The organism is Fischerella major NIES-592, assembly GCF_001904645.1.
In the GTDB taxonomy this organism is placed as follows: Bacteria; Cyanobacteriota; Cyanobacteriia; order Cyanobacteriales; family Nostocaceae; genus Fischerella; species Fischerella thermalis.
In genome coordinates, this window is record NZ_MRCA01000006.1 from 252,028 (window position 1) to 309,698 (window position 57,671).

Consider the following 57,671-nt stretch of genomic DNA (forward strand, 5'->3'; position numbering starts at 1 on the left):
TCTGCAGCAGCCAAATATTGCTATTCCTCAAATCCCAAATTTAGTGCCGCAACCACAAACAACATACTATTCCTCTCCTAATTATGCACCACTCCCCCAAAACCCACCCGTAAGCCCTAATACTGATGAGCGTGTTGCCATCGAACGAGCAAAGATGGAAAATGACATACTCAAGCGGGAAAACGAACAACTTAAAATCCAAATTCAGCAAATTCAGGCTCAAGCTCAACAAGCTCAACAAGCTGCTTTTTCTTTCCAACAGCAATTACAAAGCCAAAATGCAGCACAGTTGCAGCAGCAACAATCTCAAAATCGCTGGTGGTCTTCACCCATAGTTTGGGCTGTGGGAGGTATGTCTCTGACTATTGGTGGTGGTATTGTCGTAGCTGGAGTATTGTCTTTATTCTCTCCGAAACAACGTCCTCGTACCGTTCAGGTGATTCATCCCTACAACGGGCCCACACCGCCCCTAGCTCCTGTACGCCGGGCTGAGTTCCTACCGCCCCGTACCGAAGCAAGACGAGTTGATATGCCGGAATACGACGATACCTATTAAATGAATTGTCTAGAAGGACAAAAAATATCCGCTTGCAAAAAAGCTTCCTACAAGACACTTGATTAGGCACAGGTGTTCTTGTTGTGCTAATAGTATCTTTGATGGCATAATCATAACTCTTAGTTAAGTTCATGATAGATAGGCTTTGAAATCTATAGGGCAAGCCTGTGAACATGAATTATGCTTCATCATAAAATAACTGCTATAGATATTTTTTATTGCAAGTATTTAGCAAGAATATTTAACCGATTATTAATTATTTTTGCTCGTCAAGAAGCATGATTTTTCGCAAAAAGTATTTCTCTGATTAGAGAAATACACAAAAGCGTTTGTATATATGAGTGGACAGTTTTGTAATTGTCTGCCCTAATCAATTAGGGCTAATTCAGTACCTTAATACTTTATTATTATATTTTTTTTACTTTACTTAAAATAAAAAGCAGGTAATATATATTTTCTTCCTCAATATAATAATTGTAAACTAATACACTACTAATTTGATTACTTTTATATTTAAAAAGCTATAGTACCAATTTTGTATTTTTGCATAAATGAACATATATCAAGTTTTTAGCAGATATTTATAGTCTGTATTTCATACCAAGCTCATAGAAAACATCAGTATTTTATTTGACTGTTATTATATTTATTCAGGGAATATTCGGATACGTATAAGACTCCTTTTGTAAAGATAAGAAAAAATACTGAATAAATTTTTATAATCCTGATTGCTTATAGTTAATTTATGGGTAATATTACTGAAGCGTTATCTCAAAAACGAGATTCGACTTGGTACATGGGGCTGTGGTTTCTTAGATTCTGCATCAGAAACGTATTAACTTCAGAACCGAGTTAGTGATTTATTATTTTGCGTGAACATCAATTAGGTTGATAGCGGAATTCCTCAATCATCTAATTCATGTTCTCCCTACTTACAAATTATTCAAAGCAATGTTTTCCCTAGTTGTGACTTTGCAAGAGTTCAGTGCTGTAAAGACGAATATGAAATAGCTCTGTGCTTCATTGCATAGAGCTAACGGTTGTCTTCCCTTCGTTGTTGAAATATATTTGCCGCAACGATGGTGGTGATTTTCTGTGTTCTTTAAGCAGAGTAAGGTTATCAGTGGTGCTGTCTCATGACAATACAAGTTTGCAGGCAGTGTCTGTCATGTCATGAAAACATCTTTTTTATCAAAAACCTTAAATCTTGGAAAAACTGCTGTTATTAATTAATGCCTTCCAATGACTTCTAAAATTTCATGGTTGAGGCATTGGAGCCTCCTTTGTCCATTTTACATTTTCAGCATTTTTACTTACGGTATCTTACCAGCTATTTCTCAAACAAGCGTGATCACAAATACTGCCCGTGGGAGTGCGGATAATCTTCCTAATAGCGGCAGAGTTGTGAACTCCAATGAAGTGACTTTCAGTGCTAGTCAAGCAGCATTGGAAATCATCAAAACAGCAGATAGAGCAGCCGCAGAACCAGGTGACACAGTAATATACACTGTCACTATTCGTAATACTGGTAACTCCCCAACTAACCAGATAGCAATTACAGACAGGCTACCCTTGGGAGTGCGCTTTATTTCCAAGTCACTCAAAGGTTCCATAGGAGATAGATCTGTATCTTTGAGTGCAACCACTGGTTCTAGTCGCACAGTAACCATCTCCTCCAATGAAGGACTGCAACCCAATCAAAGTTTGATAGTTAACTATGCTGTTGAGGTGACGCCAGATGCAATTCGTGGTGATGGCAGAAACACAGCCCAAGCCAGAGCAGGTAATCTTACCAGTAATCAAGCCAGCTATGTCTTACGAATTCGACCAGGTATTCTGTCTGACTGTGGCACTTTAATTGGACGTGTATTTGTCGATAAAAATTTTGATGGTGAACAACAGCCGAACGAACCAGGTGTACCGAATGCGGTGATTTACATGGATGATGGTAACCGCATCGTTACCGACGCCAATGGTTTATTCTCCTTAGCCAATGTCGTTGCTGGTTATCGGACAGCAACCCTAGACTTGACCAGCCTACCAGGTTATGCGCTGGCACCCAATAAATACTTTATCGAAAGTAACAGCCAGTCTCGCTTGGTCAAATTAGCACCCAGTGGCTCAGCACGAGTCAATTTTGGGGTTACGCCTGCGTTCTCAGGGGGGAAACGATGAAAAAAATAAAAAAGCTTTACCAAAATCAAAATTTTTTCTTTTACCTTTTTGGTCTTTCCTTAATATTTGTTTCTCCCAACGCAGTTTTTGCCAGTCTGTTAGATGGAAGACAGGGAGACAAACAGACAAACCAGACAAGGGAGACAGGAGGAGCCTCTGAGGCGGGGAAAGAAATCTCCGCACCTTTATTAGAAGTGTCTTTTATTGACCGCGTCACCACGTTTTCCCCTTTGTTGATCTCCCAGAATTCCCCATCTTCTGGTGATCCTAACTGGGTATTTCAACAAGATCCGACAACTGAATTTCAACAGAATCCCAACTCGCCACTCCAACAACAACCCACTTCTACGGATAATTCATCAATCAATACTCCCACTCCAGCAACTCCAGGACAATCAAAAGTCACCCTGGAAATTACACCTGTAGGCGATCCACGTGTACAAGCGGATGGACGTTCCACAATAAAACTACAAGGAAGAATTATTGATGAAAAAGGTGAAGTCATTCGTAAAGATGCGATCGCGACCTTAACCACCAGCGCCGGGAAATTCATTGGCGCAGACCAAGACAAAGACCAAGGCGGCTTTCAGGTGCGTGTCATTGATGGGGAATTCACCGCCACCTTACAATCAGACATCAAACCCCAACAAGTCCGCATCCGGGCTGCGATCGACAAGATTCAAAAACAATCACTCAATGTTCCAACAGAACTGGATGACATCAAAAATCCCACCTTCCCCCAACAAACAGATAATTCCTGGATAGACAAAATCACAACAGCACCACTAGAAGCCTACACTCAAGTTGAATTCTCCACCCATCTGCGCCCTTCCTTGGTGACAGGGGTACTGAACTTGCGGATTGGCCCAGGAGGGACGAATTACTGGGGAAATCTACAAGAGTTTCTTGATCCTGACGAGATAGACAAAGGCACGACGGTAGATTTTTATGGTGCAGCCTTTGCCACAGGAAAAATCGGAGATTGGTTATTTACAGGAGCATTCAATAGCGATCGCGCCATCAATCAAGACTGTGAAGGCAACAATCGCCTATTTGGTGGTATGCAGTTCTGTGAACAACCCTATCCCGTTTATGGTGATAGTTCCACCGCTACCCCCACCACCCCTTCCATTGACAGTTTCTATGCTCGTTTAGAACGTACTCCCTCGATTGTGGGAGCAGAACCAGATTACTTCATGTGGGGCGACTACACTACCAACGAATTTGCTCGCGCCTCCCAACTGTATACAGCTACCTCCCGCCAACTCCACGGTTTCAAAGCCAACTACAACCTGGGCAACCTGCAAATCACAGGCTTGTATGCCAACAATATTCAAGGCTTCCAACGGGATACCATCGTTCCTGACGGCACGAGTGGCTACTACTTCCTTTCCAAACGCCTGTTAGTTCCTGGCAGTGAAATCGTTTATGTCGAAGCCGAAGAAATTAACCGTCCTGGCACAGTAGTAGAACGCAAACAAATGCTGCGTGGTGCAGACTACGAAATTGACTATGACCGTGGTACACTGCGGTTTAATCGTCCGGTCTTTGCCACAGAACTCAACCCCTTTGGTTCAACTTTAGTTAGGCGCATAGTAGTTACTTACCAAAATGAAGGCGGCGAAGACTCCAGCCTTGTGGGTGGAAGACTGCAATATAACTTCTCCAACGATTTCACAAACAAAACTTTCGGTGCTATTAGTTACCTCCGGGAAGACCAAGGCGACCAAGATTTTGAACTGTTCGGTGGAGACTTCTTAATTTCTTTAGGAAATACAGGGAAGATAGTCGGGGAATTTGCCCACTCCAACAACAACCTGATCACCGGTGAACAAGCAAGTGGTAATGCTTACCGCTTGGAAGCTTTTGGAAACATCACAGAAAATCTTTTCGCTCAAGCTTACTATCGCGCCGTCGAGCCAAATTTCTCCAACAACGCCACCTTCAGCTTTACACCCGGACAAACCCGCTACGGAGCGTCTTTATTAACCAGATTGAGTGACCTGACTAGCTTGAGAGTCGCTTACGACGTGGAAGAGAACTATGGCACTGCACCAACTTCCATTACCAGCTTCTTCGACCTATTCGACCCACAACCACAAAACCGTCCTGGGGAACGAGTCAGTAACGAACTGCGAACCTTCCGGGCGGGAATCCTGCAAAAGCTGGGTAATAGTGATCTCAGCCTGGAATACGTCAATCGTTCTCGCAATGACCGTATTGGTGATGACTTAGATGGTGATGCGAGTCAGATTGTATCTCGTTTGAAGTTTCCATTAACAGATACCTTGACCTTCCAAGCTCAAAATGAACTGAACTTGGGTGACTCTGATCCCTTGTATCCCAACCGGACTACTTTAGGTTTGGACTGGAAAGCAGCTGAAGGAGTGACATTCCGACTGGCACACCAATTTTATGATGACAGTGAATTACTGCCAGGGAACTCCCTCACCACCTTAGACACGATTGTCGATCAAAAATTATCAGATGATACTTCTCTGCTCGGTCGCTATTCCGTACTTTCTGGCTTTGGTGGCTTGCAGGGACAAGGCGCTCTGGGTGTAAATCACGGTTGGAAAGTAGCACCAGGATTCAAAGTCAATCTGGGTTATCAATACGTATTCAAGAACATATTCAATGCTACGGCAGCAGGAGATAGATACCCGCAATATTACGCAGTCGGGCAAACAGCTGCGAGTTTGGGACTGTTTTCTGGTTCCGTTTACAGCCTGGGGTTTGAATACACTGATAATCCTGATTTCAAAGCCCGCGCCCAATTTGAATATCGTGATGGAGATCAAAGCAATAACCTAGTCATTTCCGCCGCCGCCGCCGGAAAAATCTCTCCAGCTTTAACAGCCTTAGTCCGCTTCCAGCAAGCAGGCGAAGCTAACGTCTACCTTCCCACCCTCGTCAACAGCATCGACACCGGCGGCATCAGATTCCAAGAACTGGGAGATACAGCCAATCTTAAAATCGGTTTAGCATACCGCGATCCCACCAACGATAAATTCAACGGGTTGCTGAAATACGAGTGGCGGCAAAACTTTGCTTCGATTCCCGAAACCCAACTTACAGGTAGTACAGCTACAGGTCATGTCTTTTCCGCAGAGGGTATCTACGCCCCCAATTGGCGCTGGGAGTTCTACGGTAAATACGCTTTTCGCAATGGGGTCACCTACTACGACAATGACAGATATGACGGCAGTGTCAACCTGGCACAGTTGCGGGCAGCTTACCGACTTGGTTATCGCAGTGATTTAGCCGTTGAGGGACGATGGATTGGACAAAACTCCAATAGCGGCACTGACTATGATGAATTCGGTGTTGCTGTCGAAACCGGATATTACGTCACTCCTGATTTACGTTTGGGTCTAGGTTACAGCTTTGGCAGCGTGGATGACCGCGACTTTACCGGTTATCGTTCCGAAGGTGGTTTCTATATCAATATCAGCTTGAAGTTGAACGAACTTTTGGGTGGCTTTGGTTTACAAGAACCAGTACCCAAGCAACAACAAGAGTCGGAAATCTCAACAGCGCAAACAGAACCTGCTAAACAGACATCCCAGACTAAATTGATTCAGCGTTTGAAACAAAGGCACAAGGCAGAAGGATGAAATTTTGTCATTTTTAGGACTTACGCAAGAACTCTCCCAAACTCTTATTTCTTCGTGTCCTTTGCGTCTTCGCGGTTCGTTTCTCCATGATTTTGCGTAAGTTTTAATACTTCATTGTTTTCAAACGTGGTGTCATAGGAGTGAGTAATGTCCAAATTGAAATTTAAAACAAAGAAGGCAAAACGAATAATTTATCTTTTACCTTTTACCCTTTACCTTTTACCTCCAGAAATTGCCTTTGCTCAAACTCCCACTCCCTCTCCTACATTGCGGGTGGTGGTAAATAGTAATCAAGATGGGAACCCTACCCCTGACAATGCTGTGACTCTGCGCGAAGCGATCGCGATCGTCAATGGTACTTTACCCACAGCAAAACTTAGTAATGCCGAAAAAGCCCAGGTTACACCAACCACAGGTGCTTCTCGGATTGAGTTTAATTTACCTGCTGATGCAACTACGATCCAGTTACAAACACAATTACCAGATTTAGCCACCCCCGGATTAGTTATCGATGGTTCAACTCAACCGGGATACGATCCACAAGGTTCAGCAACAGCAGAAATTGCCATTCCGATACCAGTAGTGACAATCACTCCCGCACCAAATCAAGAGATTTTGCGCGGTTTGACTGTAGTTGCTGATGGCGTGACAATTCGCGGCTTGAATATTTATGGTTTTACGAGCAAACCTATCAAACAGATTTTAGGAAATTTGGCTTTTGACACTGATCCCAAGCCAGTAACTCTGACTACACCACCGGGGGATATTGTCATTGCTCACCGTTTCCCACCTCCCGATACCAGCCGTCAGCAACCGCCCAACGATGATTTTCCCTTCCGCGTCTCTGACGTGCCACCCAAGAATGTTGTGATTGAGAACAACTGGCTGGGATTAACAGCTAGTGAACAAATGCCAGAACAAACTTCGGCGTTCGGGGTTTACGTGTTTAACTCCCAAGGAGCAACAATCCGGCGAAACCGGATTTATTACCATGATGGTAGTGCAATTATTACATCTGTACGTGGTGAAAATACGGTAGTACAAGAAAATATCCTCGTTGCTAACGGTATTGCTGGAATACCTGATGCCCTAAGATTTGAAGGTTTGGTCAACCAGTCTCAAATTATAGGTAACTTGATTTGTGGGAATGACGGAGCGGGAGTGTATTTATTTAAACCCCAAGGTAACGTAGCAATTCAGAATAACAAAATCACCTATAACGGTAGAAGATTACGCCGGGCAGCAGTTTACTTGATGGGTAGTAATCACCAGGTAGTTGGTAATGAAATTGACTATCAAACTGGGCCGGGGGTAGTAGTGTCAGCTTTTCCCAAGAATGATGTTGGGCAAAGAAAACCAGGGGTCAAAAATATCATCCAAAACAATAAATTTGCGGCGTTAGAAGGTTTGAGTATTGACCTGAATACCCAGCAAAATCTGGATGTGAGTGACTTTCAGGTGGGAGATGGCCCCAATCCACGCCGGGATTCTCCTAACCGTCGCCTGGAAACTGGGAACGGGGCGATTAATGCGCCGGAATTTAAACAAAGGGCGTTTCCGCCTACAGGAAACAGCGTCACTTTGCAGGGAAAAGCCGATCGCGGTTCACAAGTGACAATTTACCGTTTAGGCGATTATCAAAGGGGTTACGGGGCATTAAGTGAACCATTGGCAACCGTATCTGTAGATGAAGACGGTAAATTTAGCACCACAGTCGAGAACTTGCAAACCGGAGATGTGGTGAGTGCGATCGCTACCGATCCGCAATATGGGACATCGGAACCAGCACTGGCGGCAATTATTGGTACTGCTGGCACAAAACCGAATCTGAAGCCAACTTCTCCACCAAACCAGCCTCCACAGTGTACTTCTCGACCAGTACCGCCACCACCACCAGAACCACCAGCACCACCGCCACCACCAGAACCACCAGAACCCATCCGCATACTCGCACCAAATAATGTCCACTTTGCCCTAGATAAGTCCTTTATTAGTTCAGAAAGTGCTGCTGTTTTGGATCGGGTAGCAGCAGTATTGCAAAAGTATCCTTTCATCGTGGTGGAATTACAAGGTCACACCGACCCCCGCGCCAGCAATGAATATAACTTGGCACTAGGTAGACGTCGGGCTTTAGCTGTGAGAAATTACCTACTGCGTAAAGGTATTAGTCCAGAACGGATGACCATTCGTTCTTTTGGTGAAACCCAACGGAAAACAGAAGGTAACACCCGCGTAGACTATGCACGCGATCGCCGTACAGAAATCATCTACAAAGACGTGCGAGGTATCGAACTCATCGTGGAACCACAAGAACAAGACCTGCAAATAGAGTCTCCCAGGTGAGGACTGTGGGAAGTAGGGGGAGTATGGGGAGATGGGGAGTATGAGGAGTATGAGGAGTATGAGGAGTGTAGTTCAGTTATCAGTTATCAGTAATCAAATTCTATTACTCACTGTTAACTGCTGCTGGTACTGTTCACTGATTCCTAACCAATAACCACTAACCACTAAACACTAACTAACCCCTATTTTCAAATGAAATATTTAGGAACTGAACTAAAAAATGAAAGCTCTATTTAAACATTTAAATTTTCATCCTTGTGGGAGTACGCTGTTAGCAGTGCTATTGGCTATTCCCCAAATTCCCCTGCAAGAGAGTATTTCCAGTCAAAAAGTTCTAGCACAACAAACAAGTTGTCCAGCTGGGACAACACAAGCAACTCTCAACTGGGGAACGACTAATTTCCAAACGGCAAATTTTAATCAAACTTTCGACATTGGGGGCGTCAGCACTAGTTTTCAGATGACGGAGAACCCAGCAGGATTTATCCGAGATCAATCACCGGAGAACTCTCCGGGAAACCTGGGCGCGGTTCCCTATGGAGTTGCTCCTGGACCTTACGGTGGTATTAATAGTCCCTATTTGCGCTGGGGAATAGATGCTACACAAAGTCCACAAGGTAGTGCCACACTGACCATCACTTTTGCCCGACCAGTGACTTTGCCTGTTCCTCTTACCTTCTTGGATGTAGACCGCGATCGACCAGATGAGCCTCCATTTCAGGATCAAATCACTGTCACTGCATTCAATCAAGGTCAAAATGTACCCGTTACCCTTACCAATATCGGATCTGGTGCTGTTAACCAAATAGTTAACGGTAACATTGCGCGGGGAGCTGATCCGCGTGTATTGCCAGGTAATGCAACTAACAATAGCAATGTCGGTAATGTTTTTGCGACATTTGCTCAACCAGTAACCCAAATCCAGATTATCTACCAAAGTGGGCCTTTGTATACCGAGGGTCAACCAACATTCACAGCACCTCAACAAGATGAAACTATTGGTCTTGCAGATATAACTATCTGTGCGCCTTCGGCAACAGGTTCTATTGGTGACACTGTCTTTAATGATACAAACAGTAATGGTCTACAAGACCCAGGCGAACCAGGAGTTGGGAATGTTCTTCTCACCCTAACTCTGTCAGGTCCTGACGGACAGCTAGGTACTCCTGACGACACTACCCAGACAACAAATACTAATGCCAACGGTAATTATTCTTTTAGCAATTTGCCCGCAGGCCCTTACAGAGTAACTGTCACTCCTCCTTTTAATTTGCCAGATGTCACAACTGGTGGTGGTAGACAAACTGATGTGACATTGAACCCCGGTCAATCCTTGGATAACGTCGATTTTGGCTTACGCCGACCGCCTGGTGGTGCAATTGGTGATCTTGTTTTCATAGATAGAAATAGCAATGGCAGTCCTGATACTGGTGAAACGGGAATTGCTAATGTGACATTGACTCTACGCAATAATATTGGACAGGTAGTTGCTACAACTCGTACCGATAACAACGGTAATTATTTGTTTACTGGTTTACAACCAGGTAACTATACTGTAGAGGTGACACAACCAAGTGACTTCACAGCTACAACAAACACGACTTTAACGGTTAACCTTACCGAACCCAACTCAGAAAATCTCAATATTGATTTTGGTTTCCGTCCTGATCAGGCGGGAGCATCTGGAGAAACCAATCTGCGGATAGTCAAGCGCATCACCAATGCTTTGAGAAACGGTCAGCCCATCAATGGTATCAGCTTCAACACTTTTATCAATGACCCCAATAGTAATGACGATGACAGATTACAGCAAGCTGGGCGATCGCCTGTTGGTCAAATTAATCTCCAACCACCTTTGAACAGTGGTGATCAAGTCGAGTACACAGTTTATTTTCTGGCTGATGGCACTCAGCAACTGCAAAATACTCGCTTGTGTGATCTGATTCCAACAGGTACCAGCTATGTCTCTAATAGCCTTTCTGTGGATGGAATTAACAACCAAGGACAATTTCTATCACCTTTAGCACCATTACAGGACTTTGCTGATATTTGTGGTGGTAGCAACAATCAAGGTGCAGTGGTTGTTGGGCCAGCTAACATTCCAGGTGGACAGACTGGTTTGATTCGCTTCCGGGTTACGGTTGATTAAGGGGAGATGGGGTGGTGGGGTGGTGGGGTGATAGGGAGAAAAATTTCTTCCTTGTCCTCCTTGTCTCCCGTGTCCTCCTCGTCTCCCGTCTCCTTCTTCCCTTCTCCCCTACACCCAATTACGGAACAATCAACACTGGGCAAGGAGACAGATTAATCACACGATTGGTAACGCTATCATGAGCGCCTTCGTCAGTTAATCCGAGTCCCCGACATCCCATGACGATTAAATCTGCTTCTATTTCATCAGCCACATCACAAATTACAAACGCGGGTTTGCCCTGCCTTTCAATGGTTTCAGTTTGAATTCCTTGCTGGGAAAACGCCGTTTTAGCAGTTTCTAGCAGTTTGGCAACAGTCTCAGGTGAGGACATGACAACATCCTCCTTTGGCGCATCTGTGTTTGGTTCTTCCACCACACTCAAAAGCACCAAGCGGCTGCCATACTTTTGGACAACATCAATCACTACATCAAATGCTTCCTGAGTTTCCCGACTTTGATCAATTGGAAACAGAACTTTTTTAAACATTGCATTCACCAGTTGCTTGATAGAGTTTATTTTCTGCTTCCTGCTTTTGGTAGAGCATGGAAATGACTATTTCTCCATACGTTTTGGTATTGTCACCGCAGATAATTGATAAGAAACTAATCGCTTAACAATTCTTTGCACCACGTACTCCTGTACAATCACAGAAAGGGTCTACTAAATGTAAAACATAACAAAAAGGCAATCAGGAGGTTTGTGACGTGTCAAAGAAAACTTTAGCAAATTTATCTGCAACTGACTTGTCTGGAAAACGTGCGTTTGTACGGGTTGATTTTAACGTACCTGTGGATGATGCTGGTAACATCACAGACGATACTCGCATCCGCGCTGCCCTACCAACTATCCAGGATTTGGTGCAGAAGGGAGCTAAGGTGATTCTAGCAAGCCATTTCGGGCGTCCCAAGGGTGTAGATGAAAAATTGCGTCTGACTCCGGTTGCTAAACGTCTTTCTGAGTTATTGGGGCAAGAAGTTGTTAAAACTGATGACTGTATCGGTGATGAAGTTGCTGCCAAAGTCGAGGCTTTACAAAACGGGCAAGTACTGTTACTAGAAAACGTTCGTTTTTATAAAGAAGAAGAAAAAAATGATCCCGAATTTGCCAAGAAATTAGCAGCTAACGCTGATTTATATGTTAATGACGCTTTTGGTACAGCCCACCGCGCCCATGCTTCCACTGAAGGCGTAACTCAATTCTTGAGTCCTTGTGTGGCTGGATATTTGGTGGAAAAAGAATTACAGTACCTCCAAAGCGCGATTGAAAGTCCCCAGCGTCCTTTAGCTGCAATTATCGGTGGTTCCAAAGTTTCCAGTAAAATTGGTGTCATTGAAACACTGCTGGAAAAATGCGACAAGCTGATCATCGGTGGTGGGATGATTTTCACTTTTTACAAAGCCCGTGGCTTGAGTGTAGGTAAGTCTTTGGTAGAAGAAGACAAGCTAGAGTTAGCTAAGTCTTTGGAAGCTAAAGCCAAAGAAAAAGGCGTCACCTTTTTGTTACCTACAGATGTAGTAGTAGCTGATAACTTTGCTGCTGATGCCAATTCTCAAACCGTTAGTATTGAGAACATCCCCGATGGTTGGATGGGTTTGGATATTGGCCCCGATTCTGTAAAATTGTTCCAAGAGGCTTTAGCTGACTGTAAGACAGTCGTTTGGAATGGACCAATGGGTGTGTTTGAGTTTAATAAATTCGCCGTTGGTACAGAAGCGATCGCTCGGACTTTGGCTGACCTCAGCAAAAATGGTGCTACCACTATCATCGGTGGTGGTGATTCTGTAGCAGCCGTCGAAAAAGTCGGTTTAGCTGACCAAATGAGCCACATTTCCACCGGTGGCGGCGCTAGCTTGGAGTTGCTAGAAGGTAAGGTATTACCTGGAATTGCTGCTTTGGATGAAGCGTAATTAGTGAGTAGGGGACAGGGAAGACAAGGAAGACAAAGAGGACATAGGAGACAAGGAGGAAACGGGAGACAAACAGGACAACGAAGAAATCTTTCTCTCCATCTCTCCCCACTTCCCACACTCCCTATCTCTCATTCCCCAACCCCCTATCCTCAAAAAAATATGCAACCCAAATGGTTAGAATGGGCGCAGAAATTACAAGCGATCGCTCAAACTGGGCTGACTTTTTCCGAAAATCCGTATGATATAGAACGCTTTCAATCAATACAAGCGATCGCAGCCGAAATTTTAGCAACTCACACCAACGCTGAACTTAGTTATATCTTGGATCTATTTGACCGAGATGTTGGATATGCTACTCCCAAATAGTAGTTAATGGTAAAGAGTAGAAAAATAGCAATCACATATCCTCCACCAACGAAAAAACCATCTACAACCATCCGTGTTCATCCGTGTGCATCGGTGTTCGATTTCCAAAACAAAACATCATCCACCAACGAAAAAACCATCTACAACCATCCGTGTTCATCCGTGTGCATCGGTGTTCGATTTCCAAAACAAAACATCATCCACCAACGAAAAAACCATCTACAACCATCCGTGTTCATCCGTGTGCATCGGTGTTCGATTTATTAAACATCATATTTGTCTCAAAACCCCAAATCCGCCTTCGCCAATTCTGCAGCCGCAAAAACCTCCTCATCTGATTTCTCTTCCCAAGCAACATCGCCAATTTCCTGATAGAAAACAGAATCGTAAGGACGAGTACGCACCACAACAGGCATAGGTACAGCATGACCTAAAATCAAAGCTTGCTGCTTAGAATCTAACTTTGCCAATACCGATTTCAAAGCACCAGCACCAGCTACCCCTGTAAAAATCGCGTCGATGTCTTTTTCATCATTCAGCAAAGCAGTGACGCGAGTCCCAATTTGAGACATGACTTCATTATCAATTCCAGATGGGCGTTGATCTACTACCAGCAGCGTGACAAAATATTTCCGCATTTCCCGAGCGATTGTCCCAAAAATAGTACTTTGGACGATCGCAGGATCTAAGAAGCGATGCGCTTCTTCGATAGTAATCATTAACTGCGTTGGTTTATCATTGGGATTTTTGGTTTGTAAAAACTTTTCGGCTTTGCTGACATAATGTTGGTGAATGCGGCGAGTAATCATGTTTGTCACCAACATGTACGAAAGCATATCCGATTGTGAACCAAACTCAATAACAACGTTCTTACCTGCTTCAAGCGATCGCAAAACTTGATTAACATAGTTATGGGGACAAGCTGCGCGCATATATTTTAAATTTTCTAAGCGAAACAGTTTACGCTGTAATGCGGTAATTGAACCTTGGTGTCCCCGCTTCTCTTCGCACAGCAGCTTGATTTCTTCATTGGTCATATTCAATAATCGTAGAATCCAAGACTTACCAAACTCTGCAAACAGAATATTAGCATTATCTATACTGGCGTCTGAAAGTCCTAAATCACGAGAGCATAATTTAATATCTTCTACTTCAATTTGATCATAACTAAGGTAAAGTTCTTGGGCGTGAGGAACACCACGCCGCTTTGTGGATTCAGGATCGAGAGTATATACCTCTACTTTGTTAGGAAATAATTGCTTTAAACCTTTAACAGTACTAAATTGTTTTCCTTCTGAAACAGCTTCCCAGCCATACTCAGAATGCATATCAAATATTAAATTTACTGCGGCATTTTTGCGAATTGTCCCAGCCAAAAGTAGGCGTGTTAAAAAGGATTTACCAGTTCCCGATTTGCCAAAAACACCATTGCTACGTTCCACAAAACGGTTTAAATCTAAGCAAACCGGTACATCCATATCCAGTGGTTTACCGATAGAGAAATTTTTTCTTTGGGGATCATCTTCCCAACCAAATACACGGCGAAAATCTTCTACCGAAGCATCATAAACCTGACTAAAATGGCTAGGAATAGTTTTGACTGGCATCAACTCCATTGTTGTGCTTGTTTGGGGTTGAAATGATGCCAATGAACTTAAATTTTGAGATTTTGAATCTCTGCCATTCTCCCCATCTCCCAATTCCCCCATCTCCCCACCTTCCAGAGGTGGAGTAAACATCAACATTGGTGCAAGAGTAATAGTACCGTAAGTACCACTGCCAGCGAGAATTTCCCGTAAAAAAGTATCCTCCCAACTGGGAGGATTGGCAATAATTCTTTGGTTCGCAGTTCCCAATGCCACATCTGTAAGCATACAAAAAAAACGCGATCGCACCCCTTGCACCACTAAAAATTTACCAACTCGCATATCTTCTACCAGAATATCGGGGTGCAATCGTACTTCTAATCCGCCTGTTAGAGAACCTTGAGTAACTGAACCTAATGGCTGTCCTAAAGTCATCGCATTAATTACATACTTACGTGCTTTATTTTATGTTGAAATTATTGATGGTTGGTAGTTATTTGTTGTTTGTTGGTTGTTAGTGGTTAAAAACCAATGACCAATAAAAATTGACCATTGACGATTGACTAACTATTCAATTTCAATCGAAGTTGGTGCAGTTGCGCCTGTAGTTGCTGTAAAATCTACTAGTGGTTTACGAAATTCGGCGTAAAGGCGATCGCGCCAGGCAAAAAATGGTTCATAGGCAGGATTATCTGCCAAACCATGTACTCCTTTGCCTCGTAAAGATACTGGTAAATCCAAATAAGGACCATCGGGAAACTTTAATAAAATCGATAAACCTGCAACTGCTAAGTCAGCAAGAGTAGGTTGATCTCCCAACAAATAGGGACTATCTGCCAATAGCAGACATAAAGCTTCTAAATCTTGCTGCAAGTCGGTAATGGCTTTTTTGACTACCTCTGGAGTGTAACCTACTCCAAAACCTAAAACTTTGAGCAAATCGTTAGGTACTTCTCCAACAAAAGTTTTGAAAACATCTGGAACAGAAGTTGGTAACAAAGCTTTTCGGAAACTTTGATCTTGACTGATGGCAGAAAATAGGGCTTTGCGTCCTTTGATACCAATGGATTCATCTGCCCATTCTTCCATCATTAAGCATAAACCCCGTTGTTTGCCATCTTGCGGTATAAGTGGGCGCTCAGGATAATGTAAGTCTAAATACTTAGCTATTTCCGTAGAATCAACAATATACTTATAACCATCCTTCAGTACTGGTACTTCTGTTTGACCAGTTAACCGAAAAAGTTCTACCTGTCCAATTCCAGGTGTGACTTGAATTTTACGATATTGTAGACCCTTGTAATCGAGAATCAGACGAACTTTTTCTGAGTATTGAGATAGTTCAAATTGGTACAATTCCAGCATTTTTCCAATCCTGCAATTGGTGAATTGTTTTATTTTACAATTGTAGCTTTACAAAAATTAATTTTATTGATTCTCTCCCAAAACTTTGGTGTCATTAGTCATTGGTTGATTGTCAATAGTCACTTGGATATTTTTGTATCACCCATGATAAATCCTAATTTTTATTGGAAAAAGTTTGATAATTATTGAGTCACAGTAAATTAAAAATATTCATCTCTAATCACACATCTACTTAATGATAAAAAATCCTATTTCTGTGGTTAGATTTTTTGTATAGCGAAATGTTATAAGTCTTTATGTAATCTGTAGAAATTAAAGCCAAACAAAATTTATGAACGTAAATTATAGCAATTTGCTGACCAAATTGTCTGGTGTGGTGGGAGTAATGGGCATCAGTCTTCTGATAGGTTTGCCTGTAGGGGCAAACGAGGTATTAAATCCTAGTCCGAGTATTTTTCAAGAAGCGCCCTATAATCGTAGTCAGGGTATTTTAGCAAACCCTAACTACACACTTGATAAGTCAGTACAACAAACAAAGGGTAATGCCCTAAATTCAAAAAAAACGATAGCACAAACAAATAGTGGAAGCGGGGTTCTCAATCCTAGTCCGAGTATTTTCAACGAACCTCCATATAACCGTCGCCGCAGTGTACCTAGTCCGGAGACCCCAGTTGTACCTACCACTCCTGAAACAACACCTTCACAACCAGGAACCCAAACAACTCCACCTCCACCACCAGAAGCTGGTACCGGAGACAAAACTTTAATAGCATTGGCAGAATCAAATAGACAATTTACAGTTTTAACTAAAGCTTTAAAAGCAGCAGGATTAGTAGATATTCTCCAAGGTCAGGGACCATTCACAGTTTTTGCGCCCACTGATGCTGCTTTTGCCAAATTACCACAAGATGCTGTACAAGATTTGTTGAAGCCAGAGAATAAAGAAGTATTGGTGAAGATTTTGACCTACCATGTGGTACCTGGTCAGGTATTATCCAATGATTTGAAGTCTGGCGAAGTAAAAAGCGTTGAAGGTGGACCTATTAGCGTCAAGGTTAATAGCCCTCAAGATGTGATGGTTAACGATGCTAAAGTAATCCAACCGGATATCAAAGGTAGCAATGGCGTGATTCATGCCATTGATAACGTCATTTTACCGCCTGATTTGTAATTAGTGGTCGGGGATCGGGACACGGGGGATAAGGAGGACAAAAAAGTAATATTTCTCCCTTGTCTCCCCACCTCCCCATCTCCCTTATATTCCCTCTCCCCAATCCCTTATCCCTTGTTTAAAATTAAAATTTCTTCAGAAATTAAATAAGGTTAAATAGAAGCTAAACTTGATCTTCGCTGGACTCTCACACCATGCTGACTGACATATTGCCTTTTAGTTTTGACTTAGATACAGTAGCTATCGCTGGCGCAAGTTTGTGGTCTTTGGCGCTATATTTAGGTTTTTCACCAGTCAGTGAATGGATTATTGAACAACTTAATCGCTGGTTTAATTTTGCTGAGCGATCGCTCTACACTAGTAAATCAGAATTTGAGAAAACTCGTCAGGCAAGAGAATCACAGAACGCCTTTTACGCTTCAGTATTTAGCATCATACCTTTTCTTGTTATTGGCGCTTTATGTAACTGGGGTGTGGAATTAAGTTTAGGTCGCAGTTGGGCAATTAGTATGGGGATACTAGCCTGTATTGGTTGTGGTGTCTACGAACTGGGACGGCGAGACGGTAATCCTTCTGAGTAAAAAATAGATAAGTAAATAATGCGACACGGATAACTAAAAATCTCCGTGTCTTTGTGTCTTGGTGTTTAAAAGGTGAAAATAGAAATAAACACCATGAATATTAATATATATTACAAAAATTACAATTATTAGCAATCACTAACTGAAAAATATATGTAGATGATCTTTATTGATTAACTCTATTTGCATCAACTCTTTAGCATCAAAAGGCAATTATTAAAGATGCATAACCCACTTGATGAAACAACTCGTGCTTGGGGAATGGCTTGTCATCTTTCTGCACTAGGAGGGTTTATTATCCCATTTGGCTCGGTTTTAATTCCCCTAATTATTTGGCTGACTCAAAAAGAGAAGCACCCATTTATTGATGAACAAGGAAAAGAATCTGTTAATTTTCAGATTTCACTGATAATTTATTTATTATCATTTTGCTTGATTTTAGTTTTGTTAATAGTACTAATACCTTTCATATTAGGTCTTTTATCAGAAGATTATTCACTGAGTTTTTTATATTTATTTATACCTTTGCAAATCTTACCAGTATTTGTTGTTATGGCTGTGATGCTTTTTCAGTTAATCATGGCGATTATTGCAGGAGTTAGAGCATACAATGGTCAATCTTACCGCTATCCTTTTAATTTACGACTTTTGAAGTAGTAACTTAAATATAATTATATAATTGTTTTTCTATAGCAATCCTAAATCATTCGTGAGAGGCGATATCCCTGACTTCTCTAAGAAGTCGGGGTATGAGACTCAAATCCAAAAATTTTAATCACCTAGTCTTTTATTTCTTCATACACCAATTTTGCTAGTTTATCGGCTGCACCTGTTTCTCCTCTAATGCTTTGCAATTTTGCTCGCATTTTGTCCAATTTTTCTGGGTGATTTAAATAATCAAGAACAATTTCGCCAACTTCTTCAGGTTGAAGTTTTCCTACTAATTCTGGAACAACTTCTGATTTTGCCCAGATATTAGGCCATGCTAATAAACCTTTACGCTGTAAAAATATCCAGTTAATTAACTTGGCAAAACTCGAACCTACTCCCGGTAAGTTTGCCAAAATTCCCGGCAAACCATCCCATGATTTCATGGCATCTAGTTGTTGAGTTGGTAGCAAAACTATCATTGGTACAGCCAAAGAACCGAGTTCGGCTGTATTTGCGCCTACTGTAGTTAAGCAAATCTGGCACTGGGACAATTTATCGTAGGCTGGATGATGAGTGATTAATTCCACAGTTAAACCATTGTGGGTTTTCAGTATCGGAGGTTCAGAATTAATTAATTGGGCTGAAATTCCGCCGAAAGTTTGTGTATAAGGATTTTTCTCAGGATCGGCAAAACTGGCTAATGTTTGTAATTCTAAAGTTGGCGCTACAGGAATGAAAAACTTTGTTTGTGGTCTTTTGGCTTGAACATATTCTGCGATCGCCAAAGTCAAAGGGACTCCCTGGGATAATTTTGCTGGCTTGGAACCAGGGAGTAGACTGATTAGTTCGGTTTGGGATTGGGAGGTGTGAGGAGTGTGAGGAGTTTTTTCTAGTACTACTTCTGAAGCGGTTTCTGCCATTAAATCCCCGACAACTGTAAATTTATGGGCATATTTAGGCGCGACTTTGGCAGCAACTTCTGGTTTCATGACTGCGAAACGATCAATCAGATTATGCCAGCGCGCTTCCCACTCTGCATAAACAACGCTGCGATAACCCAGCCTTTTAGCAATCACTACAGGAAAAAATTGATCACCGCCGAGAAAAATTACTACACCTTTACTTCGCCAGTCCCAATTTTCATGAGTTTTTCCCCAAAGCAAAAATTGCCAAAAATGTTCAGCAGCCTGCACTCTGTCTACTTCTGGATAAGAACGAGCGATATCAGCTTCTTTACCACTGGCGTGAGGACAAGGCGAGAGAACAACCGAAATTCGCAAGTGTGTTCCTATAGCCTCTGCTTTGGAAAATCCCTCCCAGCCTAATTTTTGCCGTAATGCTTTGACTACAGGTCTTACCCATGTAGTTATTTCGCCAGGGCCATTAGAAAGAATCAAAATGTCAAAGTCATTGGTTGATGATTGGTTGTTGATTGTTGGTTGTTTTTCTTTAATCATTCTTCCTTGTCGGCGATCTCCCATCACTGAATAACTAAAATAATTTACAAATTTTAATAATTTGCGAGTAATCACTTTTGAAAAAAGTCAAAATCTGTAACAATATGTTTCATTGTTTATATCTTTTTGTGTCAGATAGGCGACAAAATCACCACGCAGTAAGCTTTTTCTGATAAAAAAAGACTGAGATTGCCGATAGAGTAGAGAACACGCATCAAAGGAGCCGAAGAAGCATGTTCACCCACGTCAAGTCCACCATTAGACACATTGCGCCTGATGATCTGCGAGGGCGTCATTTAATTAAGGTGGTCTATGTCGTGTTAGAGTCCCAATACCAGAGTGCATTGTCACAAGCGGTTAGGGTCATTAACAAAAACCATCCTAACGTGGCGATTGAAATCAGCGGCTACTTGATAGAAGAACTCCGTTCGCCAGAAAACTACGAGGAGTTCCAAAAAGATGTCGAGACTGCCAATATATTTATCGCCTCACTGATTTTTATTGAAGACTTAGCTCAGAAAGTAGTAGAAGCAGTACAACCGCATCGCGATCGCCTTGATGTTGCTGTTGTTTTCCCATCAATGCCAGAAGTGATGCGCCTAAACAAAATGGGCAGCTTCTCAATGGCACAGTTAGGGCAGTCTAAGAGTGCGATCGCTCAATTCATGCGTAAGCGCAAGGAAAAATCCGGCGCTGGCTTTGAAGATGCGATGCTCAAACTGTTAAGGACTCTGCCCCAAGTGCTGAAGTTCCTACCAATGGAAAAAGCACAAGATGCCAGAAATTTCATGTTGAGCTTTCAGTATTGGCTAGGGGGTTCGCCAGAAAACCTGGAAAACTTCTTGCTGATGCTAGCTGATAAATATGTATTGAAAAATTTAGAGACGCTAAATTTAACGTCTCTACAATACGATGCACCGGTTGTTTACCCAGACATGGGTATTTGGCATCCTTTGTCAATGACAATGTTTGAGGATGTCAGAGAGTATCTGAACTGGTACAACAGCCGTAAGGATATTTCCAAAGATTTGAAAGACCCCTTAGCCCCCTGTATTGGCTTAGTGTTGCAGCGTACTCACCTAGTTACAGGTGATGATGCTCACTACGTGGCAATGGTACAGGAATTAGAAGCTATGGGCGCACGGGTAATTCCTGTATTTGCTGGTGGTTTGGACTTTTCTAAGCCTGTAGATGCCTACTTCTACGAACCAACTACCAAGTCACCCTTAGTAGATGCTGTGATATCTTTGACAGGTTTTGCTTTAGTAGGTGGACCGGCACGTCAAGACCATCCTAAGGCAATTGAAGCCCTCAAGCGCCTAAATCGTCCTTACATGGTAGCTTTGCCCTTGGTATTCCAAACTACTGAAGAGTGGATGGATAGCGATTTGGGCTTACATCCAATTCAAGTAGCACTGCAAATTGCCATTCCGGAATTAGATGGGGCAATTGAACCGATTATATTATCAGGAAGGGATGGGGCAACAGGTAAAGCGATCGCTCTTCAAGATCGGATCGAAGCAATAGCAAAACGCGCCTTCAAATGGGCCAACCTACGTCGCAAACCCAAGCTACAAAAGAAAGTTGCCATCACCGTTTTCAGCTTCCCGCCAGATAAAGGTAATGTGGGAACTGCCGCTTACTTGGATGTATTTGGTTCCATCTACGAGGTGATGAAAGCCCTCAAAAACAACGGGTATGACGTGCAAGACTTGCCAGAAAATGCCCAAGCCTTGATGCAAGAAGTCATCCACGATGCCCAAGCCCAGTACAGCAGCCCAGAATTAAACATTGCCTATCGCATGTCTGTGCCTGAGTATGAAGCACTGACTCCCTACTCTCAACGCTTAGAAGAAAACTGGGGGCCACCACCAGGACACCTCAACAGCGACGGGCAAAACCTGCTGATTTACGGAAAGCATTTTGGTAATGTCTTCATTGGTGTCCAGCCTACCTTCGGTTATGAAGGCGATCCGATGCGGCTGTTGTTCTCCCGATCCGCCAGCCCGCACCACGGTTTTGCTGCTTACTACACCTACCTAGAACAAGTGTGGCAAGCTGACGCTGTGTTGCACTTTGGTACTCACGGTTCCTTGGAATTTATGCCAGGTAAGCAGATGGGTATGTCTGGCGAATGTTACCCAGATAACTTAATTGGCACAATTCCGAATCTATATTATTACGCAGCCAACAACCCCAGCGAAGCCACAATTGCTAAGCGTCGCGGCTACGCCGAAACTATTTCTTACCTAACTCCACCTGCGGAAAATGCTGGTTTATACAAAGGTTTAAAAGAACTCAGCGATTTAATTGCTTCTTACCAAACCTTAAAAGATACCGGACGTGGGGTTCCAATTGTTAACACCATTATGGACAAGTGCCGGATGGTGAACTTGGACAAAGATATTAATTTGCCAGAAGTTGATGCTAAGGATATGTCTGCCGAAGAGCGGGATAATATCGTTGGCATGGTCTACCGCAAATTAATGGAAATAGAATCGCGACTCTTGCCTTGCGGTTTGCATGTAATTGGTAAGCCACCCAGTGCAGAAGAAGCAGTTGCCACCCTCGTGAATATTGCAGGTTTGGATCGTCCAGAAGGTGTAGAGACGTTAAATTTAACGTCTTTACAAAGCTTACCCCGAATTATCGCCAACAGTCTGGGACGGGACATCGACGAAATTTACAAAAATAGCGATCGCGGCATATTAGAAGATGTCCAGCTGCTGCAAGACATCACAATGGCAACTCGCGCCGCAGTTTCTGCCCTTGTCCAAGAACAAACGGATGCAGAGGGAAGAGTTTCCTTTGTTTCCAAGCTGAATTTCTTTAATATGGGCAAAAAAGAACCTTGGGTAGAAGCACTGCATCAAGCAGGTTACACCAAGGTTGACGCCGCAGCCCTGAAACCTCTGTTTGAGTATTTAGAATTCTGCTTACAGCAAGTTTGTGCTGACAACGAACTCGGCGCATTACTCCAAGGTTTAGAAGGTGAATACATCTTACCTGGTCCCGGTGGCGACCCCATCCGTAACCCGGATGTATTACCCACAGGTAAAAATATACACGCCCTCGACCCGCAATCTATCCCCACCCAAGCGGCAGTCCAATCAGCCAAAATCGTTGTCGATAGGCTACTAGCAAGGTACATGGCAGAAAACAGTGGCAAGTATCCCGAAACCATCGCCTCTGTGCTTTGGGGAACCGATAACATCAAAACCTACGGGGAATCACTAGCCCAAATTATGTGGATGGTGGGTGTGCGTCCGGTTCCCGACGCTTTGGGAAGAGTCAACAAGTTAGAATTAATACCCCTAGAAGAGTTGGGACGACCCAGAATTGATGTTGTAATCAACTGTTCTGGTGTATTCCGTGACTTGTTCATCAACCAGATGAACCTGCTAGATAAAGCCGTGAAAATGGCTGCGGAAGCGGATGAACCTGTAGAAATGAACTATGTCCGCAAACACGCTTTGCAACAAGCAGAGGAAATGGGGATTAATCTGCGTCAAGCAGCAACTCGTGTCTTCTCCAACGCTTCTGGTTCCTACTCGTCCAACATCAACTTGGCGGTAGAAAACAGCACTTGGGAAAGCGAAGCAGAGTTACAGGAAATGTACCTCAACCGCAAATCCTTTGCTTTCAGTGCCGATAACCCTGGTACGATGGAAGAATCTCGGAAGATATTTGAAACTACCTTAAAAACAGCCGAGGTAACTTTCCAAAATCTTGACTCTTCCGAAATTAGCTTAACTGATGTTTCTCATTATTTCGATTCAGATCCCACCAAAGTTGTGGCAAGTCTCCGTGGTGATGGTAAAACACCATCATCCTACATTGCAGATACAACAACAGCCAACGCCCAAGTACGGACACTATCAGAAACCGTGCGTTTGGATGCTCGTACCAAATTATTAAATCCTAAATGGTACGAGGGAATGCTATCTCACGGTTACGAAGGTGTACGCGAACTCTCCAAACGCTTAGTAAACACAATGGGTTGGAGTGCGACTGCTGGTGCTGTTGATAACTGGATTTACGAGGATGTGAATACCACGTTTATCCAGGATGAAGAGATGCAAAAGCGGTTGATGAATCTGAATCCCCATTCTTTCCGCAAGATTGTATCAACTTTGTTGGAAGTAAATGGACGGGGTTATTGGGAGACAAGCGAGAGTAATTTGGAGAAGTTGCGTGAGTTGTATCAGGAGGTTGAGGATCGGATTGAGGGGATTGAGTAGGTTGTAACTGTGTAGAAACGCCCAATGTAGAGACGTGCCATGGCACGTCTCTACATTTTTAAGAAGTTGAAGTGTTAGAATATCCTGAGGAGTTAAACTTTGAGCTTGTTGTAATACTTCTTGGTAGCTAGACATAAACGTCCACAAGATAAACTTTTTTTTCATTAACAACAAATTGAACATAACAATAAGGCAAGATCAGAGTGATCGCCTAGCGTCTCCTTTGGAGAATCGCTCTCACTTTCACCAAAATCCGATCACCATTGCTATTTCGGCAGTCGCATTTGTTGATTTTGTGAGCGCAATAATGATTTCGGCAAGCGCAATAATCATTTCGGCAAGCTTAATAATGATTTCGGCGAGTGCCACTCAACCAACCCAAACTACAACTGCAAACAAGTTAACTGACAGCAACGGTAGCTTAAGCGATCGCTCTGTCACTCATTCGGATTGAAAGGTTATTTATCCAAGCATTGACTGAGTTGTTGCGCTCAAGAATTAGGGCGTTCAATTCTTCTTAATTGATAAATATGTAAAGTGCGATCGCTCATCTTTTCCACAGTGCGATCGCCATTGCTATTTCGGCGATCGCCGAAATTGATTATGTGAGTGCGATAATCTGATAAACACGGATGGATTATGATTTTGCTGCTAAGTTAATTTATTATCCCTGTTTGCTCATGCTGACTTTTACCCAAAAAAAACCACCCAATCCGAATGCAGCAGTAGTTTCTACTTTGTCTCTCACTGCGGAAGAACGTACCCGCAGTCGTCATCGCTTACAAATGGAAGATGGACAAGTGGTTTTTTTGCGTTTACCTAGAGGTACGGTACTGCAAGATGGAGATATTCTTGTAGATGAAACTACTGGTAGTCTAGTGAGGATTACTGCCAAGCCAGAACCTGTTTTAACAGTAGTTGCTAAAACCACAATGGATTTGCTCAAGGCGGCGTATCATTTAGGCAACCGTCATGTGCCAGTAGAAATTACATCTGCTTATTTACGCTTATCTCCTGATCCAGTTTTACAGGTAATGCTCCAACAACTAGGAGTAGAAATCAAAGAAGAAATCTCACCCTTTCAACCCGAAGCAGGTGCATATGGACACCATCACTCTCACTGATGCCAATCTGTTGTGTCTGTTGCAACTGGCTAGCCCAGCTTTACCTGTGGGCGGATATAGTTATTCTGAAGGATTAGAAACTTTGGTAGAAGATGGTGCGATCGCTCATCCAGCACATCTTAAGCATTGGTTAGAAATGGAATTGCGTTATGGGGCTATTCCCATGGAAGCAGCAGTGATGATTCGAGGCTATCAATCAGTACAAGCGCAAGATTTCCAAAGGTTATCTAGTTGGAATTGTTGGTTATCAGCAGCGAGAGAAACCGAAGAATTACGCGCTTCTAGTTTGGGGATGGGGCGATCGCTAATCCGCCTGTTAATTGAATTACAACCACAAATAAAACCCATTGCTGATGCTGTGGGTAATTCCTGTAATTATGCGATCGCTTTTGGCATTGCTGCTGCCCATTGGCAAATAAATATACAAGCAGCCTTGTTGGGATATTTATATTCTTGGGCAAATAACTTGATTACTACTGGGGTGAAACTCGTTCCTTTGGGACAGACTTCAGGGCAAAAAATATTACTAGAACTCCAGCCATTACTGAACCACGTCACAGTACAGATTCTAAATTTAGAAGACGATGAACTCAGTTGCTGTACTTGGGGTTTATCTTTAGCAAGTATGAGGCATGAAACACTGTATACAAGATTGTTTAGAAGCTAGTCAATATTCCAGTCACATTAGTCATCAGATTTTTGTCCTTCTGAGACAATTTTTGCCAGGAGATTGCCTGTAATATCTAATAGTTGATCTAAGAGAAAACCGATAGTTGCAATATAAATTAGACCCTCGATAATCTTATTATAATTACCTCCTCTGTAACCATTCCAAATCAAAAACCCTAAGCCTCTTCCGATTGTCAACATTTCAATTGCAATCACTGTAAACCAAGCTATCCACAGACCAGTTCTTAAAGCATCAAAGATATAATTTATTGCCACACGAAAATTATTGTCTTGGAGACGACTTTTCCGCATACCTGTAGCAGTGTTAATGATCACTGCCCAGATAGCACTAAAAAAAACAACGATACTTGCTGCTACTTCTACTTCTTTAAAAAAGATAAAAGCGAGTGGTACAAATGCTATGGGAGGAATACTGTACGGAATTTGTAGCAATCGCTTACATAGTTGATAAAGTAAGGGATTTATACCAATTGCACTTCCCAGTAAAATCCCCGCAACAGCAGCAGGTATAAAACCTACAAATAACAACTGTAGGCTAGATAAAAAGTTTAACAATATACTATGCTCCATGCCTCATGATTTCAATTGAAACATCTGAAGAATGGAACGACTGTAATAAATGATGGCACACAAACAAGCAATTTGAATCGCGCTCATTCCCCAGAAAATATGAAAGTCGGGCTTTATAAAATCTATCAAAAATCTAAAACTTAAATAACAAACTAAATAAAATTTAAATAAATCACCTTCTTGGTATTGATAGCGACTGCGAAAATGTATAAATATTAATAAAATGATTAAAAATATAATTTCATAGAGTTGAGTAGGATGACGGCGAATACCATCACCAAAATCTACACCCCAAGGTAATGTTGTGGCTATTCCGTAAGTGCGATCGCTCAACCCAGTTAAAAAGCAACCAATCCTACCAATTGCGGTTCCGATAATTAATGGATAGACAAATACATCACCAGTGGAGCGGGTGATACCAATAATTTTTTTGGTAATTTCTACTCCAATTACAGCCCCTAAGATAGCTCCGACAACTGTTTTACCTTGCAGTAATAGTAATAAAAATAGTTGGGGATTTTGCTCTAATAAATTAATATGTTGCAGTAAAACTAACACCTTTGCACCGACAATAGCACCCAGCATTCCACCCACAATAATAGAAGTGCGTTGTGGCGGTGAAATAATATCCTTACGGGCATTACGCAAGACTAAACGTAACGCCACTGTATAAGCTATAGATTCAAATAAGACATGTGGGTGAATTCGCAATGAACCCAAGTAAAAATAAACAGGAAAATTCATATGTTAGTTGATAGCTATTAGTTGTTAATTTAACCACTAACCACTAACTACTACCATTATTTATCTTCCCATTTTCCGCTTCATCTCTTCCAACTCAGCCTCCGTTTCCCAACGGCGGAATGTTTCCTCTAGAGGATCATTCCCACTGGAGTAGCTACGATTTTGATTAGACCAACCAGCGGTTTCGATACGCTGCTGTGCTTGCGCTTTGGCACGTGCTGTTTGTGCTTCCGTAGCTTTTGTTTGCACTTCCTGTCGCCGTTGTTGGACTTTCTTGAGTAAATCCTGTGCTTGGGTAATGCGTTCTTTCAACCCTTGCATCTGTCCCCACTGTTGATTTCCTTGACGCAAGAGTGCTGCTTCTCTCTCTTGCGCTTTTACTGCTAAATCCTCTCTACCAGCATTTTTTGCCTTTTGGACACGGATATGCCACCTTTGGATTTCTTGAGCTGTAGACAGAATTTCTTCTTGCGATCGCTTCTCTTGTAATTGTAAATCTGCAATCAACTTTAGAGTATCTTCTTCCTGCTCCCGCAGCTGCTCTAACAACGCTTCTAATTCCAGATGCGGATTACTTCGCAAGAATTCCTCTAAACGATTTTCCAAAAACCGACTCAAATCATCAAATAGGCCCACAGCTAGAACTCCAGAGGTGAGGTACATCATTTTATTGTAGCCATTATTATCAGCAGCAAAAAGCTACTGAGAAAATAAAAAGGCAACTATGCAGATAAAATCGTATTTTTATAGATTTTCAATCTCAATACATCTTTAATTTTTAGTCTTTAGACTTAGTATCAAGATTCAATCTTCCCTCTCAAGGTTGAAGTATTTTATAGCTATCTTGCTTAGCTTTTATAGATAAGTATCAAGAAAGTTCATCTAGATAAAATAATTTTTCGTGCTGACTGTTATTAGCTAGTAATTAGTAGTGAAAAATCAACTAATCTATGATATTTCATGCAGTCTCTATTGAGGGAGACAAAATTATATATACTCAATTTTGGGCATTGCTGAATCAAGATATGAATTTACAATTCACGGATATGTAGAGACGTAGCNGATGCTACGTCTCTACAAAGATGTATACAAACATAATTCATGACCAGATTCAGCAACGCCCAATTTTGAATTATCAAAAAAGATAAACGTTTATATGTTTCATTTTTACTAACCATTAGTAGTTTTCACGTTGGAGGAAATAATGAATTATCTTATTGCGGTTTTATCAGATAGAATACAGGCAGAAAAAGCTTACTCTGCTCTCGAAAAATAAGGCTTACCTGTAAATCAAATTGATATTTTAGGTCAAGGTTACAAAACAGCTGATGAATACGGGTTAATAAACCCGAATGTGCAAGCTAAAAAAGGAGCAAATCGCTTAGCACTTTGGCTAATTCCCTTTGGTTTTGTAGCCGGTTATGCTTTTAATGCTTTGACAGGCATTGAGATATTTAATATTGGCAGCTTTGGCAATCATATTATCGGTGGGCTTTTAGGAACTGCTGCTGGTGCTTTAGGTGCATATTTAGTTGGTGGCGGAGTTGGTTTAACTGTGGGTAGTGGAGATCCTCTACCTTACCGCAATCGTTTAAATCAAGGTAAGTATTTAATTGTAGTCAAAGGTACTGAAGAATTGACCCGTCAGGCAACTCGTATTTTACGCCAGTTTGAACCTGAGAATTTACAAGGCTATATCGAGCCAACAGATGCATAAAAGGGAACGGGAAAGGGGGACGACTTGGAGGACAAAGGGAAATTAGTAACTATATTATTCTCCCCACCTCCTGACTGCCCCACCTCCCCACCATAAACTTTTCCCTTCCCCCACTTCATTTACATATTTGAACGTAACTGCGTAACACGACTAAATGCGCTTAATTGCGGCTTATATACGATTTTTCGCACACTAAAATTATTCTCGACATGCTCACGGCAAGTATAACGATCTAGTTTTTCTACCTTGCCAACAGCATCATGTCCACACTGGACTAACTTATCGGTTAACAATCCCACTACTAATTCAGTACCACCATAACCTGGAGGTGGAACTCTTTGCGCGAATAATTTAGGAATGCTATAGCATCAGAGTATTCATAATTTTTCTTTATGCCAGCCCTGCAAAATTCTTTTGATATAGTTAGAATATAATTACTATCAAATCCAAATTTAGAAATCATTTATATTCAGAATTGTTGAAGTTAGGGGCTTAAAGCTTCAATGCTTCATTCTGAATTAAAGCACTCATGTTTTTTTGTCTGATGTAGATTCTCATGAAACCTATCTACTCAGATTTGAAAAAGTGAGTGAATGGAATTTGGATTTGGTAGAACTAGCATCATAAAAGCAGATAAAAGCCAATGATAAAGGCTTAAGGGATACGCTTGTTGGTGCTAGTAGTTAAAACTTCACGATAAATCCGCAATAGGAATAGTTTTTGGTTAAATCCAAACACAAGGCTCAGAAATGAGTCAAGTATACCTTATAGACATTTGGTTAAGGGAAACTCAGAGTCCATACTTCCTTGAAGAGTGGATATTAGTGAGGAATAGCTAAGGGGAAGGGAAATTTAGGAGAGTACTTTCTTGCTTGCACCTTTGAGCAAAATGTGTTGAGGTGTACTCCATATCTTTGTGTTGATTAATCTATTCCTAGTCACACATTAAGAATCGATTACTCAATATCACTGCTTATGAACCGTCTAACAAATCTATTTCAAAATAGAGCCATTTTGTGGATTGGTGTTTTTTCTGTGCTTGTTCTTTACTGGGTGATGGTAAATCTCGCCATGTAAACTGATTCAATTAGTTATTAACTTTTAGGGTGGGCAACGCTGTCCACCCTAAACTGTAATTAAAACAGTGTCATCCAGTTCAAGGGCGCAGTTAGGAGTAAAATACAGACTAATGGATTATGGGTAATCGGTAATTGATTTAAAACAATCTTTTCTAGCAATTAATGACCAACGACAAAACACGATATCGTAAGCAATTAACCAGACTTGATATAACTAACATTATTGGAGATAACCATGATTTTTGCTGGTAAACGACCATCAAACTTGGGCGTTCGCGATCGCAAATTAGCACCTTGTCCCAATAGCCCAAACTGTGTTTCTAGCCAAAGTACAGACGCAGTTCACAAAATAGCGCCCTTAACTTACACTTCTAGTCCAGAACAAGCACTGGCAGACATCAAAAGTATCATTCAGTCTCTACCAAGAACAAAAATCATCAGCGAAACTGAAGATTATTTGTATGCTGAGTTCAAAAGTGCCATGATGGGATTTGTGGATGATGTTGAATTTTACCTAGACCGCAATGACAATATTATCCATGTTCGTTCAGCTTCCCGGTTAGGGCAAAGTGATTTGGGCGTGAATCGTAACCGCGTAGAGACAATTAGAACAAAGTTAAACGAGATACAGCAAAACCGTCGTTAGCTAGAGGACAAACGATCGCTTGAGTTCTAGGATAAAAAGTTGTACTCATTAAGTGGCTAGTCATGAGCCAAGCAGTATTTCCATCTACAGACCAACCCATAAGTGTTCCACCGATGGATCGCTATAATCAGGAGTTGATCGAAAACCTCCATCCCCCAGATTGGAGTAACCCCGAACCTGCACCTTGCTACAACTTGGTAGTGATTGGTGCGGGAACTGCTGGATTAGTGACGGCGGCGGGTGCAGCTTTGTTAGGTGCAAAGGTGGCTTTAGTAGAAAAGCACCTGATGGGTGGAGACTGTACCAACGTTGGTTGTGTACCGTCGAAAACCATGATTCGTTCGGCGCGTGTGGTTGCAGACATCAAATATGCCGAAAAATTCGGTGTTGGTACTTCTCACTACATTGATATTGATTTTCCGGCTGTAATGGAACGATTACGGCGGATACGCGCAGCAATTAGTCCTCATGATTCTGCGAAGCGGTTTCAGCAAGAATTTGGAGTAGACGTATTTTTTGGTAATGCATGTTTTTCCGGACGTAATACCGTAGAAGTAGCACAGAAAACTTTGCGATTTAAAAAAGCAGTGATTGCTACTGGTTCCAGTCCAAAAAAACTATCCATTCCAGGCTTAGAAGAAGTTCAATATTTAACAAACGAGAACGTATTTTCTCTGACACGCCGACCAAATCGTTTAGCTGTCATCGGTGGCGGGTATATCGGTTGCGAATTAGCCCAGACTTTCCGTCGTTTAGGTTCAGAGGTGATTTTGCTGCAAAAAGGTTCCCACTTATTAGGGCGTGAAGATGCAGATGCAGCAGCAATTATCCAAAAAACTTTTGTTAGAGAAGGTATGCAGTTAATTTTGGAGGCAAACATTCACCAGGTTGAACGCCAGGATGTAAACAAGGTAATTTACTATGAAGCCAACGGAAAACAAAACCAGCTATATGTAGATGAAATTCTCGTAGGTGTGGGGCGATCGCCTAACGTAGAAAATCTAAACTTGGAATCTGTAGGTGTGAAATACGACAAACAAAAGGGAGTCATTGTCGACGATTACCTGCAAACAACGAATCCCCGTATCTATGCAGTGGGAGATGTTTGCATGGAGTGGAAATTTACCCACGCTGCTGATGCAGCAGCGCGCATTGTCGTTCAAAATGCCCTGTTTTCAGTCTTGGGATTAGGTCGGAAAAAACTGAGTTCGTTGACAATGCCTTGGTGTACCTATACTGATCCTGAAGTTGCTCACGTCGGGATGTATCCTGAACAAGGCCAAGGTATAGAAATTGACACTTATTATATTCCCTTAAACGAAGTAGATCGGGCAATTATCGACGGCGAACCAGAAGGATTTGTCAAAGTTCATGTCAAAAAAGGCACTGACAAGATTTTAGGTGCAACAATTGTAGCGCGTCATGCTGGAGAGATAATTAACGAGATTACTTTGGCAATGACTAATAACTTAGGGATGAAAGCGATCGCCAAAACAATTCATCCCTATCCTACCCAAGCAGAAGCAATCCGTAAAGCAGCCGATGCTTACAATCGCACCCGTTTAACACCTTTAGTCAAGAAAATCACCTCTAGTTGGTTATCATGGCAGCGTTAGCTGGAGTGCGATCGCATTTATTTGTTCTGACTAACCAATACACACCAAATAGTAAAGACTGTAAATCCCACATAGACAAATACAGTCACCCATTCTTGAGGACTACCAAACGTGTCATTCATTTTTTGAGATTTATCACAATACGTCTTAAGCGTACCCTTTCTCCCTTATTCTCCTTCCAAACCACTATTGTGGTTTCTGAGTAGCAATAGCCAGTTTTGCACCTTGAACTTGTCGCACCTTATCCATCACCGTCACAACTTGACCGTGACTCACTTTTTCGTCAGCATTAATAATTACCAAGACTTCTGAATTCTCACCTACTAAAGCTCGCACTTGCCCTTCTAACGCATCAACGGTAGTTGGTTTGCGGTTAACACTGACTTGTCCATCTTGAGCTACAGTCACAGTAATTTTAGTCGGAACTTGCTGCTGCTTGGCTGTTGCTGCTTTGGGTAAACTCACCGGCAAGCCTTCTGAACGAGTTAAAAACAATGTTGACATAATGAAAAATGTCAAAATCGCAAAAATCACATCTATCATTGGTACGATGTTGATCTGCGGTGGTAAATCTGGCTCATCTTGTAGACGCATAAGCTCTGTCTCCTCGTTCATAACGGCGACGATAGAGTAATTCTAACTGTCCGGCGTATTCTTGAATTCCAGCGATTTGGCGTTGGTACAGTCCCCGGAACGTATTGGCAAAAAGTAATGTAAAGATAGCTACAACCAAGCCGGATGCAGTAGACACAAGTGCTTCACTGATACCTGCGGTGACATCTGCGGTTTTTGTTCCTCCCACATCCCCAATATCTAGGGATGCAAACGAGACGATTAATCCTAATACAGTCCCCAACAAACCTAAAAGTGGTGCAAGACCGATAATTGTCTCAAAAATATTTTGGAAGCGCTTGAGTACAGGAATTTCTGCTTGGGCTTCACTTTCTAAAGCCAGGCGAAACTCTTCTGGTGTAGGTTCTTCTAGTTGTAATGCTGAGAGAAAAATGCGTGAGATGGGCAAGTCGGCGTTTTTTTGCAATTTATCCATTGCACCAACAACATTATCTACACGATAGAGATTTAATACCTCTCGCACTACTTTATGTTGACGGGTGTTGATGCGATACCAAAAACGCACCCGTTCAATAATCAATGCGATCGCCACCACACTAAATGCCAGCAGGGGCCACATAACCACGCCACCTGCTTTAAAAAACTGATTGATTAGCATGTAATACTTCTTCAGAGATGAACAGTTTAACAGTTAGACTAGCAGTAAATGATATATCTTATCAATAGCAAGACAAATAAGTGAAAACTTTATGTCAAGTTAAATTAACTTTTGTCACATAAAATTTACTATAAATCTCAACGCTCTTTGAAAGCTAAACAGTTAATAAATTAAGCATTTCCGAATTGCAATACTCTATAAAACTTAACTAAATTTTTTTATACTTTTATTGCTTGACTTTTGCTTCTAGACATTCTAATCTGACTGATTAGGTAATAATGAGTTGCAATATTATGAGCTTTTCCAGCATCGCAGTGCAGCAGCGAGAAAAAGAAGCCAAAGCTCTAAAATCTTTTCTGACTTTTAGTCTAATTGGCTCACTAGCGCTGCATATTGGGGTATTAGCTTCCGGCATAGGCAGCCTTTTAAGTAGAGTGCCTTCTGAAGAAGAACCAATAGAATTCACAATTGTTGAACCTACGATGCTGGAAACGCCAGAACCACCAGAAGAAACCAAAAAAGAGACTCCAAAACCAGAACCCATAGATACTAAGACTCTCAGAGCGAAAGTAAGTACCAATAGCAATAATACCGAAGTTCTGCCCGTACCAAAACCTGTCGAGAAACAACAGATACCTCAACCTGCTCCAGTACAGACTTTCAAACCTGAACCAGTCAAAGAACCGCAAAAGAAAGTTGTACAGCAACCAGCAACTACACCAAATTCGCGCCCGAATCCCACCATTGCAACAAATACCTCTCCTGCACCTGCACCAGTACAGAATAATGCAAACCAAAGCAGTGAAAAATTGAGACAGCTTTTAAAGGAATCTAGAAATTCCAATAGCGGAGGCGGCGGGGGTTCCACCATTGCTACTACTACTGGCAATGGTACAGGTACAGTAGTTACCGGCGGTAGTGGTACTGGAAGTGGAACAGGTTCCGGCACTGGTAGCGGTAGTGGTAGCGGTAGTGGTACTGGAAGTGGAACAGGTTCCGGCAGTGGTTCCGGCACCGGCAGTGAAACTGGGCGAAGACAACGCCAAAATATAGCTACAGCACCAACCCCTCCTAAGTTACAAACAGGTTCAGGAGATGGTCGTGCAGCTTGTCGTGAGTGTAATGTTAAATATCCTGAGGACGCCAGACGTAGAGGTGTAGAAGGCAGAGTAGAAGTAGCGGTTGATACTGACTCTCAAGGTAATGTTACGAATGTGCGAATCGTCAAATCCAGTGGTAATCGCAAACTAGATGAAGAACACCTCAACCAGGCTCGGAATTGGAAATTAAAACCCTCACAGCGTGGTAGACAAGGAGAAGTAATCGCCACAGAATATGCCATAAGAGGTTCGCGTCGTTACCGGGATGTCAAAAAACGTCAAAGACAAAGAGAAGAACAACAAAGAAATCAACAAGCAACTTCTGATTCTTCCGTCAACTCTGCCAACGTCGCACAACCAACCACAAGACGTAGACGGCGCTTAACCCCTGGAACTATCGTCGATGTTCCGCCTTCTTCACAACAAACCACTTCTACTTCTCAACCGACAACACCTGTTCGTCAGCGGCTACGGCGTCAGCGTGTGCAAACTCCTTTACCTACCACAAACCAAACTACCCCAACACCCAGACAGCGACGACAACAAGTCACACCTAATAATCCAACTCCAACAACCCAATCCCCACGTCGTCGGCGCAGAGAGCTAAACCCCACACCAGCCTCATCAAGTGGTCAGACTCAGTTGAGACAATCACTGCGTCGTTTCAAACAGCAATCAGCCCCTGCACCAGTTCCTGCACCTCCTCCAACTTCTAGTGGTCAGCAATAGACTTCTTGCAGAAGTTGGGGAAAAGGTTAAAGGGAAAGGGTTAAAGTTAGATTTAGCTTGAAAAAGGTGTAGAGGTGTAGGAAGTGTTAAATTTTCATTTCCTCTTTCTATAATTGCCCGTGGCTTCTTATACCAGCTTTTCATCCTGCCAAGAAATTTATTTCTTGGCTTACATTTCAAGTCAGATAAATCTGACCACAACAAGACTTGAATAACCCGCCTGGGGTTAACCTTTCTGCTTGAGCAACTCTTTGATAGTTTGTAAATCGTACTTCCCAACTTTTCCAGTACTAAAAAGTAAATATCCCACTGCTAACAAAGCAGATGATATTAAAAAAGCCAAGAAATTCACCGAAGCAAACACGCCACCAGTGAAAACAATGAATCCAATTCCACCCAAGATCAAAAGTAATCCAAAAATTGGATTAATTCGCCCCCAAATCAGTATGGCAACTCCAACAATACAAAGTAACACACCCGGAAGCCGGACAAAAATTCCAATTTGAGTACTAGAAGCAAAAATGATAATTCCGGCGATCATTAAGGCTGAACCTAACAGCTTGCTAGTTCGATCAACCTTATGTTTTTGATTGATATTAGTATTCTGGGGCTGAAATACAGTTGGATTGGAAATATAAATATTATTTGTTTGATTTTGTTGTCTATTTTGAAATATAAAAGTTACTTTTTTTTCTTGAGCGAGGTTAATTTTATCTCCTAAATTCAGAGCATAGCGAATTCCTGGCTCTAGCTTTGTATTATTAAGATATGTGCCGTTAGAGCTTCCTAAATCCTGAATATAGTACTTATTACCTTCTATTTGAATTTCTGCGTGCAGGCGAGAAACGATATCAGCGTCTGGTAAAGCAGAAACATCTATATCCGGATTAATTTTTTCGTTCGGTTTACCGATACGAATTACAGCTGAATGTGTTGGTATTGCAAATGATGTACTAGTTTGAACGTGAAATAGTTCTAAATTCAGTCCCGTGACTTGTGATGTCTCTAGATTTTGCATGGCTCATACCATTTTGGATTTTGGATTTCCCTTACTAAGAATAGTTTTGCGTAAAAGCGTAGCGAATTAAAACGCAGAGGGACGCAAAGGTAAATGCTGAGGGGCGCGGAGTCTTGATGCCAAAATTTCGCCATGAATTTATGCAATTTTGGACTAAGCAATACTTCCCCGCTTTCTTGCTTCTTTATAAGAAGTTCCCACATTTCTCAAGCCTGCTTTGATCATTTGTCGTTCTAAAAGAGCAAAGAAACGTGCTTTATCCCCACCACGTACTACTGCTTGATTGTGTGCTTCAGCTATGGCTACGGGGTAGCCATATCCTTTTTGCACTTGTGCCAACATCAATCCCAGTGATTCATCAAACAAAGATGTATTTTCTGCTACCCACGCAGGTATTTCTATCCGGGCAATTTCGGCTCCTACGTGGACATAACAAAAGTAAATCTGTAAGTCTTCGTATAAGTCTAGGATACGGGCATTACTACGCCACAGGGGACCACGTTGTCCTGGTTGAAGTTGTGTTGTCCAAAGCGTTGTATCGCGTAGCGGTTCAAACACCTTACAGGGAACTTTTTCCAGTTGATTGGGGCAAAAACTCATACAATCAGGCACAGGATGGGGACAAGCCAAAAGACGCAAGAAGTTCATTGCTTCGATGTTACGAGATGCGCTGAGATAACCCATCAGGGGAATTTGAGCATCCCGCATTTGCCGCCAAGCTTGCAGGATTGGGGGTAAGATGCGATCGCGTGCATCAAAGGGTAATTGTTCTAAAAACCAGTATATTAACGAACCATCGACCATTGCGAGGGTGGGGATTTTGGGAGTGGGGGGAGTGTGGGAAGTAATGTAGAGACGCGATTCATCACGTCTGGAAGTGTGGGGAGAAGATATTTCTGTATCTTTTGAGACAACACTACAGGCTAGTTCTGCTAAGACTGTGGCTTCGCTGGCGGTACGGCAATAATTCATCCATTCTTCAGTTTTAATTCCCCACTGACGGGAAATGTATAAATCCTCTGGACGATAAAATATCTCCGGTAAACTATCTAGAAGCGGGTGTTTATTTTGACCGTAGTGCAAAACGACTCTGCCGATATTGAGTAGATAGCAGTAGGCTATTTCATGATGGTTAGGCGCTATTTGGGAACCATCAGTGGCGATCACAGTATGAACTTTGGGGGGAACAGGGATTTCAATACAAGTGTTGAGTGGTTCAACAGGAGTCGCACTAGCAAACAGAATGCGATCGCGCCATTTTTCCTGCTTCTGTACAAATTCTTCTTGGCGATCACAAGCGTTGAGAAAATGTTGTTGAGCTAATTCTAAACGTTGGCGACTAGCAGCAGCTTCTTGTGTAAGATGCTGACTCAAACCTTGCATTTGTCGTGTTAGTTTGGTCAGGTCAAGCATAGGAAATTTGGGGATTTTAAATTACATGATAGATGGGGAGGTGGGAAGTGTGGGGAGTGTGGAAATAACCACTAACCACTAACCATTAACTCTTAACAAATTTAACTTCCCAACATCTGTAGGTTGTGTAGGGTAGCGTAAAGTCCCCCTAGTTGCAATAACTGTTCATGGCTTCCCTGTTCTATTAATTCTCCGCGCTTGAGTACAAAAATCCGGTCTACGTTGCGAATTGTGGATAGGCGGTGAGCAATAATAATTGCAGTCCTTCCGATCAATAGCTTGTTTAAAGCTTCTTGAATTAATGCTTCTGTTCCTACATCTAGGCTAGCTGTAGCTTCATCTAATACTAGAATTTGGGGGTTGCGAATTGCTGCACGAGCAAAGGCTAATAGTTGCTTTTGACCGCTAGAAAGATTTGTACCCCTCTCCCGCAGTTGGGTATTATATCCTTGGGGAAGTTGTTCAATAAATTGGGCAATGTTAGTTTTCTCTGCTGCTTGTTGCACTTCCTCAAAAGAGTAGCCATCTGCTAAGGTAATATTGCTTTTCACATCGCCAGCAAATAAAAAACCTTCTTGCAAAATTACCGCCATGTAGCGCCTGAGTTCGGCTTGGGGTAATTCTCGGATATCTATACCATCAACCAAAATGCGTCCTTGGCTGGGTTCATAGAGACGACACAAAAGCCGGATGATAGTAGTTTTACCAGCACCAGTAGGGCCAACTAATGCTACTTTCTCTCCGGGGTGAATTGTGAAATCTAAATCTTTAATGACGTAATCATCTTCTTTATATCCAAACCAAACGTGTTCAAATTTGATTTCTCCTAATTGTGGTTTGCAATGTTCAGCTTCAGATTCGAGATGTTCGACTATTTCATCAATATAGCCGAATTGAACATCAAAAACTGATACTCTGGGGTTGGCGCGATCGCGGATTTCGATGGGTTCATCTAAAACATCAGAAACACGTTCGATGGCGGTGAAACCTGATTGAATCACCGTAAACTTTTCCGCAAATTGCTGTAATGGCTGGAATAGCCTTTCAGCATACAATACAAATGAAGATAAGGTTCCAAAAGTCAAGTTATTTTGCAAAAGTAAATAACCACCAATCCACAAAACAGCTGCGATCGCCACCAAAGAAACCCATTCTAATGTTGCAGATACCGCTGTATCATGAAAAATCGTTTTATCTACCTCTTTGACATAACGTGTATTGGTTTTGCGAAACAACTCAGCATTAAAATTTTCCCGGCGGAAGAGTTGCACAACATTAATACCAACAATATTTTCTTGCAGTTGGGAATTTAATATTGAAAGTTCTTCTCTGGCTTTGTAATTAGCTTTACGGTATTGCTGTTGAAAATAAATAATTAAAGCCGATACAGGGATAAGCATCACCAGTAACAGCAAAGCCAGCTGCCACTGGATCGAAAACATAAAACCGACTATCATCACCATGGAGAATAAATCAGAGACAATGCCAATGGCGCCAGTGGCAAAGACATCTCCTAACACTTCCACATCGCTGGTAAGTCTAGTAATTAATTTACCTACAGGTGTGCGGTCAAAAAAGCGGACTGCCAAAGATGTAACGTGATGAAATAAATCTTGGCGAATATCAGCAGTGATTTGTTGTCCTACCTTCTGTACCAAATAACCCTGAAAGCCTGTAAATATCAGTCGGATAATTACGGTGATTACTAATAAAATTTCCAGAAATTGTAAAGCTTGCCCGAACGGTAGATTGCGTAGAAAATCGTAGGTACTCGGTTCTTTGCGAATCAGGGAAATAACCTGTCCGATCAACAATGGTTGAACAGCATTAGCTACAGCGACTGGTACAAGTAATAGTATTGATAACGTCAGCGATCGCACATGGCGACGAGCATAGGGTAGCAATCGCAAAAATAACCGCCAGTCATTTTCACGCCGACGGTATCCTGAGTGAGATTTTTTTCGAGGGATAGAGATACTCATAATAGGAAAATTATATTAATTTTTACAATACTATAAGCAAAATTTTTTAATATAGTGTTTGCATTCCTACTCGTCACCATGCCAGAGATTGAAACCGCGCGATTACGACTCAGACCCTACACCCTTGATGATGTGGATGAAACAGCAGTAATTTTGAGTAATCCAGAAGTAATGAAATACTCACTCAGAGGGCCTATTCCCCAAGACCAAGTCAAAGAAGTAACACAACAGATTTTAGAATTTTTTATTCAGCATTGGAAACAGCACGGCTTTGGTGTTTGGGCTGTAGTAGACAAAGCTACAAATAAATTACTCGGTCATTGCGGTTTAAATTTCTTACCAAATAGTCCAGAAGTAGAAGTTCTTTATCGTTTGGATCAAGCTTATTGGAATCAAGGTATCGCCACAGAAGCGACAAAAGCCAGTTTGAGGTATGGTTTTGAGGAAGTTAACTTAGATAAAATTGTTGCCATCACCTTACCAGAGCATACTGCTTCCCGTCGTGTGATGGAAAAAGCAGGGTTAAAGTATGAAAAAGATGCTCATTTCTATAACTTAGATGTAGTGTATTATGCTTTGACACGAGCAGCTTGGCAACCGGACGAATCTAGTTATACTCTGCTATTGTAAATGAATTTACTACACACCGACCGTCTACACCTACGACCATGCCAACTTGAGGATCTTGACATTCTACACGAGTTATGGTGTGATGCAGATATACGGCGATTTCTCTTCGATGATCGCCAAATCTCCCGTGAAGAAGCCCAATCTTTCATTGAAGCTAGTATCGCCAGCTTCCGCAATCACGGTTACGGAATTTGGTTGTTTTTTGCTCAGCAAAACGATCAGATCGCCGGATTTACTGGTTTACTCCAGTTTACCGAAACAGCACCAAGTTTAATTTTTGGTGTCCTACCCCAGTTTTGGGGACGTGGCTACGCAACCGAAGCAACCTTAGGTGTGCTTGATCATGCATTTACAGACCTGGGTGTTAAATATATAGTTGCAGACGTTGATGAGCCGAACGATCGCTCAATTCGGGTGCTAGAGAGAATAGGCATGTCTCAGACAAAAAGAGCGATAGTGAACGAAAAACCTTTACTTTACTACGAGATTTACGCTCCTAGTAGAGGTAATGGAGAATGAGCGATCGCACGTAATATAGTGTTAGTTACAGTGTGGGCGAGAAGACAATTAGCAGCAGTACAGCCTAACATCGGATTAAAAATAGGAGAACCGATTGATTCATCTTATTTGATAGGGCTTTAGCTCACTCTTGCAATTTAAAACAACCACTTAGTCACCAACGCAAAATATATCTGTGTCCATCGGTGTGCATCAGTGTGCATCGGTGGTCGATTTTTCATCCCCTTGTTGTAGGCGAAAAGCCCTTAAAGATGCCATAGCATGGTATCATCACTACCACTATTCAGACTCACTATATGGTTACAACTCCTTTGACATTAAACCTAGACACCGTTCACCTGACAGACGAACAGTTCTATCAACTATGTCAAAATAACCAGGAGTTAAAATTTGAACGAACGCCCAAGGGAGAATTAATTATCATGCCACCCGTTGGAGGAGAAAGTGGTAATCGAGAAGCTGACCTAATTGCCGATTTGGTTATCTGGAATCGCCAAACGCAACTCGGTTACACTTTTAGTTCCTCCACTATATTTAAGTTACCTAATGGTGCTGACCGTTCCCCAGATGCTGCTTGGATTCGCCGGGAACGATGGGAAGCACTCACACCCGAACAAAGACGCAAATTTCCCCCCATTGCACCGGATTTTATCATCGAGTTAAGGTCAGCAACCGACGATTTAGAAATGCTGCACTCTAAGATGCAAGAATATATAGATGCAGGGGTGCAATTGGCATGGTTAATTAACCCCCAACAGCAGCAAGTGGAAATTTATCGCTCAGGACAAGATGTGGAAGTGCGAAACCTGCCTACAGAATTATCCGGTGAAAATATATTGCCAGGATTTAGCTTGAATCTAGCTGATTATTAACTGCTAACTGATAACTGTTAACTGGCTTATCTGCTATTGCAATTTGACTTCTAAAATGTAAAGGTGACTAAATTGGCTTTTTCACCCCATCTGCCATGACACAGACAGCCTTCGACCGATTTTGGGAACTTATATTTGGAGCGATCGCTCTCAACCCCCAAGCCTTTGAATCTATCCAAATTCTCCCCCAAGGCTTTCGGGTTGCACTTTATACTACACTGTCAGCAGGCTTTTCGCAAGCTTTTGGTCAAGGCATTGTGCTATTTGTGAACCGAGTCAAGCCAATTCGCTTTCTTCTCAGTTTAGCGATCGCCTCAGTATTATTTGTATTTAGTGTGTTGTTTTGGGGTCTGAGTACATGGTTCGTGAGTTGGCTATTCTTCGATGCTAGTACCCCGTATGAAGTTATATGGTCTCTTTTAGGACTAGCCTATGCACCAATGATATTTAGTTTTTTGGTGGCATTGCCTTATTTTGGTGTAGCTATTAACGTCATACTCTCCATCTGGACACTATTAGCATTTGAGGTGGGTTTGCACGCTGTCCTTGATGTCAGTGTATGGCGGGCATTTTGGTGCGTGGCTTTAGGGTGGGTGGTACTCCAAATTTTACAGCGTACTATCGGTAGACCCATCGCAGCGATCGGTGTATGGCTTTCTAACACAGTAGCTGGTACAAAATTAGTCACAGATATGCGAGGAATAGAAAGTCTTCTGCAAGCAGAACCGCAACAAATCTTCTCCAGTATTTACCGAACTGGCAACACCCATAACAACAGAGACGACAGGGAGTGAGATGATGTTAAAGCGAGTCGTCAAATTTTTGGGTATTTTTTTGATAGCCTTGCTTTTAACTGCATTATTCCCACAACTGCGTCAGATGTGGGTAGTTGCCTACGATACTCTCGGTAGCGCGTTAAGTTTGACTCTAAGTTTAGCGCAGATTTCTCTCATTGCTATCCTCTTTGCCGGACTGCTAGTTCCTCTAGAAGCTTTGGGCTGGTGGGCAGGTTGGTATGGTGATCAAATTGATACAACAATCAACCCAGGTAGTTTAGAAGAACCAATCCCACCCCAAACAAATGTTGTGCGTTATGTAATTTACTTAGATGGTATTGGGCAAGCTTCTTCGCAGTACTTTCCTGATGCTGAGGAGTTTCTCAGTCAGTTAGCAGCCATATTACCAGATAACATCGCCATCATTAGAGGGCTAATTCCCTACTCTGTCTTTAATCGACCTCTAACAGATGATAAATTATTATCATTTTTTTGGCGGACAGCCGAGCGATTGAGTATGTCCGAAAATCCAGGTCTACTTGGTCTTTTGCTGGCTGTAGCAATTAACATCCGTAACACTTTTGTAGTCATGGTTTCTGCTGACCAACGCTACGGCCCAATTTATAACCAGGGAGTAGCCCAGGTAATGTACAACAGCCTGATTAACTATGGCTACACACCTAATAGCGGTGTACCAATCACCCTAATTGGTTTCAGTGGCGGTGGACAAATAGCGATGGGGACACTCTCGTATCTCAAGAAGGCATTAGTAGCACCAATTGAGGTAATTTCTTTAGCTGGTGTCATCAGTGGTAATACTAATGCCCTAATGGTAGAACATCTCTATCATTTTGTTGGCGACAAAGACCCTGTGGAACGTTTAGGCCCGATTTTTTTTCCCAAGCGTTGGAAAATGTTCTTTTTGTCCTACTGGAATCGTGCCAAACGCATGGGCAAAATTTCTTTTGCTTCCCTCGGTCCAGTTGGTCACAGCGGTGCTGGAGGTGTCTTAGATCCTCACAAATTATTACCTGATGGGCGCACCCATCTGCAACAAACACTAGATGTAGTGACAAAAATCTTACTAGAGGAGTATGACAGCGATCCAGAAACGGAACCACGTCAACTCAGCAATTACGATCGCTATCTCCAAGCAGATTTTAATCGACCAGACTACTATCCCTTACCTCAGACAGCACAATCTTTAACTGGGACTTTACCGACAAACCTCTATCAACCTATAGCTGCTTGGATGGGAAGGCTGATTTTGCCACCAAAGGAACAACGACAGTTTGGTGTGTTACTGGAACTATATCACGCCCCTGATGAATATCAACATCTCATCGGAGAAGTTATAAATCTGAAATGGTTTGAAAGTTCCACAGTCATTAAAGATATCCATTTTAGCCAACAAGCAATCTATAGTTCCCAACAAGGTTTAGTGCAACCAACCCGTTTAAATCATTGGCGACGGGTGACACCCCTAGAGTCTTTAGCAGGTGCTAGACCCAATGATGATGTTATTGTCAAATTGCCTGAGCCTGTGGTAATTGAAGAGAATGGGGGAAACAAAGCTGTGACTTTGCACATCACTAGTGAACCTGTGCAAATTTCAGGGCGATTTTACGCCTTAGTGAAATTTTTACAACCAGCCACCCCAGACAGCGAACAGTTTCGCGTCGTTCATTATAATCCTGCCTCTGGTCAATTTGATGGAGTCGAGGAAGTCGTAAGAATGCCTCAAGTACTTCCTTACGAAAACGAAATTTATCCTTCCACCAACCGTGATATTGAAAAGTCTCCTTTAAATCCTACAGGCTGGTATATTTACGGAGCAAAAAATGCTGGCGGCATGTTTGTAGTCCAGTCCCTCATTCCTCGCTCTTTGGTGCAACTCAAGCCCCAACGGGTAATTAATGGCATAAAACCAGCCTTGAACTACCTGAAAAAAGAATCTTGGCAGGAAATCATCGCCCATAAAAGACATATTCAATCTGTACTTTTGAATACACAAGACCGAGAAATTGAGCAAGCAGTCTCGGAGTGGCGTGAAGGCGATCGCGCTTTAGTTGTCCACACCTACGGCGGTATTGGGGGTAAGAAAAAAGAAGCCGCGGCTAGGAGTCCTGTCTACTTTGGGCATTTTGCCTATGGAGTAGCGCGGGTAGTGCGGGAACCCCTAACAGACGAATTATGCTTCGACATTGAGTACCACCAGGTTTATACCCACAACACCGATGGATTAATTGCTGGGACGTTGCAAACATCGCGTTATTTAGGCGATCGCCAGTTTGGTTGGCTGGGGATTCGTCCCACTACCAACATTCTGATCAAATATGATCCTTTCACCGAAGACTACGATATTAATGGCATCAGGCGATCGGCATTACAAACACTCGTCGGAGAATTGGAAATCATGACAGCCCGTTACCGTATTGGTGATGGTACTGGTGGAACCTATGTCGGTCCTGCCAATAACTGCTCCCAAGATTCCAATCAATCATTATACGCCGCCATCAAAGCCATTGAAAAAGCAATCAAATCCAATCATCCCGAGTATCAAAACTGGCTAGAGGGCAATCCCGAAGACGCCACCCGTCTGCAAAAATTGGTCAAGTTAGGAAAATCTCTTCGTTGGGAACTATTACCTTTTGGTGTTGCCCGCGCAGACTGGCAAAACTATACTGAAAGTCTGGGCAGTTCTCTAGAAGACAGCCCCTTAAAACAACTATTCACAGGCTTAATCAGTTGGCGAGCAATGTTTCCCCGTAAAGCCAGCGACACTGTAACTGAAATATTTCTCAAGCAGGGAGCTGCTGTATGGGTACTTACTACCAGTCAAGTAGGTGGTTGTGATCCAGATATTTCCGCAGTTGCTCCCATGACGTTTTAGCATCAGCCCTTTGGTGGTGGGTAAAAATCCTCAAAAAATTTCCCGAATTTTAGGAATACCGTTGCGGATTGCTACAGGAGAAGTGATTGGTACTATCTGCTCATTTCATCAACAGGCACGGGAATTTTCCTAAGATGAAATTCAATTGGGAGAATTGTTCGCTGAACGTGCCGCTACAGCAATTGATAATTATCATCTGTACCAGCAGCAGTGCCAATTTAATCAAATTCTAGAGGCTGAAGTAGAAAACCGCACCGCACAATTACGGGCAGCACAAGCCAAGCTTGTAGAACAGGAACGATTAGCAGCCATTGGTGAATTTGCAGCCATCATTGTGCATGAAATTCGTAATCCCTTGACTACTATGATCATGGGATTAAAGTATGCTAAAAAAACCCTTGTGACTGAAGCAGCCCAAGAGCGATTATCGTTAGCGCTGAGCGAAGCCAGTCGATTAGAAAAGTTGCTCAGTCAAATTTTACTTTATATCGGTGGTATGGGTTTGGCGCGGGGTTATCTCAACCGTCCGGAACTAACAGCAGATAAATTCCACAGAAGCTACTTTTTTTGAAACTCAAAGACGAGCTGTCAGAGACTATCACCCAAAAGCATACTCAGGCAAGATCACCCTTTTCCGGAGCCAAGAACAGATTTGGTGGATTGGAAGCGATCCCAATTTAGGTTGGGAGGGAATAGCTGAGGTGGAGATTCATTCCATCCCTGGTGATCATGACAATATTGTTAGAGCTAATGTAAAGTTTTTGGGGGAAAAATTGAGGGACTGCTTGCATTCATGCTGTAAATAATGTAAAAAGCCCACTCATAACTGAACGGGCTTTTGCAAACTTTGTTTACTAAAATTTTAATCTTTGTCTTAAAACAAACTCATCAACGTAATAACGCTAGCACTAGTCAGCACCACTAATGCTCCCATCACCAGAGACTGATTTAGTTGATTTGGAGTTTTTGAGTCGTTCATTTTCAATGATCCCTTATTTTTAAGGATTCTATTTACGATATCAAAGTCAGCATATTTATCTACTAAAGTATGGTAAAACTTAAAATAGCGTTACCTATCTTAGTAAATATAATGGTGATTACTAACTATTTAGTAGTTAGTAGTTGATTGTTGGTTGTTGATTGTTAGTAGTTAGTGGTTAGTGGTTAGTAGTTAGTGGTTAGTAGTTGTTTACTACTCCTCACACCCACCCTTACGGGAAGCTGCTACGCGTCTACACACCCCTCACACCCCTTACACCCCTCACACCCCTCACACTCCCCACCACCCCATCTCCCCAAATCCGCGTAGCAATTACCGAATATCCGACCAAAATATGTGTCTTTTTTAGTGTAAAATCATGGTTACGAAAGCTACGGAACTGTTTGACTAGAAAATAACCATGACCATTTCCACAGTATCTAGGAACCAAATCGCCAATTTAGACTTAGATCAATTGAATCAGAAGTATGAGAATGCTCATCCAAGTGAAATATTGGCATGGTCTGTCGAGAATATTGCCAGAGGATTGATACAAACCAGTGCTTTTAATGTCGATGACATGCTGATCACAGATATTTTGTACCGTGAACTCAAGCATCGAGTACCTGTGATATTTCTCGACACCCTGTTTCACTTCCGGGAAACTTTGGAATTGGTGGAAAAAGCCAAGCAAATTTACGACCTAGATTTGAAAGTTTATAAAATCCTTGATGTAGATTCCCGTGAAGCTTTTGCAGCCAAATATGGCGACGAACTCTGGGAAAAAGATATTGCTAAATTCCATCAACTCACCAAAATTGAACCTTTGCAAAGAGGTCTAGCTGAACTGAATACTGTTGCTTGGATTACCGGACGCCGCCGTGACCAGGCTGTGACTCGTGCTAATATGCCCATATTTGAAATTGATGGTAATGGTCGGGTGAAAATCAATCCCCTAGCCAATTGGACACGTAAACAAACTTGGGGTTACGTTGCTGAACATGGGGTAATTTACAATCCTCTCCATGACCAAGGTTATCCCAGCATTGGCGATGAACCAATCACTACCCCAGTCGCTGAGGGTGAAGATGAACGTGCTGGACGCTGGCGTGGTTTTGGGAAAACTGAGTGTGGAATTCATATTTAATAGTTAATCGGTAATTGGTAATGGATAATGGAGAAGAAAATGACCAATTACCAATCACCTATTACCAATTATCTATGATTAAAATCCTCCATCTTGCAGATATCCACATGGGAAGCGGTTTCTCTCACGGACGTATTAATCCTGATACAGGTTTAAATACGCGGTTGGAGGATTTTGTCAAAACTTTGTCTCATTGTATAGACCAAGCACTAACGCAGGGCGTGGATTTGGTCATTTTCGGTGGTGATGCTTTCCCTGATGCGACACCACCGCCTTATGTGCAAGAGGCTTTTGCTGGTCAGTTTCGTCGTCTTGTTGATGCCCAAATTCCTACAGTCCTGTTAGTAGGTAATCATGACCAACATTCCCAAGGGCAGGGTGGAGCAAGTTTATGTATTTACCGCACTTTGGGAGTGCCGGGCATTGTAGTAGGTGATACTTTAACTACTCACCGTATTCAAACTCGTAATGGGTTTGTACAAGTCATTACTCTACCTTGGTTGACTCGTTCTACGTTGATGACTCGCCAGGAAACTGAAGGTTTATCTTTAAGCGAAGTCCATCAACTCCTCATTGAACGTCTGCAAGTAGTTTTAGAAGCAGAAATTCGCCGTCTTGACCCTAATATACCAACAATTCTTTTGGGTCATTTGATGGCAGATAATGCTAGTTTGGGGGCAGAGCGTTTTTTGGCAGTTGGTAAGGGTTTTCTCATTCCCTTATCGATGTTGGCACGACCCTGTTTTGATTATGTAGCTTTAGGACATGTCCACCGCCACCAAAACTTGAATAAATCAAATAATCCACCGGTGGTTTACCCAGGAAGCATTGAACGGGTGGACTTTAGTGAAGAAAAAGAAGATAAAGGCTACGTAATGGTTGAGTTAGAACGTGGTAGTGCTAAGTGGGAATTTTGCCCTTTGCCTGTACGGATTTTTCACACCATTGAAGTGGATGTATCAAAGGCAGAAGATCCACAAGCAGCAATTGTGAAAGCGATCGCCAAGTATAATATTCAAGATGCAGTCATCAGACTAATTTACAAACTTCGTTCCGAACAGTTGGATTTAATTGATAACGCCGCACTCCACAAACTATTAGCTCCAGCTCATACCTACACTATTCAACCAGAATTAGTCAGTCAATTAGCTAGACCGCGCGTCCCGGAATTAAGCGCTAGTAATAGTATTGATCCTATAGAAGCACTCAGAACATACCTAAACAACCGCGAAGATTTAAAAGATATAGCAACATCAATGTTGGAAGCAGCGCATAAATTACTAGCTGCGGACGAAGAAAACTGGATAGAACCCAGTTCAGTGGAAGAAAACACCAATCAAATAAATCAGATTAAACTAGACAACACAGAGCATCAATTACGATTACTTTAAATATTGGTTTGTTTCATGGTTGTGAAGGGTTGCGAGAGTTCAGATCCTAGACTTTTGAAAAAAGTTGGGGATTGCTCTTTACCTAGATGAAATTACGTACAACTAACGAAAAAATAAACCGTAGAGGACGCAGAGTACACAGAGGAATAGGAGTTTGAGAGTTTTTTGCGTAAGTCGTAACTAACCTAAGTATATGATCATCTGCCTATGGTGTGATTCAATCTACTAATATACAAAAAATATTTAAGTGATTAGCAATGACTTCTAGGCAAATATCCTTAAAGACTATAGCGCCAATAGTAGTTGCATTAGTTGCGATCGCAGCTGGGTTGTATCTGTTTAAATTGCAACCATCGTCAAAAACAGACACAACAGCAGGTTCTGATTCCAAAACTCTTGTACCTCCAGAACTTTGGCGCGATACTCAACTGCAAACTCCTCTTGCACAAGCTTCTGGTCGCAGTGAGTGGGTTAGTTCTCTGGCGATCAGTACAGATGGCAAAACCCTGATTAGCGGTAGCGATGATAAAACTATTAAAATTTGGAATTTAGAAACTGGTAAGCTACAAAATACTCTTTCTGGTCATAATGCTGCTGTTAATTCTGTGGCAATTAGTCCTGATGGCAAACAAATTGTCAGTGGTAGTGATGATAAAACTATTAAACTTTGGGATTTAAGTTCAGGCAAAGAGTTACATTCTTTTGCTGATAATTCTGGTGAAATCAAGTTTGTTGATTTTAGTGCAGATGGTAAAACTCTCATCAGTGTGAGTGATGAGAAAAAATCTGACAAAGATGACAAAACTAATAAAACTATTAAAATTTGGGATGTTAATTCTTTTAAAAAACTTGAGACTTTCACTGGTGGTACAGGAACAGTAAATGCTGTTGCTTTTAACCCCAAAACACAAATTCTGGCTATTGGTAGTAATAATGCTAATACTATCGATTTGTGGTATTTAGCAAACAAAAAGTTAGTCAATACTGTGACAACACAATCACCAAAAGTTGTGGCTGTGGCACTCAGTCCAGATGGTACAATCTTAGCAGGTAGCGGCAATTATGGTGTCGTTGAACTTTGGAAGCTTGACTTGGAAAAATTAAAGTTACCCATTGCTAGTTTAGATCCTCAACAAAGGAAAAGTCTTTCTGGCAATTCTGGTACTGTGGAAGCGATCGCTTTTAGTCCAGATGGTAAGACATTATTTACTGGTTCGCGGGATCTAACCGTCAAAACATGGAATGTTAACAATGGTGAGTTAGTTCGGATTCTCAAAAATAGTGCTTGGGTAGAAGCTGTTAATATCACGCCTGATGGCAAAACTCTTATCACTGCTACAGCGCTAGGTGAAATTAATTTATGGCGTCCTTCTAGTCAAGGATATGCACTTAGAAAAGAAGTCGCAGAAAATGTGAGTAAATTGTTGTCGACTAGAAGCTGTAAAGAGTGCGATCTGAGCGGTGTAGATCTAAGTAATTTAAGTTTAAATGATGTAGATTTACGTTGGGCTAATCTGAGTGGCGCTAACTTAAATAATACGAATCTCAGTGGTGCGAATTTAGAAAATAGTATTCTGTTTGCAGCTAATTTAGAGCGTACAAATTTAACTAAAGCTAAAATTGAAGGTGCAAATTTAGCAAAAGCAAAATTAACTGCTACTATTATGCCTGATGGCAAAGTTAGCCAAGATAAAACCAAGCAAGAAAATAGTGCATCCGCTGAGGCAGTTAAACAGTAAATTTGTTATTTGTTGATTGTGGTTTGTTAGTTGAAATAAACACCAAACAACGAACAACTAGTCAATTTTTTAATAATCGTAAACCACTCAGGGTAACTAACACAGTAGATCCTTCGTGTCCTACAACACCGATAGGTAAGTTAATTTCACCTAAGAAATTACCAATCAACAATAAAATAATAAATCCTAAAGCAATAGTGATATTCTGTTTTACTATTGCTTGTGTTCTTTTACCTAAGCGTATAGCTGCTTCGATTTTTTCTAATCTATCTGCCATTAAGACAATATCCGCAGTTTCTAATGCTACATCACTTCCTGCTATACCCATTGCAATACCCACGGATGCTTGGGCTAGGGCTGGTGCATCATTAATACCATCACCTACCATTGCCACTGTTTTATACTCTTGCTGCAAACGGCGAATTACATGTAGCTTATCTTCTGGTAGTAACTCTGCATATACTCGATCTACTCCCAACTCCTGCGCTACACTTTCAGCAGTCTGTTGGTTATCTCCAGTCAACATGACTATTTGCTCAATTCCCAATTTTTTCAGACGAGAAATAGTTTCTGCTGCTTGCGATCGCACTGTGTCAGCAATGGCAATTATACCTAGTATTTGATATGAACCAGTTGCGGATTGATTCTCTGCTATCCAAACAACTGTTTTCCCCTGTAACTCTAAGGTTGTAGCAATCTCAATTAAATTTTTCGGTAAATTTGCCACATATTTTTTGACAAAATCATCTTTTCCAGCTAATACTTCCTGGTTATCGATCATACCTACAATTCCTTGTCCAGGGAAAGCCTGTACTTCTGTTGCAGCCTCCCAATCTAGGTTTGTTGCAGCTTTGACAATTGCTTGTCCAAGGGGATGTTCGGAACGCGATTCTACAGAAGCAGCAGCTTTTAATACATCAGCTTTTGTGTAATCACTAGTAGGAATGACTTCACATACTTCTAAGAGTCCTGTAGTTAGAGTACCTGTTTTATCAAAAGCGATTGCTCGTACTTTCCCAATCATTTCTAATTGCGCGCCATTTTTAAACAAGATCCCCTGTCTTGCACCGTTAGCAATTCCCGAAAGCAGTGTTGGCATAATAGCAGCCATCAACGCACAGGGAGAAGCCACCACCAAAAAAGTCAAAGCCCGATAAATCGCTGTTTCCCAATCCCAATTCCAAAGGAAGGGTGGCAAAATTAACAGCAGTACTCCAGCGATCACAATTACCCGCGCATAGCCTCGTTCAAATCGTTCAATAAATTGCTGGGAAGGAGGCGTTTCTGTTTGGGCTTGCTGTACCAAACGAATCACCCGTTGAATCAAGCTACTTTCTGGTGGTTGATGCAGCTTTAACTTCAACGCCCCATACCCATTTAACGTACCAGCAAATACTTCATCACCCACAGTCTTCTCGACAGGTAAAGACTCGCCTGTAATCGCAGCTTGGTTGAGAGTGCTGTAACCTTCCACAATCACTGCATCTGTAGGAATTAACTCTCCTGGCTTGACGATGATTTCATCTCCTACTTGCAATTGCTTGATGGGAATAACCTCTTCATTTCCCCGACGCACTACCCTAGCTGTATCTTGCGTTAAACTCATCAAACTGCGGATACTCCGTTCAGTTCGCCGCATAGCATAACCTTCTAAAGCACCACTAATTGCAAAGATGAGAATCAAAATAGCCCCATCAATAATTAAGTAATACTCTCTACGCCATAAACCAAGCCCCGCAGCACCAAGCGCCGCCACAATCATCAGCAAATCTACATCCAGTTCTTTTTCTGTGATGAGGGTTGTCAGTCCCTCACGGGCGCTTTCATAGCCACCAATCGCATAGGCTATGGGTAGCAGCAGCAGCGCCCATCCCAAAAAGCCAAGATGCAAAGCCAACCATCCGCACAATAAAAACAACCCACACACAAGGGCTGCTACCGCATCTGCATGTTCTTTGGTAAATTGATGCAACCGTTCTGGAAAAAGCATGAGAGTCGAATTAGTACTGACTCTCTTACGCTAAACCTTGACATTAATGTCAATGTCAAGGTTTAGTTGTTGGTTGTTGTTTATTGGTTTATTTCTCCAAACAACAAACAACGATCAACAAATAACTAACTATTGAGAAATCTCTTCGCGGGATTCAATCACTATTTGCATGGTTTCAATTGCTAAATCGCGTAAATCATTGTTCAGAAAAACCACACCATGGGAACCAAACCAGCGATCAAAGATTGTGGTATATCGTTTGTCACCATCCACAAATCCTTGCATGAACTTGTAGAGACTGTAGTTAACTGAGTCGAGGAATCTGGAGTTATTCTCAGGAACCATACATGCAATGCCTTCTCTAGAGTAAGGGCGATCGGGTACTACTTGAAAAGCATCTGGATTTTTCGTTGTTCCTAACCACCCTTCTAACAAGATGCTATCTGAGGCGAAAGCATCTATTTTTCCCTGCTGCAATGCAGCATATCCTTCTGCCCGATCTTTTAAAAAGACTAGCTTAGCTTGGGGTTGTACTCGCTTGAGTGCTAATTCATTGGTAGTTTTGCTAAGTACACCAATACGTTTACCAATTAAAGACTCAGGAGAACCTAAATTGCTTCCCTTTTTGACTAATAATTGAGTACCTGTAGCACCATAACTAATTGAAAAATCTACTTTTTTATCCCGTTCCCAAGTAAAACTACTCGCATCACAAACAATATCAAGTTGTCCATTCAGAATTTTTGGAATCCGTTCTCCTGGTGCCACTGTGACCAATTGTAATTTAATTTTCCTTCCCAGTTGTTTTTCTAATTGTTCTTTAATCAGATTCAACATATCTACGGAATAACCAACCAATTTTCCCTGATTATTGGTGTAGGCAAAAGGAATCGCATCTTTGCTCGTGCCTGCTGTCATTACTCCCGTCCGTGCTATTTTTTCCATCACAGTTTCTGCTTTCACAACGGCAGGTGTGAATGTTGTTAATAGGAGACTCAAGGTAGTTATTGCCAGTTTTTTATACATATTCCATCTGGGAAAGATTGCTTTTTGTCGGCATATTGTACAAGGATGTTCAAAAGTAGTAAAGTCGCTTTATTTTTTTCCTTAGCTTTGTCAATGCCAAAATTACGGATGAAATTTCTACTTGATTAATTGGAATTATAAATTACGTTTTGTTACATTCAACTTAATAATCAATAATCATATTTACCTTGAGATAGATATACAATATCAAAAAATATATGTTACTTTATTGTTTTAAGTAGAGTAAGTCAGCCTAATCTAGCGATTGACAACGCTAACGCTGGAGCGGAGGAACCACATTTTGGGGCGTATCTCATACGAGAGGGGCATCTCTCAGCCCTAGCCCGTCAGCTAACTTCGTAGGCATTGAGAGGAGACTGAAGAGGCAGCATTTTTTTAATGTTTAAACCTCATCAGGTTCCTTGGCTGGTACTGCTCAGGTTTTTGTACCTGCACTTAACTCTGTTGAGGTTGCATCTGATGATATTTCAACTGAATTTGGCTGCAATATTTGCAGTCACTGCTCAAACAGACTGGAAGAAGGCAAAACCTTGCGTTATCAAGGGAGAAATTTTAGAAGTTTCCTTTCCCCATCCACGCGATCGCGCCTGTATGCGAAATTCAAAACAGTACTACGATCTCCGTAATTATGCGCTAAATTTCCTAGAACGAAATTTTACGACTGATGAATATTTTTTTTGTTAGTAGATAGTAAATAGTAATCTGTTAATTGTTGTTTGTTGTTTGGGAAAACGAACTACCAACAATCAACCAGCAACTACCAACTACCAACATCCAAATTTTGATTGCAAAGAAGTGAATGCTGTGAATATCAAGCCAATGTTAATGCGTTTACAAGACGCGCTCAATAGAGATGACTTAATTGAGCAAATGTTATTGCACTGTAACCCAATTACATCTTTTTCAGAACAAGTTCAATCTACAAAATCAATCAACTTTATAGTTGGTTATAACAGTTCTCCCAACAGTCACACTGCCTTGGATATTAGTTTATTGATTGCTCATCAAACCCGCTTAGCAACAAAATCCCATGTGATAGTTCAAGCTGTCTATGTGTTAGAAGAATACAAAATCAATGATTTTTTTGACGTTTTGCCAACACAGGATTTTAAAACTAGTGAATCCTTTGAGTCACGTCTATCATATTGCCCAATCAATTTACCATCAACAAATGTTCAAACTCCCGTAATAACTCAAACAAATAAGTTTGCACAAGCAGAACATATCCTATGGCAAGCACGTTGTTTGGCTGAAGAATGGCAGAGTTATTTTAAAGCTCATCTGCGGTTTGGTTGTGTTGTTGATGAACTGAAGAAAGTTGTTGCATCAGAAGCTGCGACTGTGCTGTTTTTAGGTTGTAAATCAGCCAATCATCCGATTGTGCAACAGCTTGGTTCCCATTTTCCTTGTGCGATCATAGGCATACCCACTTGCATTGATGAAGAATGAAGACAACAGCTTGTAATGAGTGCTAAGTGATAAGAAACTACTACACCTCTTTCGCTTAATATGCGAATTATTAAATTAGTTAGAGTAAATAGTAATCCGCTTTCAAATTTGCATTAGGGATTCAAACTTCCAGCAAAATAAATAACTGATAACTGTTAATTTTATCCAGGTGTAGTCTGTGGAAAACTGGCAAGCTATTCTGAGCATTTTTACTTTTATTGCTGTTATTATTTTAATAATGACAGAGTGGATTCATCTAACAATAGCAGCATTGTTAGGTGCTTTGTTATTGGTATTTACCAATGTCATGACATTACAAGAAGCTATTGGCTATATAGGCAGAAGCCACGGCACAATAGGCTTATTTTTTGGTGTAATGGTACTGGTACGAGCATTTGAGCCGACAAAAATATTTGAGTATTTAGCGACTCAAATTGTACTACTAGCTAAAGGAGAGGGTAAACGTCTTTTACTTGGTATTGTGGCGATTACTACTCCTATTTGTGCAGTTTTACCTAATGCCACAACTGTAATGTTATTAGCACCTTTAATTCCACCAATGGCTGAAGAAGTTGGAGTTAATTTTGTACCATTACTTATTTTAATGGTATTCATAGCTAATAGTGCTGGATTACTAACAATAGTTGGCGATCCGGCAACATTTATTGTGGGTGATGCCATCAACCTTAGCTTTATAGATTATCTATGGCGCTTGAGTTTAGGTGGAGCGATCGCTATTATTACTGTAATAGTGACTTTACCATTTTTATTCCGCAAAATTTGGCATACAAAACTAGAAAATCTAGAACAGTTGCCACATCCACAAATTAATCATCCACGTAGTTTATTCTTAGGAGCATTAATTGTAGCTTTCGTACTACTATTTTTTGTCATCGGAGATTCCTTACCAGTGCCGATTTCACCAGCTGCTGTAGCTTTACTAGGAGCAGCTTTAGCAATGCTTTTATCACATCATGGCAAAATAGATTCTGTTAATAATATTTTGCGGGATGTTGATTGGAGTACATTGATATTTTTTATGAGTATCTTTGTGCTAATTGGAGGACTAGAAAAAACTGGCGTCATCAACAATTTATCAGGAATTTTGGGAATTGTTTTGGGAAAAAATATTTTTCTGGGTTCACTTGTTTTACTATTTTTGATAGGACTATTGTCTAGCGTAGTTCCTAATATTCCTTTAGTAGTGGCAATGGTGCCTTTACTCAAACAGTACGTTGTTAATGTTGGGTTAGCGCCACCAGAAATTCTGGCGTCAAACTTTCAAGGACAATTTCCGCCAGAGGTATTACCACTGTTTTATGCAATGATGTTTGGTGCTACTTTGGGAGGCAATGGAACTTTAGTAGGAGCATCCTCTAACATCGTAGCAGCCGGGATTGCTGAACAACACGGACGCCGCATTTCCTTCAAAACTTTTCTGCACTACGGTATTCCTATCATGCTATTGCAACTATTTACCGCGTCAGTGTACGTGTTGGTTCGCTTTTTACTCTAGACTAGATAGAAAACTAGACAACAGTCCATGGGAAGAGGATTTTCTTAAAAACCTACACTTGTCAGATCTCCTACCCTCCGATATGAAGTCGGGGATCTTATCTACCTAACTTATCCAGATACTTAAAGAAACTTTAACTATTTTTTAACTGTCCTGAGAAGCACATTTGGCGATCCCCGAGTAAAGATATAGAAGGACAAAAATACTACTCCAAACACACTACCATTCCGGGAAAACTACCTCCCTAGAGTTAAGCTTTTCCTGGTTTAGACAATCTCTGCAAAATCCATAAAAGGGGGTGAAGTAGTATGCTTTGTGACAGCTGTAGGCGTCAGCAATCCTGCTTGCCGATGCTATTTTCCAAAAATGATCCGCAGTTGCAAAAAATGCTCAAAAATCTGAAAAGATGTGAGTTGCGTATAGCCAAGTAAAACCTTACCTTACAGCGCGATCGCTGATCTTCGAGTTGTCACACCATTAATTATTTTGATAGCACCGCTATCTCAGATAACTCTTCGAGCAACCGTCGAATTTCTGCCAACGTGTTGTAGTGTAATAGTCCAACTCGCACCAAACCACCACTAGCTTCTACTCCTAGCTTTTCAGTTAAGCTACTTGCGTAGAAATTGCCGTGCCAAGCAAAAATACCGCGATCGCCTAACATTTTTGCCACCATCTGGGGAGATTGCCCCTCTAGCCGGAATGCGACTGTTGGTGTCCGCCAAGCAAAGCGTTCTAGATCAGTAATACCGTAGATAGTTAGCCCAGGAATTTGCAAAAGTCCAGAAATTAGGTGTTTACTAAGTTCTGCTTCATACTGTTGAATAGCTGTCATGGCAGTTACTAAAACAGC

General features: G+C 41.7%; 42 protein-coding genes, 4 pseudogenes and 1 riboswitch (2 of these 47 only partly in view). Of the genes and pseudogenes, 29 read left to right on the forward strand and 17 right to left on the reverse strand.

The genetic code is table 11. From position 1 onward, the window contains the following. The 5 genes from NIES592_RS13655 to NIES592_RS13675 all read left to right on the forward strand — a co-directional run. On the forward strand, positions 1-556 hold the 3' portion of the coding sequence (locus tag NIES592_RS13655) for a heterocyst differentiation related protein (RefSeq protein WP_073556018.1). 83 nt of this gene lie to the left of the window's left edge; the window shows 556 of its 639 coding nt (coding positions 84-639); its start codon lies off the left edge, out of view; the stop codon is at positions 554-556. A gap of 1,242 nt (positions 557-1,798) precedes the next feature. Next, a complete protein-coding gene (locus tag NIES592_RS13660) occupies positions 1,799-2,731 on the forward strand; it encodes a DUF7507 domain-containing protein (RefSeq protein ID WP_073556019.1) in 933 nt (310 codons plus the stop codon). Beyond that, the gene (locus tag NIES592_RS13665; RefSeq protein ID WP_073556020.1) at positions 2,728-6,348 is read left to right on the forward strand and encodes a hypothetical protein; all 3,621 of its coding nucleotides are present in this window, start codon (positions 2,728-2,730) and stop codon (positions 6,346-6,348) included. Before NIES592_RS13660 ends, NIES592_RS13665 begins: the two co-directional genes overlap by 4 nt. Positions 6,349-6,495: 147 nt before the next feature. Further along, positions 6,496-8,691 (forward strand): OmpA family protein, encoded by a 2,196-nt coding sequence (locus NIES592_RS13670; RefSeq protein ID WP_073556021.1) that lies wholly within the window; start codon positions 6,496-6,498, stop codon positions 8,689-8,691. Between the two features lie 220 nt (positions 8,692-8,911). Beyond that, positions 8,912-10,840 carry an SdrD B-like domain-containing protein gene (locus NIES592_RS13675; RefSeq protein ID WP_073556022.1) on the forward strand — a complete coding sequence of 643 codons (1,929 nt, stop codon included), beginning with the start codon at positions 8,912-8,914 and terminating at the stop codon, positions 10,838-10,840. 118 nt (positions 10,841-10,958) lie between these two features. Here the strand turns inward: NIES592_RS13675 and NIES592_RS13680 are convergent, their stop codons facing one another. Then, positions 10,959-11,369, reverse strand: a complete 411-nt coding sequence (locus tag NIES592_RS13680) for a universal stress protein (RefSeq protein ID WP_016865731.1) — start codon at positions 11,367-11,369, stop codon at positions 10,959-10,961. A 218-nt stretch (positions 11,370-11,587) separates the two neighbouring features. On the opposite strand from NIES592_RS13680, the gene NIES592_RS13685 reads away from it, so the two are divergent. Both NIES592_RS13685 and NIES592_RS13690 read left to right on the forward strand, forming a co-directional pair. Further along, entirely contained in the window at positions 11,588-12,790 is a 1,203-nt protein-coding gene (locus tag NIES592_RS13685) for a phosphoglycerate kinase (protein ID WP_073556023.1), read from the forward strand. 162 nt (positions 12,791-12,952) lie between these two features. Next, a pseudogene (locus NIES592_RS13690) lies at positions 12,953-13,156 on the forward strand (NUDIX hydrolase N-terminal domain-containing protein); the annotation flags it as partial. Positions 13,157-13,440: 284 nt separating this feature from the next. Here the strand turns inward: NIES592_RS13690 and NIES592_RS13695 are convergent. Together NIES592_RS13695 and NIES592_RS13700 are read right to left on the reverse strand one after the other, a co-directional pair. After that, positions 13,441-15,180 carry a helicase HerA domain-containing protein gene (locus NIES592_RS13695; protein WP_073556024.1) on the reverse strand — a complete coding sequence of 580 codons (1,740 nt, stop codon included), beginning with the start codon at positions 15,178-15,180 and terminating at the stop codon, positions 13,441-13,443. A gap of 132 nt (positions 15,181-15,312) precedes the next feature. Next, a complete protein-coding gene (locus tag NIES592_RS13700) occupies positions 15,313-16,110 on the reverse strand; it encodes a glutathione S-transferase family protein (protein WP_073556025.1) in 798 nt (265 codons plus the stop codon). 331 nt (positions 16,111-16,441) lie between these two features. Here NIES592_RS13700 and NIES592_RS13710 point away from each other — a divergent pair, with 331 nt between their 5' ends. The 3 genes from NIES592_RS13710 to NIES592_RS13720 all read left to right on the forward strand — a co-directional run bounded on the left by NIES592_RS13710 (position 16,442) and on the right by NIES592_RS13720 (position 18,519). Next, a complete protein-coding gene (locus tag NIES592_RS13710) occupies positions 16,442-17,281 on the forward strand; it encodes a fasciclin domain-containing protein (protein WP_073556026.1) in 840 nt (279 codons plus the stop codon). A gap of 194 nt (positions 17,282-17,475) precedes the next feature. Further along, complete coding sequence (locus NIES592_RS13715; protein WP_009454667.1) at positions 17,476-17,862, forward strand: hypothetical protein; 387 nt, start codon at positions 17,476-17,478, stop codon at positions 17,860-17,862. A 222-nt stretch (positions 17,863-18,084) separates the two neighbouring features. Further along, the gene (locus tag NIES592_RS13720; protein WP_062247281.1) at positions 18,085-18,519 is read left to right on the forward strand and encodes a DUF4870 domain-containing protein; all 435 of its coding nucleotides are present in this window, start codon (positions 18,085-18,087) and stop codon (positions 18,517-18,519) included. Positions 18,520-18,641: 122 nt separating this feature from the next. Here the strand turns inward: NIES592_RS13720 and NIES592_RS13725 are convergent, their stop codons facing one another. Together NIES592_RS13725 and NIES592_RS25215 are read right to left on the reverse strand one after the other, a co-directional pair. Further along, the gene (locus NIES592_RS13725; RefSeq protein ID WP_073556067.1) at positions 18,642-19,970 is read right to left on the reverse strand and encodes a lipid-A-disaccharide synthase; all 1,329 of its coding nucleotides are present in this window, start codon (positions 19,968-19,970) and stop codon (positions 18,642-18,644) included. A 131-nt stretch (positions 19,971-20,101) separates the two neighbouring features. Further along, positions 20,102-20,266, reverse strand: a complete 165-nt coding sequence (locus NIES592_RS25215; RefSeq protein WP_162138644.1) for a hypothetical protein — start codon at positions 20,264-20,266, stop codon at positions 20,102-20,104. On the opposite strand from NIES592_RS25215, the gene NIES592_RS13730 reads away from it, so the two are divergent. Beyond that, positions 20,204-24,211: a magnesium chelatase subunit H gene (locus NIES592_RS13730; RefSeq protein ID WP_073556027.1), complete on the forward strand. Its 4,008-nt coding sequence runs from the start codon at positions 20,204-20,206 to the stop codon at positions 24,209-24,211. The genes NIES592_RS25215 and NIES592_RS13730 overlap by 63 nt on opposite strands. A 243-nt stretch (positions 24,212-24,454) precedes the next feature. Here the strand turns inward: NIES592_RS13730 and NIES592_RS25920 are convergent, their stop codons facing one another. Beyond that, positions 24,455-24,580 (reverse strand): hypothetical protein, encoded by a 126-nt coding sequence (locus tag NIES592_RS25920; RefSeq protein ID WP_256678136.1) that lies wholly within the window; start codon positions 24,578-24,580, stop codon positions 24,455-24,457. Positions 24,581-24,891: 311 nt separating this feature from the next. Between NIES592_RS25920 and ureE the strand changes: the two genes are divergently transcribed. Together ureE and NIES592_RS13740 are read left to right on the forward strand one after the other, a co-directional pair. Beyond that, positions 24,892-25,335 (forward strand): urease accessory protein UreE, encoded by a 444-nt coding sequence (gene ureE, locus NIES592_RS13735; RefSeq protein ID WP_073556068.1) that lies wholly within the window; start codon positions 24,892-24,894, stop codon positions 25,333-25,335. Further along, positions 25,313-26,002, forward strand: a complete 690-nt coding sequence (locus NIES592_RS13740) for an urease accessory protein UreF (protein ID WP_073556028.1) — start codon at positions 25,313-25,315, stop codon at positions 26,000-26,002. Before ureE ends, NIES592_RS13740 begins: the two co-directional genes overlap by 23 nt. 17 nt (positions 26,003-26,019) lie before the next feature. Here the strand turns inward: NIES592_RS13740 and NIES592_RS13745 are convergent, their stop codons facing one another. From NIES592_RS13745 to NIES592_RS13755, 3 genes are read right to left on the reverse strand one after another with little or no spacing between them, the layout of a single operon-like run. After that, a complete protein-coding gene (locus NIES592_RS13745; protein WP_062247284.1) occupies positions 26,020-26,595 on the reverse strand; it encodes a hypothetical protein in 576 nt (191 codons plus the stop codon). A 3-nt stretch (positions 26,596-26,598) separates the two neighbouring features. Then, positions 26,599-27,339, reverse strand: coding sequence for a prolipoprotein diacylglyceryl transferase (locus tag NIES592_RS13750; protein WP_062247285.1), 741 nt, complete (start codon positions 27,337-27,339; stop codon positions 26,599-26,601). A gap of 60 nt (positions 27,340-27,399) precedes the next feature. Beyond that, a complete protein-coding gene (locus tag NIES592_RS13755) occupies positions 27,400-28,002 on the reverse strand; it encodes a TIGR04376 family protein (RefSeq protein ID WP_178379550.1) in 603 nt (200 codons plus the stop codon). A 541-nt stretch (positions 28,003-28,543) separates the two neighbouring features. On the opposite strand from NIES592_RS13755, the pseudogene NIES592_RS13760 reads away from it, so the two are divergent. The 3 genes and pseudogenes from NIES592_RS13760 (at position 28,544) to NIES592_RS13775 (ending at position 32,397) form a co-directional block, all read left to right on the forward strand. Continuing rightward, positions 28,544-29,056, forward strand: a pseudogene (locus tag NIES592_RS13760) (hypothetical protein). 1,314 nt (positions 29,057-30,370) lie between these two features. Beyond that, positions 30,371-30,781 carry a DUF1499 domain-containing protein gene (locus NIES592_RS13770; protein ID WP_009454644.1) on the forward strand — a complete coding sequence of 137 codons (411 nt, stop codon included), beginning with the start codon at positions 30,371-30,373 and terminating at the stop codon, positions 30,779-30,781. A 62-nt stretch (positions 30,782-30,843) separates the two neighbouring features. Beyond that, entirely contained in the window at positions 30,844-32,397 is a 1,554-nt protein-coding gene (locus NIES592_RS13775) for a mercuric reductase (RefSeq protein WP_073556029.1), read from the forward strand. Positions 32,398-32,583: 186 nt separating this feature from the next. Here NIES592_RS13775 and NIES592_RS13780 read toward each other — a convergent pair whose 3' ends face one another. Both NIES592_RS13780 and NIES592_RS13785 read right to left on the reverse strand, forming a co-directional pair. Continuing rightward, entirely contained in the window at positions 32,584-32,991 is a 408-nt protein-coding gene (locus tag NIES592_RS13780) for an ExbD/TolR family protein (protein WP_062247288.1), read from the reverse strand. Continuing rightward, positions 32,975-33,628 carry a MotA/TolQ/ExbB proton channel family protein gene (locus NIES592_RS13785; protein ID WP_073556030.1) on the reverse strand — a complete coding sequence of 218 codons (654 nt, stop codon included), beginning with the start codon at positions 33,626-33,628 and terminating at the stop codon, positions 32,975-32,977. Before NIES592_RS13785 ends, NIES592_RS13780 begins: the two co-directional genes overlap by 17 nt. A gap of 293 nt (positions 33,629-33,921) precedes the next feature. On the opposite strand from NIES592_RS13785, the gene NIES592_RS13790 reads away from it, so the two are divergent. After that, complete coding sequence (locus NIES592_RS13790; protein WP_073556031.1) at positions 33,922-35,457, forward strand: energy transducer TonB; 1,536 nt, start codon at positions 33,922-33,924, stop codon at positions 35,455-35,457. A gap of 226 nt (positions 35,458-35,683) precedes the next feature. On the opposite strand, the gene NIES592_RS13795 is transcribed toward NIES592_RS13790, so the two are convergent. The 3 genes from NIES592_RS13795 to NIES592_RS13805 form a co-directional block, all read right to left on the reverse strand. Beyond that, entirely contained in the window at positions 35,684-36,475 is a 792-nt protein-coding gene (locus tag NIES592_RS13795) for an FHA domain-containing protein (protein WP_062247294.1), read from the reverse strand. Between the two features lie 153 nt (positions 36,476-36,628). Continuing rightward, positions 36,629-37,888: a DNA double-strand break repair nuclease NurA gene (locus tag NIES592_RS13800; RefSeq protein WP_062247297.1), complete on the reverse strand. Its 1,260-nt coding sequence runs from the start codon at positions 37,886-37,888 to the stop codon at positions 36,629-36,631. A 101-nt stretch (positions 37,889-37,989) separates the two neighbouring features. Then, a complete protein-coding gene (locus tag NIES592_RS13805) occupies positions 37,990-39,870 on the reverse strand; it encodes an ABC transporter ATP-binding protein (protein WP_062247299.1) in 1,881 nt (626 codons plus the stop codon). A 54-nt stretch (positions 39,871-39,924) separates the two neighbouring features. On the opposite strand from NIES592_RS13805, the gene NIES592_RS13810 reads away from it, so the two are divergent. The 9 genes and pseudogenes from NIES592_RS13810 to NIES592_RS13850 all read left to right on the forward strand — a co-directional run bounded on the left by NIES592_RS13810 (position 39,925) and on the right by NIES592_RS13850 (position 50,816). Beyond that, positions 39,925-40,500 (forward strand): GNAT family N-acetyltransferase, encoded by a 576-nt coding sequence (locus NIES592_RS13810; protein ID WP_256678137.1) that lies wholly within the window; start codon positions 39,925-39,927, stop codon positions 40,498-40,500. After that, a complete protein-coding gene (locus NIES592_RS13815; RefSeq protein WP_073556033.1) occupies positions 40,501-41,019 on the forward strand; it encodes a GNAT family N-acetyltransferase in 519 nt (172 codons plus the stop codon). It begins immediately after the preceding gene. A 296-nt stretch (positions 41,020-41,315) separates the two neighbouring features. Continuing rightward, complete coding sequence (locus tag NIES592_RS13820; protein ID WP_062247305.1) at positions 41,316-41,891, forward strand: Uma2 family endonuclease; 576 nt, start codon at positions 41,316-41,318, stop codon at positions 41,889-41,891. Positions 41,892-41,986: 95 nt separating this feature from the next. Continuing rightward, positions 41,987-42,685, forward strand: a complete 699-nt coding sequence (locus NIES592_RS25925; RefSeq protein ID WP_084552309.1) for a YIP1 family protein — start codon at positions 41,987-41,989, stop codon at positions 42,683-42,685. A gap of 1 nt (position 42,686) precedes the next feature. Further along, complete coding sequence (locus tag NIES592_RS13825) at positions 42,687-45,560, forward strand: CAAX protease (protein ID WP_256678138.1); 2,874 nt, start codon at positions 42,687-42,689, stop codon at positions 45,558-45,560. Between the two features lie 46 nt (positions 45,561-45,606). Next, a pseudogene (locus NIES592_RS13830) lies at positions 45,607-46,047 on the forward strand (histidine kinase dimerization/phospho-acceptor domain-containing protein); the annotation flags it as partial. Between the two features lie 913 nt (positions 46,048-46,960). Then, positions 46,961-47,686, forward strand: coding sequence for a phosphoadenosine phosphosulfate reductase (cysH, locus tag NIES592_RS13840; RefSeq protein WP_062247188.1), 726 nt, complete (start codon positions 46,961-46,963; stop codon positions 47,684-47,686). 74 nt (positions 47,687-47,760) lie between these two features. Then, positions 47,761-49,077, forward strand: coding sequence for an exonuclease subunit SbcD (gene sbcD, locus NIES592_RS13845; RefSeq protein ID WP_073556069.1), 1,317 nt, complete (start codon positions 47,761-47,763; stop codon positions 49,075-49,077). Between the two features lie 257 nt (positions 49,078-49,334). Next, the gene (locus NIES592_RS13850; RefSeq protein ID WP_073556034.1) at positions 49,335-50,816 is read left to right on the forward strand and encodes a pentapeptide repeat-containing protein; all 1,482 of its coding nucleotides are present in this window, start codon (positions 49,335-49,337) and stop codon (positions 50,814-50,816) included. A gap of 61 nt (positions 50,817-50,877) precedes the next feature. On the opposite strand, the gene NIES592_RS13855 is transcribed toward NIES592_RS13850, so the two are convergent. Both NIES592_RS13855 and NIES592_RS13860 read right to left on the reverse strand, forming a co-directional pair. Continuing rightward, complete coding sequence (locus NIES592_RS13855; RefSeq protein ID WP_073556035.1) at positions 50,878-52,806, reverse strand: heavy metal translocating P-type ATPase; 1,929 nt, start codon at positions 52,804-52,806, stop codon at positions 50,878-50,880. Positions 52,807-52,935: 129 nt separating this feature from the next. Next, on the reverse strand, positions 52,936-53,832 hold the full coding sequence (locus NIES592_RS13860) for an amino acid ABC transporter substrate-binding protein (RefSeq protein ID WP_062247185.1): 897 nt from the start codon (positions 53,830-53,832) through the stop codon (positions 52,936-52,938). Between the two features lie 240 nt (positions 53,833-54,072). Continuing rightward, positions 54,073-54,213: riboswitch (cyclic di-AMP (ydaO/yuaA leader) on the forward strand. 168 nt (positions 54,214-54,381) lie between these two features. Between NIES592_RS13860 and NIES592_RS26290 the strand changes: the two are divergent. From NIES592_RS26290 to NIES592_RS13875, 3 genes and pseudogenes are all read left to right on the forward strand, one after another. Further along, positions 54,382-54,537, forward strand: a pseudogene (locus NIES592_RS26290) (ATP-binding cassette domain-containing protein); the annotation flags it as partial. Between the two features lie 135 nt (positions 54,538-54,672). Then, complete coding sequence (locus tag NIES592_RS13870) at positions 54,673-55,302, forward strand: universal stress family protein (RefSeq protein ID WP_073556070.1); 630 nt, start codon at positions 54,673-54,675, stop codon at positions 55,300-55,302. Positions 55,303-55,480: 178 nt separating this feature from the next. Further along, positions 55,481-56,818 (forward strand): SLC13 family permease, encoded by a 1,338-nt coding sequence (locus tag NIES592_RS13875; RefSeq protein WP_073556037.1) that lies wholly within the window; start codon positions 55,481-55,483, stop codon positions 56,816-56,818. Positions 56,819-57,299: 481 nt separating this feature from the next. On the opposite strand, the gene NIES592_RS13880 is transcribed toward NIES592_RS13875, so the two are convergent. Then, on the reverse strand, positions 57,300-57,671 hold the end of the coding sequence (locus NIES592_RS13880) for a cysteine desulfurase-like protein (RefSeq protein WP_073556038.1). Its footprint extends 966 nt past the window's final position; the window shows 372 of its 1,338 coding nt (coding positions 967-1,338); the start codon falls outside the window, past its right edge; its stop codon occupies positions 57,300-57,302.

What these genes read in the sequence shown, in the direction of transcription:
- NIES592_RS13660 (WP_073556019.1), top strand. Translation starts at nt 1,799, where the DNA reads ATGACTTCTAAAATTTCATGGTTGAGGCATTGGAGCCTCCTTTGTCCA.
- NIES592_RS13665 (WP_073556020.1), top strand. Translation starts at nt 2,728, where the DNA reads ATGAAAAAAATAAAAAAGCTTTACCAAAATCAAAATTTTTTCTTTTAC.
- NIES592_RS13670 (WP_073556021.1), top strand. Translation starts at nt 6,496, where the DNA reads ATGTCCAAATTGAAATTTAAAACAAAGAAGGCAAAACGAATAATTTAT.
- NIES592_RS13675 (WP_073556022.1), top strand. Translation starts at nt 8,912, where the DNA reads ATGAAAGCTCTATTTAAACATTTAAATTTTCATCCTTGTGGGAGTACG.
- NIES592_RS13680 (WP_016865731.1), bottom strand. Translation starts at nt 11,369, where the DNA reads ATGTTTAAAAAAGTTCTGTTTCCAATTGATCAAAGTCGGGAAACTCAG.
- NIES592_RS13695 (WP_073556024.1), bottom strand. Translation starts at nt 15,180, where the DNA reads ATGACTTTAGGACAGCCATTAGGTTCAGTTACTCAAGGTTCTCTAACA.
- NIES592_RS13700 (WP_073556025.1), bottom strand. Translation starts at nt 16,110, where the DNA reads ATGCTGGAATTGTACCAATTTGAACTATCTCAATACTCAGAAAAAGTT.
- NIES592_RS13710 (WP_073556026.1), top strand. Translation starts at nt 16,442, where the DNA reads ATGAACGTAAATTATAGCAATTTGCTGACCAAATTGTCTGGTGTGGTG.
- NIES592_RS13715 (WP_009454667.1), top strand. Translation starts at nt 17,476, where the DNA reads ATGCTGACTGACATATTGCCTTTTAGTTTTGACTTAGATACAGTAGCT.
- NIES592_RS13720 (WP_062247281.1), top strand. Translation starts at nt 18,085, where the DNA reads ATGCATAACCCACTTGATGAAACAACTCGTGCTTGGGGAATGGCTTGT.
- NIES592_RS13725 (WP_073556067.1), bottom strand. Translation starts at nt 19,970, where the DNA reads ATGATTAAAGAAAAACAACCAACAATCAACAACCAATCATCAACCAAT.
- NIES592_RS13730 (WP_073556027.1), top strand. Translation starts at nt 20,204, where the DNA reads ATGTTCACCCACGTCAAGTCCACCATTAGACACATTGCGCCTGATGAT.
- NIES592_RS25215 (WP_162138644.1), bottom strand. Translation starts at nt 20,266, where the DNA reads ATGACGCCCTCGCAGATCATCAGGCGCAATGTGTCTAATGGTGGACTT.
- ureE (WP_073556068.1), top strand. Translation starts at nt 24,892, where the DNA reads ATGCTGACTTTTACCCAAAAAAAACCACCCAATCCGAATGCAGCAGTA.
- NIES592_RS13740 (WP_073556028.1), top strand. Translation starts at nt 25,313, where the DNA reads ATGGACACCATCACTCTCACTGATGCCAATCTGTTGTGTCTGTTGCAA.
- NIES592_RS13745 (WP_062247284.1), bottom strand. Translation starts at nt 26,595, where the DNA reads ATGGAGCATAGTATATTGTTAAACTTTTTATCTAGCCTACAGTTGTTA.
- NIES592_RS13750 (WP_062247285.1), bottom strand. Translation starts at nt 27,339, where the DNA reads ATGAATTTTCCTGTTTATTTTTACTTGGGTTCATTGCGAATTCACCCA.
- NIES592_RS13755 (WP_178379550.1), bottom strand. Translation starts at nt 28,002, where the DNA reads ATGTACCTCACCTCTGGAGTTCTAGCTGTGGGCCTATTTGATGATTTG.
- NIES592_RS13770 (WP_009454644.1), top strand. Translation starts at nt 30,371, where the DNA reads ATGATTTTTGCTGGTAAACGACCATCAAACTTGGGCGTTCGCGATCGC.
- NIES592_RS13775 (WP_073556029.1), top strand. Translation starts at nt 30,844, where the DNA reads ATGAGCCAAGCAGTATTTCCATCTACAGACCAACCCATAAGTGTTCCA.
- NIES592_RS13780 (WP_062247288.1), bottom strand. Translation starts at nt 32,991, where the DNA reads ATGCGTCTACAAGATGAGCCAGATTTACCACCGCAGATCAACATCGTA.
- NIES592_RS13785 (WP_073556030.1), bottom strand. Translation starts at nt 33,628, where the DNA reads ATGCTAATCAATCAGTTTTTTAAAGCAGGTGGCGTGGTTATGTGGCCC.
- NIES592_RS13790 (WP_073556031.1), top strand. Translation starts at nt 33,922, where the DNA reads ATGAGCTTTTCCAGCATCGCAGTGCAGCAGCGAGAAAAAGAAGCCAAA.
- NIES592_RS13795 (WP_062247294.1), bottom strand. Translation starts at nt 36,475, where the DNA reads ATGCAAAATCTAGAGACATCACAAGTCACGGGACTGAATTTAGAACTA.
- NIES592_RS13800 (WP_062247297.1), bottom strand. Translation starts at nt 37,888, where the DNA reads ATGCTTGACCTGACCAAACTAACACGACAAATGCAAGGTTTGAGTCAG.
- NIES592_RS13805 (WP_062247299.1), bottom strand. Translation starts at nt 39,870, where the DNA reads ATGAGTATCTCTATCCCTCGAAAAAAATCTCACTCAGGATACCGTCGG.
- NIES592_RS13815 (WP_073556033.1), top strand. Translation starts at nt 40,501, where the DNA reads ATGAATTTACTACACACCGACCGTCTACACCTACGACCATGCCAACTT.
- NIES592_RS13820 (WP_062247305.1), top strand. Translation starts at nt 41,316, where the DNA reads ATGGTTACAACTCCTTTGACATTAAACCTAGACACCGTTCACCTGACA.
- NIES592_RS25925 (WP_084552309.1), top strand. Translation starts at nt 41,987, where the DNA reads ATGACACAGACAGCCTTCGACCGATTTTGGGAACTTATATTTGGAGCG.
- NIES592_RS13825 (WP_256678138.1), top strand. Translation starts at nt 42,687, where the DNA reads ATGATGTTAAAGCGAGTCGTCAAATTTTTGGGTATTTTTTTGATAGCC.
- cysH (WP_062247188.1), top strand. Translation starts at nt 46,961, where the DNA reads ATGACCATTTCCACAGTATCTAGGAACCAAATCGCCAATTTAGACTTA.
- sbcD (WP_073556069.1), top strand. Translation starts at nt 47,761, where the DNA reads ATGATTAAAATCCTCCATCTTGCAGATATCCACATGGGAAGCGGTTTC.
- NIES592_RS13850 (WP_073556034.1), top strand. Translation starts at nt 49,335, where the DNA reads ATGACTTCTAGGCAAATATCCTTAAAGACTATAGCGCCAATAGTAGTT.
- NIES592_RS13855 (WP_073556035.1), bottom strand. Translation starts at nt 52,806, where the DNA reads ATGCTTTTTCCAGAACGGTTGCATCAATTTACCAAAGAACATGCAGAT.
- NIES592_RS13860 (WP_062247185.1), bottom strand. Translation starts at nt 53,832, where the DNA reads ATGTATAAAAAACTGGCAATAACTACCTTGAGTCTCCTATTAACAACA.
- NIES592_RS13870 (WP_073556070.1), top strand. Translation starts at nt 54,673, where the DNA reads ATGTTAATGCGTTTACAAGACGCGCTCAATAGAGATGACTTAATTGAG.